Origin of the sequence: Nocardioides immobilis, from assembly GCF_003515065.1 — a bacterium.
Lineage (GTDB): Bacteria > Actinomycetota > Actinomycetes > Propionibacteriales > Nocardioidaceae > Nocardioides > Nocardioides immobilis.
The window spans coordinates 1-55087 of the sequence record NZ_QXGH01000015.1 but is presented as its reverse complement, the minus strand read 5'-3'; the positions used below and the strand labels follow the sequence as shown (position 1 = coordinate 55087).

Sequence of the window (55087 nt, the reverse complement as noted above, 5' to 3'; positions counted from 1 at the left end):
GGCCGCGTTGCGCAGCAGGCTGGCGATCCGGGCGTGGGCGTACTGCACCGTGAAGACCGGGTTGTCGTTCGTCGCCCGTGCCCACAGGTCGAGGTCGATGTCGATGGGGCTGTCGCTGTGGTAGCGGGCGAGGGCGTAGCGGGCGGCGTCGACGCCGATCGCGTCGACCAGGTCGTCGATGGTGACGACCGTGCCGGCCCGCTTCGACATCCGCAGCGGCTCGCCACCCCTGACCAGGTTGACCAGCTGGCCGATCAGGATCTCGAGGTTGACGTGCGGCTCGTCGCCGAACGCCGCGCACATCGCCATCATCCGGCCCACGTAGCCGTGGTGGTCGGCGCCGAGCATGATGAAGCAGCGGTCGAAGCCCCGCTCCCGCTTGTCGAGGTAGTAGGCGAGGTCACCGGACAGGTAGGCGCCCTTTCCGTCGGACTTGATGACGACCCGGTCCTTGTCGTCGCCGAACCTCTCGGTGGCGAGCCAGATCGCGCCGTCCTGCTCGTAGATGTTGCCGAGCTCGCGCAGCCGGGCGACCGCGCGCTCGACCGCCCCGCTCTTGTGCAGCTCGTCCTCGTGGAAGTAGACGTCGAAGTCGACCCCGAACTGGTGCAGCGACTTCTTGATCTCGTCGAACATCATGTCGACCCCGAGGGCGCGGAACACCTCCTGCGCATCCGGCTCGGGCAGCGTCAGCACGTCGGGCCGCTGCTCGACGACGGCAGCGGCGATCTCGTGGATGTACTCGCCGCCGTAGCCGTCCTCGGGCGCCGGCCGTCCCTGCGCGCTCGCGAGCAGCGACCGCGCGAAACGGTCGATCTGGGCGCCGTGGTCGTTGAAGTAGTACTCCCGGGTGACCTCGGCACCGGTCATCTCGAAGATCCGGCCGAGCGCGTCGCCGACCGCGGCCCAGCGCACGCCGCCGATGTGGAGCGGACCGGTCGGGTTGGCCGAGACGAACTCCAGGTTGATCTTCTCGCCGGCGAAAGCGTTGGACGAGCCGTACGACGACCCGGCCGCGACGATGTCCGCCGCGAGCTGTCCCTGCGCCCCCGCCTCGACGGTGATGTTGAGGAAGCCCGGACCGGCGATCTCGACGGCGGCGATCCCGTCGGACTGCTCGAGCTGCTGCGCCAGCAGCTCTCCGAACGCCCGCGGGTTCATGCCCGCCTTCTTGCCTAGCTGGAGCGCGACGTTGGTCGCATAGTCACCGTGCCCCTTCCGTCGCGGCCGCTCCACCGTCACCTCGGTCGGGACGCCGTCAGGAAGGGTGAGCGCACCCTTGTCGACGAGCGCCGACAAACCGTCGACGATGGTGGCGGAGAGCTGCTCAGGGGTCACCGGGCAAGGGTATCGGCGGCCTCCGGTTTCTCTTGCACGGATATCGCCCGGTAAGGTTCCACCTCGCGCCGGGCTCTGCTGACAGGGCAGGCGCAGGGCCTCCGTAGCTCAGGGGATAGAGCACTGGTTTCCGGTACCAGGTGCCGCAGGTTCGAATCCTGCCGGAGGCGCCCTTGTGATGTCTCAGGACATCGGCGACAACGGACCTACGGAAACGTAGGTCCGTTGCTGTTTTTGGTGGTGGGTCCGGGTGGTCGGCCGGTGGGTTGGTAGTCGCGGGATGGGTCGAGGACGAGTTCGCGGAGAATCTCGCCGGTGGCGGTGTTGATGATGGTGATGTCGAGGTCTTGGACCAGGAGTCGGACGTAGGTTCCGGCGTAGGTCCGGCCGACGCCGATGTGGTGCAGTCGGCCGTTGTGGCGCAGGGTGACCGAGCCGGTTTTGCTGACCCGGTCGTCGCGGACTCGGTCGTGGGTGTCGTTGCTGCGATCGCCGGGGCCGGCTTTCGGACGGGCTGCGTAGGCGGCTGCCGGTGTGGCTCGGTGGGGCAGGGAGCGGTGCGGGCGCTGGGTGTTGTACTCGGTGCGGAATCGGTCCAGCAGTGTCTGCAACTCGGCGATCGTGGTCGGCTGGGCGGGTTGGGCTCGTAGCCACTTCTTCAGGGTCTGCTGGAATCTCTGACCTTGCCGCAGGTGGTGGGGTGGTTGGGGCGGGAGTTCTTCTGGGTGATGCCGAGCCGACGGAGTTCGATCTCGAGCTTGGTTTTGCCGCCGCGGCCGCCGGCGAACCGGACGGTGTAGACCATGCCGTTGTCGGTCAGCGTGGATGCGGGATAGCCGTGCTGGCCCGCGGTTTGGGTGAAGGTGGCCAGCACGATCGGTGCGGTGACCCGGACGTGGGCGCTGATGTGCAGGGCGTAGCGGGAGTGGTCGTCGAGCCAGGTGATGACCTCGACATCGGTTCCGGTGGCGAGTCGGTAGTGGGTGAAGTCGGACTGCCAGGTCTCGGGCTGCTCGGCCTCGAATCGGATGTAGGAGGACTTGGGACGCTTGGAGGGGTCCGGGATCACCTGGGTGTTGCGGACCAGGATCCGGTGGACCGTGGCCCGTGACAACGCCAACTGGTGGTGGTGTTCGAGGTGCCAGCGCACAGTGTCCGCGCCGGCGTCGTGGCCGGACTCGGTCAACTCCTTGCGGAGCCGCAGCACCAGCTCGACCGTCGCCGGCGGCGTCGCGTTCGGGGCGGTGTGCGGACGCCGTGAGAGCGGCTCGAAGGCATCCTCGCCGATCTCGTCGTACCGGGCCTTGAGGCGGTACACCCACGAGCGATGCACGCCATAGCGGGCCGCGACATCCGCGATGGTGTGGTTCTCGGTCAGCAGCGCGGTGATGACCAGGCGGGCGTTCGACATGCCCGACCATCACGATCAGCCGCCCTGTCGCCGATGACCCGAGACAGCGTGTCGCCTATGTCGTGAGACATCTGTCGCGGATGTCCTGAACCAGAACACTGCCGGAGGCGCCCATTTCGGCCCGTGGGCTGACCGGGTCAGCTCACGCGGCCGTAGAAGACGCTGCTCGTCCAGATCGGGTCCAGGCTCACGACGTCTCCGCTGCGCGGCGCGTGCCACAGGGAGTTGTCGCCGGCGTAGATGCCGACGTGGTAGACGCCGCCCGAGCCGGTGAAGAACACCAGGTCGCCCGGCTGCGGGTCGCTCACGGGCTGGACCATGCCGGCCTGCGCCGACGACGAGTGGGGCAGGGACACCCCGACCTGGGCGAAGACGTACTGGGTGAACCCGGAGCAGTCGAAGGCGTCCGGGCCGGCCGCGGCCCACACGTAGGGGTCGCCGGCCTCCTGGCTGGCGAGGTCGAGGACCTGCTCGCCGAAGGTCGGCTCGACCGCCGGGCGCTCCTTTCGGTGCGGGTTGCGGTGCTGCTTGCGGTCGGCCTTGTCGACCGCGGTGGGGTCGTCGAGGTGCGACTGCGCCGGGGCGGGCATCGCAGAGGCGGCCGTCGGCGCGAGAACGGCGGCCGTCGTGGCCGCAGCGGCGGCGAGGGCGGTACGGCGCGCGACAGCGCGCAGGGAAAAGGTGCGCATCGAGGATGTCCTTCATCAGCGACGCCTGCGGAAGTTGACCTGTCGGATTCGGGCGGCTGATGCCCGGGCCGAGACCTTCGTCTCCTGCCTTCACCCCAAGCCGGCTGTGCCGGCGAACTGCTTGGTTCCCCCGTGCCCGTCATCAACATCGGAATCGACGTCTCCCCATGTCGTGACGGGCCTCGGCGCGACACGGGCGGCCCCAGCGTTGGCGGCAGGGGACTCTCGGCCGCAGGACGCGACCGGCGTACGACGCTAGCTGCTGGCTAGTGCCGACGCCGTGGGCGGCGCCACATCCGCGGCGTGACCCTCGCCACGGGCCGGCCCTGGCCGACCGGGATCAGCAGCGCTTGATCGTGGCGTCCTTGCGGGCGTCGTCGCCGTACCGCCGCGCCGTGGAGGTGTTCGGGATGACCACGCTCGCTCCCCCGATGTTGCCGATGCCGCCGGGTACGACGCAATTGGTGATCTTCTTCGGATCGACCTGTGCGATCGCCTGGGCGATCTCGAAGAGCTCCGAGGGCGAGACGCTGGTGTGCACGTTGTCGAGCACCGAGAGCACGCCGTTCTCGATCCAGCCGGGCTTGTCGGCGTTCTCCGCCGCCTTGGCCTGGAATCCCTTCAGAACCCGCTGCTGGTTGGCCGAGCGGTCGAAGTCTCCGCCGGCCAGGTTCTTGCGGATCCGCGCGAACGACACGACGTTGTAGCCGCTGAGGACGACCTCCCCCTTCTGGAACCCCTTTGGCTTGAGGTAGGGGTCGGAGAACGACACCGGGTTGTCGACCGTGATCGGGCCCACGTCCTTGGCGATCTGCTCGACTCCCCAGAAGCTCGCGACGAACACGTAGTCCGGCTCGATGCCGACCAGGCCGGCGACGGTCTCGCCCATCAGCTGCGGACCGCCGAAGAACAGCGCGGCGTTGACCCGGTTGGAGCCGACGCCCGGGATCGAGACCCAGCTGTCCCTCGGGATGCCGATCGTCGTCGCCGCACCCGTGCGGGTGTCGATCCCGACCAGCTGCAGGGTGTCGCCGCGGCTGCGGAGCGGGTTCTGCCCGCGGCGGGCGTCCGAGCCCACGGCCAGGATCCAGAGGACGTCCGGCTCGGTGTCCACGCCCTCCGCGTGCTCGAACTTCACCAGCGTGACGTACGTCGGCGCGACGCTCCCGTTGGGCACCACGAACGCCGTGACCGCGAGCACCGCGGCCAGCAGCCCGGTCCGCAGGATCCGTTTGATCGTCATCTACCCCTCACCTCACCGCGCGCGATGTCGAACCCGAACACCCGCCACCCGCTCTTCGACCGGGTCAGCACCACCCGACCGCGGATCTGGTCGGTGCGCTCGAGGTCGCCGGACAGGTCGATCACCAGGTTGACATGAGCCGTCGCGCCGGCGGGCTTGCCCCGGGGGGCGAGCAGGTCGACGCGGATCACCCGGCGGGTGGCAGTGACGCCGTCGATCTTCTCGCCGACCCGCTTGTTGCTCATCAGGGTGCCCTGTCGCGCGGCGAGCTTGGCGGCGTCCTTCGTGAACCCGGGGAACGCGTCGCCGAAGTTCGAGCGCGGGTAGTCGCCCCCGACGTACGCCGCGTCCAACCAGCGGTCGACGACCTGGGCGACATCGGCGGCGACCTTGCGCGCCGGTCGCTTGCCGAGCTTGCCGGCGATCTCGCCGACCTCGACCCGGGAATCGATGCCGCGATGCTCGATCGGCGCCCCGCTCGTGGAGCGTTCGCCTTCCGGCTCCTCGTCATCTCCGCCGCCGCTGCAACCGGCGAGACCGAGCACCAGGCTCAGGACCGCTGCGGTCACCAGGGCGGCGGGGCTGGTCAGAGATCCTGGCCAACTACGCACGACTCGCGACTCCTCTGCTCGGACAGGCGGCCACAAAACTTCCTCGTGGGACTAGCCTTGGCACCGGTCTTCGTCCAGGTCGGACAGACCCTACGCCAGCAGCTCACCGGAAGAGGCGAAGCACGTCGTGTCGCAGTCGACAGGCCAGCAGGCCAGTACCCCCGACTTCGGAGCCAATGAGTGGCTCGTTGAGGAGATGAAGGAGCGGTTCGACGCCGATCCGACATCTGTAGATCCCGCCTGGGCGGCGTACTTCAAGGACGCCTCCCCGGCCGACGGCACAGCCAAGCCCACGGGCAACGGTCAGCAGACCGCGCCCGCCGCCACTCCCCCGGCCGCATCGACGACGAGCGCCGAGCCGGCCGCACCCGCCGCTCGCCCCGCGCCGAAGGCGAAGCCCGCCCCCCAGGTGAGCCCCGCCTCGCAGACCACGCCGACACCGAAGGCCGACAGCAAGCCCACCCCGAAGGACGCGCCGAAGCCGGCCCCGGCCGCGGCCAGCGACGAGCCGACCTACACCGTGCTCCGCGGCATCCCCGCAGCGACCGCGAAGAACATGGACGTGTCGCTGACCGTCCCGACCGCGACGTCGGTGCGCTCGGTCCCGGTCAAGCTGCTGTGGGACAACCGGATCGTCATCAACAGCCACCTCGCCCGCGCTCGCGGCGGCAAGGTCTCCTTCACCCACATCATCGGCTACGCCCTCGTGCAGGCGCTCAAGGCGATGCCCGAGATGAACAACTCGTTCACCGAGACCGACGGCAAGCCGACGATGGTGAGCCCGGCGCACATCAACCTCGGGCTCGCGATCGACCAGACGAAGCCCGACGGCACCCGCCAGCTCGTGGCGCCGTCGATCAAGGCCTGCGAGACCATGGACTTCGCCGGGTTCTGGACCGCCTACGAGGAGATGATCCGCAAGGCGCGCAACAACAAGCTCACGATGGAGGACTACTCCGGCACGACCGTGAGCCTGACCAACGTCGGCGGTCTCGGCACCAACCACTCCGTGCCGCGGCTGATGTCCGGCCAGGCCGCCATCATCGGCGTCGGCGCGATGGAGTACCCCGCCGCGTGGCAGGGGGCGTCCGAGGTCGCGCTCGCCCGCAACGGCATCAGCAAGGTGATGACCCTCACGTCGACGTACGACCACCGGGTCATCCAGGGCGCGCAGTCCGGCGAGTTCCTCAAGCTGGTCCACCGGCTGCTGCTCGGCGAGGAGGGCTTCTACGACGGCATCTTCCGCGCGCTGCGGATCCCCTACGAGCCGATCCGCTGGAACTCCGACATCGCCACGTCGCACGACGACGAGATCGACAAGCAGGCCCGGATCCTCGAGCTGATCCACGCCTACCGCGTGCGCGGCCACCTGATGGCCGACACCGACCCGCTGGAGTACAAGCAGCGCAGCCACCCCGACCTGCGGATCGAGTCGCACGGCCTCACCCTGTGGGACCTCGACCGCGAGTTCCCCACCGGCGAGTTCGGCGGATCCGGTCGCCGCTTCATGAAGCTGCGCCACATCCTCGGGATCCTGCGCGACTCGTACTGCCGCACCACCGGCATCGAGTACATGCACATCATGGATCCCGAGCAGCGCCGCTGGATCCAGGAGCGGGTCGAGCGCCCGCACACCAAGGAGCCCCGCGAGGAGCAGCTCCGGATCCTGCAGAAGCTCAACGCCGCCGAGGCGTTCGAGACCTTCCTGCAGACCAAGTTCGTCGGCCAGAAGCGCTTCTCCCTCGAGGGCGGCGAGACCACGGTCCCGGTCGTCGACGAGATCTGCGAGGCCGCCGCCCAGGCCGGCCTCGACGAGGTCACGATCGGCATGGCCCACCGCGGCCGGCTCAACGTGCTCGCCAACATCGTCGGCAAGTCCTACAACCAGATCTTCCGCGAGTTCGAGGGCAACATCGACCCGCGCACGGTCCAGGGCTCCGGCGACGTGAAGTACCACCTCGGCGCCGAGGGCGAGTTCTCCGCCGGCACCGGCGAGAACATCAAGGTGTCGGTCGCCGCGAACCCGAGCCACCTCGAGACCGTCGACCCCGTGCTCGAGGGCATCGCCCGCGCGAAGCAGGACGTCCTCGACCAGGGCGAGGCGTTCCCGGTGCTGCCGCTGCTCTTGCACGGCGACGCTGCGTTCGCCGGCCAGGGTGTCGTCGCCGAGACGCTCAACCTGTCCCAGCTCCGCGGCTACCGCACCGGCGGCACGATCCACCTGGTCATCAACAACCAGGTCGGCTTCACCACCTCCCCCGGCTCGTCGCGGTCCTCGCTCTACTGCACCGACGTGGCCCGGATGGTCCAGGCGCCGATCTTCCACGTCAACGGCGACGACCCGGAGGCCTGCATCCGGGTGGCGCGGCTGGCGTTCGAGTACCGCCAGGCGTTCCACAGCGACGTCGTCATCGACCTCGTCTGCTACCGCCGGCGCGGTCACAACGAGGGCGACGACCCGTCGTACACGCAGCCGCTGATGTACGACCTGATCGAGCAGAAGCGCTCGGTGCGCAAGCTCTACACCGAGTCGCTCATCGGTCGTGGCGACATCACGATCGAGGAGGCCGAGCAGGTCATCCGCGACTACCAGGCGCAGCTGGAGCGGGTGTTCACCGAGGTCCGCGAGGCGGACACGACGCCGACGTCGTGGACGACGGTGCCCGACTACCCCGACAAGCCGGCCGGCGAGACGCAGACCTCGGTGCCGTTCGAGACCCTCAAGGCGATCGCGGACGCGTACGTCAGTCCGCCGGACGGGTTCACCGTGCATCCGAAGGTGATGCCGCAGCTCCAGCGTCGGGCTGCTGCGATCACCGACGGCCCGATCGACTGGGGCACCGGCGAGATGCTCGCCTTCGGAGCGCTGCTGATGGACGGGCGGCCGGTGCGGCTGGCCGGCCAGGACTCGCGGCGTGGCACGTTCGTTCAGCGGTTCGCGACCATCATCGACCGGAACAACGCCGACGAGTGGACGCCGCTGTCCAACCTCACCGAGGACCAGGCGAAGTTCCACGCCTACGACTCGCTGCTCTCGGAGTACGCCGCGCTCGGGTTCGAGTACGGCTACTCCGTCGCCCGTCCCGAGGCGCTCGTGCTCTGGGAGGCGCAGTTCGGCGACTTCGTCAACGGTGCCCAGACGATCATCGACGAGTACATCTCCGCCGGGAAGACCAAGTGGGGCCAGGACTCCGGTGTGGTCCTCCTGCTGCCGCACGGCTACGAGGGCCAGGGCGCCGACCACTCCTCGGCGCGCATCGAGCGCTTCCTGACCCTGTGCGCCGACGAGGCGATGGTGGTCGCGCAGCCGTCGACCCCCGCGTCCCACTTCCACCTGCTGCGGATGCACTCGCTCGGCAACGAGCACAAGCCGCTCATCATCTTCACGCCGAAGTCGATGCTCAAGCGCAAGGAGGCGGCCTCGCAGCCCGCCGACTTCACCTCGGGCTCGTTCCGGCCCGTGATCGGTGACGCTCAGTTCGATTCTGGGGAGGCCGACCCGGCCAAGGTCAAGACGGTGCTGCTGGTGTCGGGTCGCCTCACGTGGGACCTGATGGTCGAGCGCACCAAGAGCAACCGTGACGACGTCGCCATCGTCCGCGTCGAGCGGCTCTACCCGTGGCCGATCGAGGAGCTCAAGGCCGAGCTCGACAAGTACCCGGACGCCAAGGTCAGGTGGGTCCAGGACGAGCCCTTCAACCAGGGTCCCTGGCCGTCGTACTGCCTCAACGTGGTGCCCGAGCTCGGCCGTCCGGTCGAGCCCGTCACCCGGCTCGCGTCGTCGACGACGGCCGTCGGTACGGCGAAGCGGCACCTCGAGGAGGCCAAGGTCCTGATCGGCAAGGCGTTCGCCTGAGACCGGCGCGCCATGTACTTCACCGATCGCGGCATCGAGGAGCTCGAGCAGCGCCGGGGTGACGAGGAGGTCACCCTGGCCTGGCTCGCCGAGCGCCTGCAGGAGTTCACCGACGTGCACCCGGAGTTCGAGACCGCCGTCGAGCGGTTCGCGACCTGGTTGGCGCGCCTGGACGACCCGGACGACTAGCTGGGCCGGCCCGCCTAGCGGGCGCTAGGTTGTCGCCCGTGAGCGACGAGCTGATCGACTACCGCGCCTGGGGCGTCGAGTTCTTCCACCGGGCGGTCACCGTGGAGCGGGTGCTCCGCGGGGTGAACGTCCTGTCCGGGCGCGTCATCGACGTCGGCCCGATGGGCGTCGGCCCCGGCCGGCTGGTCAAGGTCACCGCCAAGGGCCACATCGGTACGGCGACCGGGCAGCGGGTCGGCGACGAGCCGGTCACCTTCCGCATCACGCTGCCGGTCCCGATCGAGTTCGTGATCGACCTCGGCATGGACAAGCAGCGGTTCAACGCCCTGATCGAGGTGCCTCTGGTCATCACGGCGCGGGCCCGCGACGACCTCGCGATCGTCATGGAGATCACTCCCCCGACGAAGGAGGAGGTCCGGGTCGACCTGCAGGCCGAGGGCCTGCGGGCGCAGGTGCTCAAGGTCACGGCCGGCGTCGAGGGCGAGCTGAAGCGCTTCGTCGCGCGGTACGTCACGAAGGAGCTGGCCAAGCCCTACGTGCAGGACGCCACGACCATCGACGTCGGTGCGGCCATCGAGCGCGCGGCGGCCAACGTGGGGCCAAAGGCCGATGCGCCGGTCGGCGGCAACGTCGCCCAGGACCTGGCTCCGGCGCTCGAGGCCGAGATCCTCGAGAACGCCGACAAGTTCGTGCCGGAAGAGTCCGCGGACCCGGAGCCGACCGCGTGAACGACGCGGCCGGCTACCCGCCGGCGCCCTGGAACATGCACGGGTCGCTGTGGCTGACCGCGTTCCGGCTGGGCCAGGACGTCGACGACCGGCACCCCGCAGGGACGTACGGCGTGGCCCTCGTCGACTACGTCGAGCCGAGCCCGCTGACGTACGGCGAGCTGCTGGTCGCGCGCACCACCCGCACCGGCGACGGCCGGCGGGCGGTCACGATCACGGACATCTGGGTCGACTCCCCCGCGTCGATGGCCGGGGGCCGGGACCTCTGGGCGATCCCCAAGGAGCTCTGCGACTTCGACCTGGAGAGCTCGTTCCGTGGCCCCGTGACCAAGACCGACTGGTCCGCCACCATCGACCGCAGGGCGATCGTCGACGCGTCGTTCACCGACGTCTCGAGGATCGCACCGCGGACCCCGTCGAAGGGACTGGTCGTCCAGCCACCCATCGACGACCACCCTGCACCAGTCACGGTGGTGATGGCCGGCTCGGCGAAGGCGCTGCCCTGCCGCGCCCGCTGGAGCTTCGCGGCCGACGGGCCGCTGGCGTTCCTGCGCGAGGCCCGCCAGCTGGCGTCGTTCAGGATGGCGTCGTTCCGCCTGGCCTTCGAGTAGACGGTCGGCCGCGCGCCGCCACGTCGTCGGCGCGGTCCCACGGTCCTGCCCGGGCGCGAGAAGGTGTGGACTGCTCGCTGGGGTTGCGGTCCGCGGTACCACCGCTCAACCGAGTGCTCCTTGGGAGCAGGTACGGCGAGTGGTCGCGGCCGGCTTCCGGTCGGCGCCGGATTCGGTGGTTGAGGTGCGAGGCCCGGCGTGCGACCGCCGCCGGCTATTGACCGGCAGGTCGAGGCTCGAATCACCCCTTGAGCGCGCCAATAGCCCCGCCGAGGCGGGGTTCGGAGCTCGGTGGCTACTCGTCGGGCGGGTCGGCCGGGTCGGCCGGGTCGGCCGGGTTGGTCGGCGGCTCGGTCGGCTGGGTGGTGCCGGGTCGGGGGGTGAGGTCGGAGGTGCCGGTGGGGTCGACCAGGTACAGGCCGCTGGGCAGGGTCCACAGGTAGGTGCCGGGTGAGAGGGTCCGGCAGGTCGCGAGTCCTGAGGTCTTGTACCGGTGGTGGCCGCGGCACTTCGGGTTGAGGTTGCATCGACAGGTTGGTCCGCCCTGGGTGTGGGGGATGTTGTGGTCGAGGTCGCAGCGTTCGGCGGGCCTGGTGCAGCAGGGGTAGGTGCAGTGGTGGTCGGCCAGCTCGACCTGGCGGCGGATCCGGTCGGGGATCTCGTAGGAGTCCACGGGCTGGTGGCCGTTGAGGTCGATCACCGGCGCACCAGCACGCTGGTGCCCGGCGTGCCCATCCACTCCTTGACCTGCTCCGGGCTGATCGGGGTCCGGGTGTTGGCGAACCGCCCGACCGCGCCGTCGGCCGTGTGGCCGCCGGTGTCGTTGAGGTGGACGATCAGCTCGACCCTGCGGCCGGGGACGGTGCGGGTGATCTCCCCGGTCTCGGGGTCGACGACCTCGAGGTCGAGGGCGAGGTCGTGGCGGGCGATCTCCCCGAGCGCGACCGACCGGCGCACATCGAGGGAGTCCTCACAGCCGAGCTGGCCGAGCAGCTTCGCCCGGCGGGCGACCGCGGCTTCGAGGTCGAGGGCATCGGCGATGTCGAGGGTGGCGGAGACCTCCGCGGTGCCGTCGAACCCAGCCTGGTCGAGATCGATGTCGACCCGCCGGGCCTCCTGGGCCGCCGTGCGCTTCTCCTCCGCCGCGGCCGGGTCGTAGCGGACCAGGGCTTCCTCGACCAGCCGGTCGATCTGCGCCCAGGAGACCCCGTGGGCGATGGGCGCGAGCTGCCGGTCCACGAACCCCGCGGCATCGGCGGGGAGGGTGCGGGTGGACTCCGCGATCCGCAATGCCTTCCACACCGGAACCCGCCCCTCCAGCACCCGGTCCCAGGTCCTGGGGAGCCGGTAGGCCAGCTCCACGACCTGACCCACATAGGAGCGGCCGGAGTCCAGCGACCGGCCCAATAGGGCGGAGAGCTCCATCACCGCGAAGTCACTGATCAGCCGGGCGCCGGGGCCGGCGACCGGGAGCCCGGTGTCCAGACCCCGCTCGGTGATCGTCGAAGCGTCGCCCTTGTCGGCCACGACGTGCTCGCCCGCCCACTCGGCCACCGCCCGCACGGTCGCGACCTCACGCTCAGCAACGACTGCTCGATGGTCACGGATCTCCGCGAGCAGCTCCCGCGAACGCGTCACCGGAGCGGGCTCGACGGCCTCGTCCGCCACCGGGGCGGAGAGGTCGAAGAGGGGTGCGGTCCCGAGATCCATAGCCCTATTCAATATGGGACCACCGACACATCGAAACGCTCAGACCCGCCTGTGGACAGGCGATTCACCCTCACTCGCCTGTGGACGGAAGGTGGTTCGCACCTTCAACCAGCGGGCGGCCCCTCGCACCTCGACCCGCGAGCTACCCAGCGACGACGAGCCACCACGCCTTCTTCGACGTACGCCCCTGCCGATGCCGGCTCAGGCCGGGTCGGGGACGTCCTCGGCGTCAAGGTCCTGGACGACGAGCGCCGCGATCGCCTCGACGTCGGCCTCGTTGTCCCCGGACACCTCGACGGTGTCGCCGTTGGCGGCGCCGAGGGTCATGATGAGCAGCGCCGAGCTGGCGTCGACGGGCTCGTCGCCGGGGACGCCGATGAGCACCTCGGAGTCGAGCTCCATCGCGGCCTCGGAGATGATCGCGGCGGGACGGGCGTGGAGGCCGACGGCGGAGCCGACGACGACGGACTTGCTGGGCATGGTGTTTCCTCTCGGTTAGGGCGGAGAAGTCAGACGGTGACGGGCTCGGGGTCGACGACGCGGGCGCCGCCGAAGGACTTCAGGGCGATCACGCTGGCCGCGGCGACCACGACACCGGCGACGAGGGCGATCGCGAAGCCGAGGACGCCGTCGACGGCGAACAGCACGAACACACCGCCATGCGGGGCGCGGAGGCCGACGTCGAAGGCCTGCGACAGGCCGCCGGTGACGGCGCTGCCGAGCATGATCGAGGGGATGACCCGCAGGGGGTCGGCCGCCGCGAACGGAATGGCGCCCTCGGTGATGAAGGACGCGCCCATCAACCAACCGGCCTTGCCGTTCTCCCGCTCCCCCACCGTGAACAGACCGGGCCGGACGACGGTGGCGAGGGCCAGGGCGATCGGCGGCACCATCCCGGCGAGCATGACGGCAGCCATGATCTTGAGCTCCGGGGCACCTGCGGCGACCGTCGCGGCCGTGCCGACGCCCGCAACCGCGAAGCTGTAGGCGACCTTGTTGAGCGGGCCACCCATGTCGAAGGCCATCATCAGGCCGAGGATGACGCCGAGGAGCACCGCGCTCGAGCCGCTCATGGAGTCGAGTCCCTCGGTGAGGTTCTCCATCAGCCAGGTGATCGGCCGGCCGAGGACGACGATCATCGCGAGGCCGACCACCACGCTGGTGACCAGCGGGATGACGAGGACGGGCATGAGGCCCCGTGCCCAGCTCGGCACCGTGCGCCCGGCGATCCAGTGCGCGACGAGCCCGGCGAGGACACCGCCGATGATCGCTCCGAGGAACCCGGTTGCGGGCATGGCGACGCCGTCGGCGTTGGTGAAGTTCTTGAGGTTGCCCGCCAGCGCGCCCATCACGAATCCGGGCGCGATGCCGGGACGGTCGGCGATCGCGTAGGCGATGTAGCCGGCCAGCGCCGGCAGGAAGAGCGCGAAGGAGGTCGCGCCGATCACGAACAACAGCGCGCCGAGGTACGCCAGCGTGCCGGAGTCGAACAGTGCGTGCTCGAGCCCGATCGACTGCGGGTCCGGAGCGTTGAAGAGGGTGCTGTCGACGACGAGGTCCGCAGCGGGACCGACGATCTCGTAGCCACCGAGCAGGAACGCGATCGCGATCAGCAGACCACCGGCGGCGACGAACGGGATCATGTAGGAGACGCCGGTCATCAGCACCCGGCGGACCCGGCCGCCCCACGACTCACCGGCAGTCGCCGTACGGCCGCTGTCGTTGGCGCCGCCACCCTCGACGCGAGGCGCGTTCGGGTCGTCGGCGCTGCGGAGTGCCTCGGCGATCATCGCGTCGCCGTCGTCGATCGGCCGCTTGACGCCCGAGGAGACCACCGGCTTGCCGGCGAACCGGCCCCGGTCGCGCACCCCGACGTCGGTCGCGAAGATCACGGCGTCGGCGGCGTCGATCGTCGCCTGCGGGAGCGGCTTGGACCCCGCCGAGCCCTGGGTCTCGACGGCGAGGTCGACGCCCGCCTTGGTCGCGGCGGCTTCGAGCGACTCGGCCGCCATGTAGGTGTGGGCGATGCCGGTCGGGCACGAGGTCACGGCGACGAGCCGGCGCCGGGTGGCCGGCGCGGAGGACGCGGCCCCCTCGGCGGCGGGCGCGGCTGCAGGGGCTGCGGAGGCTGCGGCGACAGGTGCCATCGCCGGCGCGTCGGCGACGACGCCGCCGATGATCGCGACCACCTCCTCCGGCGACCCGGCGGCGCGCAAGGCGTCGGTGAAGTCCGCCTTCACGAGCGCACGGGCCAGCTTGGTGAGGATCTGCAGGTGCGTGTTGCCACCGCCCTCGGGCGCGGCGATCAGGAAGACCAGCTCGGCCGGCCCGTCCTTGGCGCCGAAGTCGACCGCCGGCGCCAGCCGTGCGAACGCGACTGTCGGGACCGAGACCGCTGTGGTCCGGCAGTGCGGGATCGCGATGCCGTCCTTCATGCCGGTCGCGGCCTTCGCCTCGCGGGCGAGCAGGTCGCGCTCGAGCACGGCGACGTTGTCGGCGCGGCCGGCTGCGGTGAGCACGCCGGCGAGCGCCGCGATCACACTCTCCTTGTCGCGACCGAGGTCCGCGTCGAGCCGGACCAGGTCGGTCGTCATCAGTTCTGCCATGACGGGGTTCCTTCGGGGGTGGGGCTCGACAGGATGTCGAGCTGACGGACCCGGACCTCGGCGGTCCGGAGATCGGTGGGGGTCGGCGGGGTGGTGCCGGGGAGACCGGCAGCGGCGGCGCCGTACGCCACTGCGGTGGCGAGCCGCTCCGGCGCTGACGCGCCGCGGATGTCGGCGAGCAGGTAGCCGCAGAGGCTGGCGTCGCCGGCGCCGACCGTGCTGACGACGGTGGTCGGCGGCGGGGTGGCGTGCCACGCTCCTTCGCCGTCGACCAGCACTGCACCGGCCGCCCCCAGAGTGGCCAGGACGATGCCCGCCGACGTACCGACCAGGCGCGCCGCCGCCGTCGCCGCGGCTTCCGGGTCGGCCTCGAACAGCACCGGGTCGCCTCCCGTGGCCGAGGCGAGCTCCTCCGCGTTGGGCTTGATCAGGTCCGGGGCTGCCGGACCACCGGCGGCGAGCAGTGCCGTCAGGGGCTCCTCGCTGGTGTCGATCGCGAAGCGGTGGCCGTCCGAGCGGAGGGCCGCGCCGATCTGTGCGTACCAGTCGGCGGGTGCCCCGGGCGGGAGGGACCCGGCCAGGACGACCCAGCGGGGCCGCACCGAGGCGGCCGCGTCGAGCACGATCTCGGCGAGGTGGGCCAGGTCGCTCCGGCCGACGCTCGCACCGGCGGTGTTGATCTTGGTGGTGGTCCCGTCCGGCTCGGTGATCGTGAGGTTGATCCGCATCGGTCCGGTCGGCGGCGCGGGACGGACCTCGACACCCAGCTGTGCGAGCTCGGCGACGAAGGCGTCCCCGGCAGCGACCGGCAGTACGGCGACAGTGGGCACGCCGGCCGCGACGCACGCGCGGGAGATGTTGACGCCCTTGCCGCCCGGCTGGAAGAGGACCGAGTCGGCGCGGTGGACGGCACCGCGGGTCAGCGTCCCCGGCAGGACGACCGTGCGGTCGATGCTCGGGTTGGGGGTGACGGTGAGGATCATGCGACCACGACCTCGACGCCGCCCGCGACGAGCTCCTTGCGCTGCCGGCTCTCGACGTCATCGTCGGTCAGCAGTACGTCGACCTCGTCGATGCCGGCGAAGCGGACCGTTGCCTCGACGCCGATCTTGGTCGCGTCGGCCAGCACCACGACCCGGCGGGCAGCACCAACGATCGCGCGCTTGGTGGCTGCCTCGGTGGAGTCGGGGGTCGAGAACCCGTGGTCGAGGGTGATGCCGTTCGTCCCGACGAACGCGAGGTCCACCCGCACCTGCGCGAGGGCGGCCACCGTCTCCGGCCCCACCGCCGCCTGGGTGGCGGACCGGACCGATCCCGGGAGCAGGTGCAGCTCGACCGCGGGGTTGACCGCCAGTCGCGCGGCGACCGGCACCGAGTGCGTGTAGACGACGAGCCGGCGGTCCCGCGGGAGCATCTCGGCGAGCCGGACCGTGGTGCTGCCGGCGTCGATGATGAGCGAGCCGCCGGTCGGCGGCAGCAGGTCGAGCGCAGCCCGGGCGATCGCCTCCTTCGCGGCGACCCGCGCGGCGTTGCGCTCGGATAGCCCGAACTCGAGCGCGGTCAGCGCGGTCGCCGGCACCGCTCCCCCGTGCACCCGCCGGACCAGGCCCAGCGCCTCCAGCGCTGACAGGTCCCGGCGCACGGTCTCGGTCGTCACGTCGTACTCGGACGCGAGCTCCGCGACGGACATCCGGCCGCGGGCGGCGACGGCTCGGGCCATGGCCTGCTGCCGCTCCTCTGCGTACATCCTGGGACCTCCATGGGAATCTTTGTTTGTGTTGTTTTATGCCCGATCGTGTTGTTTGTCAAGGGTCCTCGCCGCTAGGGTGTGAACATGGTCACCTCGATCCACGGCACTCCGGTCGTCCCTGGGCTCGCTTTCGGCCCGGTCCTCATCGCGACGTCCGACGTCTCCACCGGCGCCGTTGCGGCGTACGGCGACGGCGGTCACGCCGATGCGGCGGCCGCGCTCGCGGCGTACGACGAAGCGGTGGCCCAGGTGGCTGACGGCTTCCGTACCAAGGCCGCTGCCAGCACCGGAGCGACCGCCGAGGTGCTGACGGCCAGTGCCGGTCTCGCCTCGGACCGCGGCCTGCGCGCCGCCGTCCGCAAGAACCTCAACGCCGGCCAGCCGCTGCTCGCGGCCCTCGATGCCGCTGTCGAGCAGTTCGTCAACGTCTTCGCCGGCATGGGCGGACTGATGGCCGAACGGGTCACCGACCTCCGCGACATCCACGCCCGGATGCTGGCGCGCCTGGTCGGCGAGCCGGAGCCGGGCGTGCCGGTCCCGACCGCACCGTCGGTGCTCGTCGCCCTCGACCTCGCGCCCGCGGACACGGCCGGACTCGACCCGTCACTGGTCGTGGCGATCGTGACCGAGCGTGGCGGGAAGACCAGCCACACCTCGATCATCGCGCGGCAGCTCGGCATCCCGTGCGTGGTGGGCGCCAGCGGCGCGATCGCCGCGCTCGACGGCCACACGGCGTTGGTCGACGGCGAGCTCGGAACGATCGAGGTCGACCCCGAGCACGACAAGGCGGCGGCACTGGTGGCCGAGGACCGGGCGGAGCGGGCCGTGCTCGCCACCTGGTCGGGACCCGGCCGCACCGCGGACGGACGCCTGGTCAAGCTGCTGGCCAACGTCGCGGACGCGGCGTCGTCCGTGGCCGCGAGCGCCGAACCCGTCACCGGCATCGGCCTGTTCCGCACCGAGCTGTGCTTCCTCGACCGCGAGACGGAGCCGACCGTCGAGGAGCAGGCCGACATCTACGCCAGCGTCCTGGCGCCGTTCGCCGGTGAGGAGCGCCACGTGGTCGTCCGGACCCTGGACGCCGGTTCCGACAAGCCGATCGCGTTCGCGACGCACCCGGACGAGGAGAACCCCGCACTGGGCGTCCGCGGCCTGCGACTGGCCTTCGCCGACCGCGGCCTGCTGCACCGCCAGCTCGACGCGATCGCGATCGCCGCCGAGCGCACGGGCGCCGACTGCTGGGTGATGGCGCCGATGGTGGCGACCGTCGCCGAGGCCCGGGACTTCGCGGCCGACGTGCGCGAGCGCGGCCTGAAGCCGGGCGTGATGGTCGAGGTGCCGAGCGCAGCACTCCTCGCCCACAAGATCCTGGAGGAGGTGGACTTCCTCTCGATCGGTACCAACGACCTCACGCAGTACACGATGGCCGCCGACCGGATGGCCACCGACCTCGCCCACCTCACCGATCCCTGGCAGCCAGCGGTGCTGCAGCTGGTGGCGATCGCCGCCGAGGCCGGCCGGCAGGCCGGCAAGCCCGTGGGCGTCTGCGGCGAGGCCGCCGCCGACCCGCTGCTCGCCTGCGTGCTGGTCGGCCTCGGCATCACGTCACTGTCGATGGCGTCGGCCGCCGTCCGCCCGGTGGGCGCGCGGGTCTCCGAGCTGACCGTCGGTCATTGCGAGGAAATGGCGGACGCGGCTCTCGCCGCGGTGGACCCTGCCACCGCACGCGAGGCCGCGCGCGCCGTACTGCTTTGATTTGGCCGACTGTGTCGCAGACTCAGACCAGGTCGGTCGGGTCGTCGAGCTCGGGCACCGGCTCCTCACCGTGCTGGGCGAGGGCCCGCTTGGAGGCGTCCCGGATCTCGAACAGCTCCGTCGCCAGCCCGCCGAGCGCACCGGCGACCTCCTTGACGGCGCCGGTGATGATCGTCGTGACCTCACCGACGGCGCCGATCGCCGCCTCAGCGCCTGCCTGCAGGGCGTCCTTGGAGATCTCGGCCTTGCTCAGGTGGTCCTGACCCTCGGTGTTCATGCGCCCAGTCTGACCGTTGTGGCTCATGCCGCCAACGGGGTCTCGGTCACAGTCGACTGGGGCGTCTTCGGCGCCCGGGTCGGCAGCGAGAGCCGGAAGATCTTCTTCGCGACGCTGAAGAGCTGCTTGTGCAGCGGGCCGGTGTTGTACTGCAGGCCGTAGCGCTGGCAGATCTCCTGGACCTCGACCGAAAGCTCCGGGTAGCGGCGCGCGGGGATGTCCGGGAACAGGTGGTGCTCGATCTGGTGGCTCAGGTTGCCGCTCATCACGTGCAGCAGCTTGCTGCCGGTGATGTTGGCCGAGCCCAGCAGCTGGCGGTAGTACCACCCGCCGCGCGACTCGTTCTCGGTCTCCTCGACCGTGAAGGTGGCCACGCCCGCCGGGAAGTGGCCGCAGAAGATGATGTTGAAGGTCCACACGTTGCGGACCAGGTTGGCCACGGCGTTGCCGGCCAGGGTCGTGAGGAAGAACGGGCCGGACAGCAGCGGGAAGACGACGTAGTCCTTGAGGACCTGCTTGCCCACCTTCTTGCGGATGCGACGCATGATCGGCGCGTTCTCGCCGCGCCACAGGTGGCGACGGCCCGCGAAGACCTCCTCGACCTCGAGGTCGTGGAGCATCACGCCCCACTCGAAGAACGTCATCAGCAGGAACGCGTAGAGCGGGTTGCCCAGGTAGTAGGGGCGCCACTCCTGCTCCTCGTCCATGCGGAGGATGCCGTAGCCCACGTCGCGGTCCTTGCCCACGATGTTGGTGTACGTGTGGTGCATGTAGTTGTGGCCGTACTTCCAGTTCTCGGCCGGGGCCATCGTGTCCCAGTCGAACATCCGGGAGTTGAGGGCGGGGTCACCCATCCAGTCGTACTGGCCGTGCATGACGTTGTGGCCGATCTCCATGTTGTCGAGGATCTTCGACACGGAGAGCGAGGCCACGGCGGCCGGCCACAGCGGCGGGATGTAGAACATCACGCGGCCGGCGACCTCGAAGCCGCGCTGGTACTTCACGACCTTGCGGATGTAGTTCGCGTCCTCCTCGCCCAGGTCGGCGACGACGCGCTGCCTGATCGCGTCCATCTCGTCGCCGAAGGCGTCGAGCTGCTCGGCGGTCAGGGTGTACTTGGGGCTGAGCTCCGTGTCGGTGCGGGTCTTCACCGGCGGCCTCTCGATCGTGATGCTCATGTCAGGTCCTTTCACAGGTCCACGGCGCAGTCGCCCTCGGGCGAGCTGACGCAGATGCGGATGTCTTCATCGGGCAGGGAAGAGGTCTCACCGGTCAGCACGTTGCGGACGGTGCCCTCTTTCTTGGTGGCCGTGCAGGAGAAGCAGATGCCCATCCGGCAGCCGAACTGCGGGGTGAGCCCGGCGGCCTCGGCCTGCTCGAGCAGGGTGGCGCCGGAGTTGGCGGCGGTGGAGCCGGAACGGGTGAAGGTGACGTCGCCCTCCGCCGATCCGTTGCTGACCACCGGCGGCTTGAAGTACTCGACGTGCAGGCTGTCGGATCCCTCGAAGGCCGGGCGGACTGCGTCCACCAGGCCGGCGGGACCGCAGAGCCAGGTCGGGACGTCGCGGAAGCCCGGGACGATCCGCTCGAGCTCCAGGGCGGAGAAGTTGCGGCCGCCCTGCTCCGGGTAGACGAGGTGCAGGTCGATGCCGTAGCCGGAGCGACGGATCTCCTCGAGCTCCTCGGCGAAGATCTGGTGCTCGGGGCTCTGCGCGTAGTGCAGGAAGGTGATCCGCCCCCGGTGGGTGCGACGCTGCAAGGAGCGCAGCATCGACATCACCGGCGTGATGCCGGAGCCCCCGGAGACGAAGACGATGTGGTCCGGCACGTGGTCGGGGAGAACGAACTCCCCCTGCGCCTGGGACAGGTGCACCATGGTGCCTACCTCGGCCCGCTCGACCAGGTAGCGCGAGACCACCCCTTCCGGGTTAGCGCGCATCGTGATGGTGAAGCGGTCGCCGGCCTTCGACTCGGGGCTGGAGATGGTGAAGACCCGGGTCGTACGACGGGCGCCGTCGACCTCGACGCCCAGCTGGACGTGCTGGCCGGCGCGGTGGCCGCGCCAGGTCGAGGTCGGCTGCAGCGTGATGGTGGCGACCGGTGGGTGGCCGGGGACGTCGACCTCACGGGTGATGTCGACGATGCGGGCGCGGACCTCGTTGGCGGCCCACATCGGGTTGACCAGCTCGAGGTAGCGGTCCACGCCGTGCGGGGTGGCCAGCGCGGCGGCGAAGCGGGATCGCAAGACCCGGGTGGTCGCGTCGGCGACAATGCTCATCGGGAACCTCTTAAAAGTTTCGGTGTACGTCTGTACACCGAGAAGCCTGCCCGGTTCCGCGGGCGGTACGCAAGCACCGCGGGACGTGAGGGTGCACACATGTTCACTCACGGTAGGCTGGGGTAGTGACCGAGACCCGCGTCGAGCGCAAGGAGCGCACCCGTCGTGCGATCCTCGACGCGGCGCTCGAGCTGTGCGAGACGCAGCCCCTGGCCGCGCTCTCGCTGCGCCAGGTCGCCAAGCAGGTCGGCGTCGTCCCGACCGCGTTCTACCGCCACTTCGAGTCGATCGACGAGCTCGGCCTCGCACTCGTGGACGAGTCGTTCACGTCGCTGCGCGAGCTGCTCCGGTCCGCCCGCACCTTCGACTCCCCGCCCGCCAGCGACCGGGCGCTGTTCCTCGCCATCGTCGACAACTCGGTCAAGGCGCTGGTCTCGCACGTCCCGAAGGCGGAGCGCCACTTCCGCTTCATCGCCCGCGAGCGGCTGGCGGGCTCGGTGCCGGTCCGCGCGGCCGTGCGCCACCAGCTCGAGCTCATCGAGCGCGAGCTGGCCACTGACATCGCGCGGGTTCCCGGAGCCGGCGGCTGGTCCGGGGAGGACCTCCTGATCCTTGCCAACCTGCTCGTCAACGCGATGCTCTCCCACGCCGAGGAGCTCGCCCTCGCAGGAGGACGCGAGGACGTCGTACGACGCATCGAGGGAGTGGCGCGACGCCAGCTCCACATCGTGCTGATCGGCGCGCTGAGCTGGGACTCGTCGAGATGAACCCACTCGTGGCGCGGGCCGCCTTCCTCGACGAGAATTGAGTCGACCCGCCGCCTACTGGCGACGGGTCGACCCGGTTGCGAGCGTCAGTGCCCGACGGGAGCGCCCTCGGGGGCCTCGACCCGCGACGGCAGCATCAGCGCCAGCACGACCACGGCGATGCCGATGACGGCACCGACGGCGAACGCCCACTGCAAGCCGCCGACGACCGCGTCCGCCTCGCCCGAGCCGGCCGACAGGAGGTGCTCCTTGCGGTTCTGCATGACGACCACCAGCAACGCCGTGCCGACGGCGCCGGCCACCTGCTGCAGCGTCCCGAGCAGCGAGCTGCCGTGGGAGTACAGCTGCGGCGGGAGGTCACCCAGTCCGAGCGTGAAGACCGGCGTGAAGATCGCGGCCAGGCACGCCATCAGGACGACGTGGACGCCGAGGATCATCCAGTACGGCGTGTCGACGCCGATCCGGCTCAGCGCGCCCAGGGCGACGACCATCCCGATCGAGCCGGGGATCACCAGCGGCCGCGAGCCGAACCGGTCGTAGAGCTTGCCGACCTGGGGGCCCAGGAGACCCATCGCGAGACCACCCGGCATCACCAGCAGGCCCGTCTCCAGCTCGGAGAGCCCGCGCAGGTTCTGCAGGTAGAGCGGCAGCAGGATCATCGATCCGAGGAACGCCATGAAACCGGCGGACATCAGCAGCAGGGAGACGGCGTACGTGCGGTGCTTGAGCGTGCGCAGGTCGAGCAGCGGCACGTCGGACCGCTGCAGCTTGAGCTGGTACGCGACGAACGCCGCCACCAGCAGCACACCGGCGAGGACGAGCAGGGTCACCGTGGACGCGGACCCGTTGCCGATCTCGCTGAGTCCGTAGACGAGCGTGGCGAAGCCACCCGCGGCCAGCACGACGCTGAGCCAGCTGACCGAGCTGACCTGGGCCTCGCCGACGTTCTCCAGCTGGCGCATGCCGGCGATGGCGACCAGAGCGGCCACCGGCAGCACGAACACGAAGATCAGCCGCCACGAGCCGAGGTCGAGGATGACGCCGGAGACGGCCGGACCGAGCGCCGGGGCGCAGGAGATCGCCAGGGTCACCTGGCCCATCACCCGGCCGCGGTCGGCCTCGGGGACGACGGTCATCAGCGTGGTCATCAGCAGCGGCATCATGACGGCGGTGCCACCGGCCTGGATCACCCGGCCGGCGAGGAGCACCTCGTAGACCGGCGCGATCGCGGCGAGCGCCGTGCCGGCGCAGAAGGTCGCCATCGCGACGGCGTACGCCGACCGCGTGCTGACGCGCTGGAGGAACCAACCGGTCAACGGGATCACCGCGGCCATCGTCAGCATGAAGGCGGTGGACAGCCACTGCGCGCTCCGCTCGTCGATGGAGAAGTCCGCCATCAACCGCGGGATCGCGTTGATCATGATCGTCTCGTTGAGGATCACCACGAACGTGGCGGCGACGAGCAGCTTGATCACCAGTGGCGTCTTGCCCGGGGTGCCGGCGAACTCCTGCTCGAACTCGGCGACGTCGGCTGCGGGGCACTCCTCCGGGGTGAGGCCTCCAGCCTCGGTGGGCACAGTCATCTCTGGGTCCTGTCTTCGTCGGGGGTGCGGGAGCCGGTCTCGCTGCCGGGCCCGCCGTTCACCTACTCCACGAACGGCGGCTGCTCATTTCGACACCTCGGCGGGAGATTTCTCATCGCTCGAGGGCCAACCTGTGAGCAGGCTCCATGCTTCCCGACGCCACCGACAGCGCGCCAAGCATTTCTTGCTCTGTCACGCCCCGCGCATGACGCAGGTCTCAGCGGGTGAGGACGATCTTCCCGAAGATGTCGCCGGCGGCCATCGCCGCGAACCCGTCGCGGGCCTCTTCCATCGGGAGCGTCCGGTCGATCACCGGCCGCACACCGGTCGCGTCGAGCATCGTGACCAGGGCCGCCAGCTCGTCCCGGGTGCCCATCGTGGAGCCGACCACGCTGAGCTGGAGGAAGAAGATGTTGGTCAGCATCGCGTCGTCGAGCTGCGGTCCGGACGTCGTACCGGAGATCACGATGCGTCCGCCGGGCCGCAGCGAGCGGACCGAGTGGGTCCACGTCGCCTTGCCGACGGTCTCCATGACCGCGTCGACCTTGACCGGCAGCCGTGCGCCCGACTCGAAGACCTCGTGGGCACCGAGCTCCAGCGCCTTGGCCCGCTTGGACTCGTCGCGGCTGGTGGCCAGCACCCGCAGGCCGCCGGCGCGGGCGAGCGCGATCAGCGCGGTGGCCACGCCACCGCCCGCGCCCTGCACGAGCACGGTGTCCCCCGCCTTGAGGCCGCCCTGGGTGAAGAGCATCCGGTACGCCGTGAGCCAGGCGGTCGGCAGACAGGCGGCCTCCTCGAAGGACAGGGAGGCCGGCTTCGGCACCACGTTGCGGCGAGGTACGACGACCCGCTCGGCGAACGTGCCCTGGTAGCGCTCGGAGAGCAGCGACCGTCGCGGGTCGAGGGTCTCGTCGCCGGTCCAGTCGGGGCTGCTGACGACGGCGTGGACGACGACCTCGTTGCCGTCCTCGTCGTGGCCGGCCGCGTCGCAGCCGAGGATCATCGGCAGCGCGTCCTCCTTGAGCCCGACACCGCGCAGCGACCAGAGGTCGTGGTGGTTGAGGGAGGCGGCCTTGACGGTGACCGTCGTCCAGCCGTCCGGCGCCTCGGGCTCCGAGCGCTCACCCAGCACCAGGCCGGAGAGCGGGTCGTCGGTGCTGAAGGACTGTGCGGTGACGGCGAACATGCACCGAACGCTATCGAGGGCTGGGCACCTGGCGATCGGCGGCCGTCTCATCGACCTCCGCCACCCGCTCGGCCTGCTCCGCCTTCCATGCCTTCCACGCGACGACGGCAGGGACGACGACCGCGACCGCGAAGAGCGTCCAGTCCAGCCAGAGCGGAACTCCGCCGAGCGCCTTGATGATCGTGATGCCGTTGACGAGGACGACGAGGCCGCCGACCAGCGTGCCCATCGGGCGGTGCGGGAGCCGCCCGGCCAGTCGGGCCGCGATCGGCGCCACGATGACGCCACCGAGGACCAGACCGAGGACCGGCAGCCACGGGATCCCGTGCTGGGCGGCGCCGGTGAGGAACCCGGACGACACCGAGACCGCGACGACGAACTCGGCCGCGTTCGTCGTGCCGACCACCTTGCGCGGCTCGTGCTTGGTGACCGTCATCAGGCTGGGGGTCACGACCGGGCCCCAACCACCGCCACCGGTCGCGTCGACGAAGCCGCCGACGACGCCGATCGGCGCCAGCCAGCGAGCGGTCTGGCCGTTCTTGGGCGTCGGGATCAGCGTCTGCCCGAGGCCGAACCGCGCGAAGATCACCGCACCGAAGAACACCAGCAACCCGGCCATCCAGCCCTTCGCCGACTCCAGGCTGATGTTGGTCAGCACCACCGCGCCCAGGAAGCCGCCGAGAGCTCCGGGTACGGCGACCCGGAGCAGGATGCGGCCGTCGACGTTGCCCGCGCGCCAGTGGGACAGCCCGCTGATCAGCGTCGTCGGGAGCTTGGCGGCGTGGGTCGCGGCGCTTGCCGTGACCGGCGCGACGCCGAGGTAGAGGAGAACGGTCGCCGAGGTGACGCCGAACCCCATGCCCAGGGTGCCGTCGATGAACTGGGCGACGCCGCCGGCGAGAGCGAACGCAGCGAAGATCCACATGATAAGTACACCCTTAGACTGTTAAACATACTTCCTTTGTATGTTGAGCAATCCAATGTACTTTAGAGGTTGACAAGACGACAAGTCGGTGGCCGGATCGGCGCGTCGAGCCGTCGGTCAGGATCGCCGCCGCGTCAGGAGAGACGCGGGGCCAGGTGAGGCGCGGTCAGAGCCGCGCGACGCCGTCGCGCCGGGCCGCCGCGGCGACCGCTGCCGCGACTGCCGGACCGACCCGGGGGTCGAACGGCGAGGGGATCACCATGTCCTCGCTGAGCTCGTCGCCGACCAGCTCGGCGAGCGCCTGGGCGGCCGCGACCTTCATGCCCTCGGTGATGGCCGACGCGTGCACGTCGAACGCGCCGCGGAAGATGCCGGGGAACGCCAGCACGTTGTTGATCTGGTTGGGGAAGTCCGAGCGGCCGGTCGCCACCACCCGCGCGTGGCGGTGGGCGACGTCGGGGTGCACCTCGGGATTGGGGTTGGCCATCGCGAAGATGATCGCGTCGTCGGCCATCGTCGCGACGACCTCCTCCGGCACCGTCCCGCCGGACACGCCGATGTAGACGTCCGCGCCGGCGAACGCGTCGGCGAGCGTGCCGCTGCGACCGGACCGGTCGGCGGTCAGCTCGGCCAGCGCCTTCTTCGACGGAGTGAGGTCGTGGCGGTCGGAGCTCACCACACCCTTGCGGTCGGTGACGACCAGGTCCTTCACGCCGGCCTCGAGCAGGATCTTCGCGATCGCGACGCCCGCGGCGCCGGCACCTGAGATGACGACCCGGGTCGACTCGGCGTTGCGGCCGGTGAGCCGGAGCGCGTTGACCAGTGCGGCCAGCGTGACGACGGCGGTGCCGTGCTGGTCGTCGTGGAAGACCGGGATGTCGAGCCGCTCCTTGAGCCGGTCCTCGATCTCGAAGCAGCGCGGCGCGGAGATGTCCTCGAGGTTGATGCCACCGAAGCTCGGCGCCAGGCGCACGACCGTCTCGATGATCTCCTCGACGTCGGTCGTCGCCAGGCAGATCGGGACGCCGTCGACGCCTCCGAACTGCTTGAACAGGACGGCCTTGCCCTCCATCACCGGCATCGCGGCGGCCGGGCCGATGTCGCCCAGGCCGAGCACGGCGGTGCCGTCGCTGACGATGGCCACCGTGTTGGGGACCCACGTGTAGTGGCGGGTCAGCCCCGGGTCGGCCGCGATCGCCTCGCACACCTCGGCGACGCCGGGCGTGTAGGCCAGCGAGAGATCGGCCTTGTTCGTGAGGCCCACCGTCGCGACGGTTTCCATCTTCCCCCCGACGTGCAGGTCGAAGACCGGCTCACCCGCGCGCGGGTGGGAGGGAGGGACATCGGCGGCCACGAGGAACGATTCTTCCACAGCCGGCGCCGCTCGCGGTCCGAATGTCCCGCAGACGGGCGCACGCCCGGTGATCGGGCTCACAGCCTCCCGAGCAGACCACGCGGCCGCGGCCACACCCGGGCGAGCACGACGCCCAGGACCTCCGCCTCCGGCACGGCTCCCCGGTGCCGCGAGTCCACGCCGTCGTCCGGGTTGTCGGAGAGCAGCCACCAGCCGTCGGCGCGTTGCTCGACCGCCCGCTTCACCGCGACCGTCCCGTCAGCGAACCGCGCCACCACCACCCGGCCGGGTCGCGGAGACCGGCGGTGCCACAGCAGGAGCCGGTCTCCCGGCACCAGCGTCGGGCGCATCGAGTCACCCCGCACCACCGCGAGACCGAGGGGTACGACAAAGCGCGACCCCGCCGCGCTCGGCGTACGCCCCTCGTTTTCCGACCTCGCCACGGCGAGTAGTGTCGCAGCCGGAAGGGAACCGCCTTCCCCTACGTGACCACGAAGAGAGGACCCGCATGTTCTCGCGCTTGTTCGCCCCCACCCTCGAGGTGTCTGCCCACTGCGACCTGCCCTGCGGCGTCTACGACCCGGCCCAGGCCCGGATCGAGGCGGAGTCGGTCAAGGCCATCGTCCAGAAGGCACTCGACAGCGACGACCCGGACTTCCGCACCCGCGCGATCCTCATCAAGGAGCAGCGCTCGGAGCTGGTGAAGCACCACCTGTGGGTGCTCTGGACCGACTACTTCAAGCCCCCGCACTTCGAGAAGTACCCTGAGCTCCACACGCTGGTGAACGAGGCGACGAAGCTCGCCGGAGCCACCGGCACCAAGGGCACGCTCGACGTCGCGAAGGCCGACGAGCTGCTCGCCAAGATCGACGAGATCGCCAAGATCTTCTGGGAGACGAAGCAGGCATGATCACCAGCGGCGTGGGCGCCCGATCCGACGTCGAGCTGCGGCTGCCGGCGGACGGCGCCTACGCCGCTGTGCTCCGCACCTTGACGGCCGGCCTCGCAGCGCGCCTGGACTTCACGATGGACGACATCGAGGACCTGCGGATCGCCGTGAGCGAGGCGACCGCGATGGTGCTCGACGAGGCGGACTCCGGGACCGACCTCGTCTGCCAGTTCCGCTTGGAGCCGGGCGAGCTCCGCCTCGAGTGCAGCGCCGCCTCGGAGTCCCCCAGCACCCCCGACTACGACAGCTTCGGCTGGCAGGTCCTCACCACGTTGACGACCGATGCCAGCGTGGACGCCGCGCCCGGCCATTACGCCGTCCGGCTCGCCCTCCGGTCCTCGCTCGACCAGCAATGACGGACGTCGAGTCTCGGGAGGGCGTCCGCTCCGCCGCTCTCGAAGCGACCAGGCGCGAGAACGCCCGGTTGTTCATGGTGTTCCGCGACCCGGACGTCTCCGACGCCGAGCGCGAGAGCGCGCGCGAGGCGCTGGTGCACCTGCACCTGCCGCTGGTCGAGCACTGCGCACGCCGCTTCCGCAACCGCGGCGAGCCCTTCGAGGACCTGGTCCAGGTCGGCACGATCGGCCTGATCAAGTCGGTCGACCGGTTCGACACCGACCGCGGCGTCGAGTTCTCGACCTACGCGACGCCGACGATCATCGGCGAGATCAAGCGCTACTTCCGCGACAAGGGGTGGGCGATCCGCGTCCCGCGCCGGCTCCAGGAGCTGCGGATGCAGATCAGCGCATCGACCGCTGAGCTCACCCAGTCCCTGGGCCGCTCCCCCACGCCGCGCGAGATCGCCGAGGCCATCGGCTGCTCGGTCGAGGAGATCATCGAGGGCCTGGAGTCCAGCAACGCCTACGCCACGCTCTCCCTCGACGCCACCGACGGCTCCGACGAGGGCGGCCAGAGCATGCTCGAGGCGATCGGGATCGACGACGCGGCCCTCGAGCACGTCGAGATCCGCGAGTCGGTCAAGCCGCTGCTCGAGAGCCTGCCGCCGCGCGAGAAGAAGATCCTGCTGCTGCGCTTCTTCAAGAACATGACGCAGTCGCAGATCGCCGCCGAGATCGGCGTGTCCCAGATGCACGTGTCGCGCCTGCTGACCCGCACGCTCGAGCAGCTGCGGGCCTCGCTGGAGACCGACGACTGACTCGTCCTGCCCGGTTCCTGCCTGCGCTACTGCTCGGGCTTCTCGGGCTCCTCACCCATCAGCGCGTCCAACGAGTCCGGGTGCAGCACGCCGGCGAGGACGATGAGCGCGACCACGACGACGGCCACGGCTGCCACGGCGTGCTCCCGGATGTTCCAGGCGAGACCGAGCAGGATCAGCTGGGTGATCAACGCCGGCCCACGCGACCACGAGGCCCGGCGCCACAGCCCCCAGCCGGCGACCAGCAGGAGCACGCCGTACAGGGCGAAGAACCCGGCCGTCGACAGGCCCATCGCGCGGCGGTCGGCGTCCAGGTCCGCGACCTCGAGCACCGCGAGCGCCAGGAGTACGGCGCCCTGGACCGCCACCAGGGACGCGGCGACCGTCAGCGGGGGCGGTGCGGCGGGCGGGATCGGCGTGTCGGACACGGCGGGGAGCCTAGACGACTCAGTCCGCGGACAGATCCGGGTCGAGCGCTTGGGCGATGGTGCAGACTGTCAAATCTGGCCGTGGACGCGGTGTGTGACCCATCAAACCGTCCTGACCCCTTGATTCGTGAGCGTTTCCTTGGAAGCCTTGCAGCGCGATCGTGAAACCGTTCACTTTTGCTCCTCCCTGTCGCGCCCGCGGGCGGGGAGCTCCTTAAAGCTCGATCACGGCCGCACGCACGGAGAAAGAGGGATTCCCCACCCATGGATTGGCGTCACCGTTCCGCATGCCTCGACGAGGATCCGGAGCTGTTCTTCCCGATCGGCAACACCGGTCCGGCCATCCTCCAGATCGAGGAGGCCAAACAGGTGTGCCGACGCTGCGACGTGCGCGAGCAATGCCTCGCGTGGGCGCTCGAGGCGGGACAGGACCACGGCGTCTGGGGTGGTCTCAGTGAGGACGAGCGGCGCGCGCTGAAGCGCCGCAACGCCCGCGCTCGGGTGCGCACGCCCGTCTGAGTCGACCCGGTCGATCGGGCTCGCCCCGGATCAGTCGAGGGGCACCGAGAGATCGGCACGCGTCCCGCCGGTCGGCGACGCGCCCAGGGTGAGGTGACCGCCGAGCTCCGACTCGACGAGCGTCTTGACGATCGACAGGCCCAGGCTCGGCGAGTCCTCCAGGTCGAAGCCGTCGGGAAGGCCGCGGCCGTCGTCGTCGATGCTCACCTCGAGCTGTCCGCCGCGTCGCTGCGCGGACATCACGATCTCCCCACCCTCCTCGGGCTGGGAGCCGTCGGTCGGGTACCCGTGCTCGACCGCGTTCTGGAGCAGCTCGGTCAGGACCATCGCGAGCGGGGTCGCCTGCTCCGAGAGGAGCATCCCGAACTTGCCCTCGCGCCGGATCCGGACCGGGGCCAGCCCCACGTCGGTGACCAGCCGGGCCAGCCGGTCGGCGATCTCGTCGAAGTCGACGGCCTCCTCGACCGCCTGGCTGAGGGTCTCGTGGACGATCGCGATCGACCCGACTCGTCGTACCGCCTCCTCCAGGGCTGCGGTGGCCTCCTCGGAGTCGATCCGACGGGCCTGCAGCCGGAGCAGCGCGGCGACGGTCTGGAGGTTGTTCTTCACCCGGTGGTGGATCTCCCGGATGGTGGCGTCCTTGGTGATCAGCTCGCGGTCGCGGCGGCGGAGGTCGGTGACGTCGCGGAGCAGGATCAGCCCACCGATGTGCTCGCCCTCGGGCCGCAGCGGGATCGCGCGGACGATGAGCGCGATGTCGCCCGACCCGATCTCGGTGTCGCGGTGCGCCCGCGCGCCGAGCACTGCGCTCAGGGTCTCCTCGTCCGGGCGCTTGCGCGGAGGCACCAGGTCACGGGTGAGGTCGGTGAGCAGGTGGCCGGCCAGGTCACCGGTCAGCCCGAGCTTGCGGTAGACCGACAGCGCGTTGGGGCTCGCGTAGACCACCCGCCCCTCGGCGTCGACCCGCAGGAACCCGTCACCCACCCGCGGCGAGTCGGCATGGTCGCTGCGCTGGCCCGGCGCCGGGAAGTGACCGGACGCGATCATCTTGGTGAGGTCGCCGGCGGTCTGGAGGTAGTTGATCTCGAGCCGGCTCGGCGTACGGACCCCGAGCAGGTTGGTGTTGCGCGCGATCACGGCGATCACCCGGCCCTCCCGGCGCACCGGGATGGCCTCGACCCGCACCGGCACCTCGTCCCGCCACTCCGGGTCGCCCTCGCGCGCGATCCGGCCGTGCTCGTACGCGGTGTCGACGAGAGGCCGGCGGCCGTGGGCGACGAACGAGCCGACGACGTCGTCGACGTACGCCGTCGGGCCGGTCGTGGGGCGCATCTGACCCGCCGCCCAGTAGCCGCCGCCCTGACGGTCCGGCAGCCACATCACCAGGTCCGCGAACGACAGGTCCGCGATGATCTGCCAGTCCGCGAGGATCCCCTGAAGCCAGCCGATGTCGTCCTCGTCGAGGTCGGTGTGGCGCCGGGCGATGGCAGGGAGGGACGGCACGGGCTCACGCTAGCCGTTGCGCCCGTCGTCGACATCAGCCCCGGTCCAGACCACTGCGACCGGTTTGGCAGGATGTGCGTTATGCCCCCCATTGTCGACTGGCGACACGTGTCTGCAGCCGACTTCAGAGTGCCCGCCGACCGTCGGCTGTCCGACCTCACTGCCGAGCTGACCGAGCTCCTCGGCACCCCCGAGTCCGAGCTCAGGGAGCTCGCCCTCGCGGTGTTCTGCACGTGGATCGAGCGCGGCGTCTACGACGACCTGCTGCCCGGTCTGGGTGACGGGATCGCGACCGGCTTGCTCACCGGCATCGGCGAGCGGGGTACTGACAGTGTGTTCCGGCGCAGCTTCTCGGCACTCGTCGTCGCCGAGGTGATCGATCGGGACTCGCGCCGGCCGCGCGTGACCCGCGCGAAGGTCCACGAGTGGGGTGATCGGCTCGCGACCTGGTTCCTCGCCGAGCGTGACGAGCGCGGCTACGTCCAGGGCAAGGGCTGGGCGCACGCGATCGCCCACGGTGCCGACGCGTTCGGCGTACTCGCCCGCTCACCGCACTGCGGCCCGGGCGAGCTCCTGGTCGTCCTCGACGTGATCGGCGACCGGGTGACCCGGACGCCGAACGCGGTCTGGTACTCCGGCGAGGTGGACCGGCTGGCGATGGCCACGATCGAGGTGCTGCGACGCGGCCTGGTCCCCAACGAGCTGGTCGACTCCTGGCTCGAGCGGATCGCCGACGCGGCCCGGCTTCGCCGCAGCGGCCCGGAGGGCGCCGACGTCTACCTGCAGACCGGCAACGCCGCGGCGTTCCTGCGCGCCCTCTACCTCCAGCTCGCGCTCGGCCCGACGGCTCCGCCCCGCCGCACCGACCTGGTCCTGCTGCTCGTGGAGCACCTGCGGCACGCGCACCCGGCCTACCTCGGACCCACCCACCACCGCGCCGGACCTCCTGCCGCTGATTGACGGCGCTCGGTAGGTTGCCCGTCATGACCCCTGACCACGCAGAACTCGCCGGCCACGCCGGACAACTCGCCGTCGCCGTGGCCCAGGCACACGGCGTCGACACGATGTTCACGCTGTCGGGCGCCCACGTCTTCCCGATGTACGACGGCGCGGTGAAGGCCACCGAGGAGGGGCGGCCGATGCGGCTGGTCGACGTCCGCCACGAGCAGACGGCGGCTTTCGCGGCCGAGGCCACCGGCAAGCTCACGCGGGTGCCCGGTCTCGCCGTGCTGACCGCCGGCCCCGGGGTCACCAACGGCGTGAGCGCGATGGCGCAGGCCCGGTTCTCCGGCTCGCCGATGGTCGTGGTCGGCGGACGAGCGCCGAACAACCGCTGGGGGTCCGGCGCACTGCAGGAGATCGACCACCTGCCGATCGTCGGGCCGGTGACCAAGCACGCGGCCACGCTGATGACGGCGAACGACGTCGCCGCCGGCTTCCACGACGCGTTCACGGCGGCGCGGTCCTCCCACCGCGGACCGACGTACGTCGACGTGCCCCTCGACGAGTTCTTCAACGTCGGCACCGGGCTGGTGCCGACCGTCGGCGCCGACGCCGGCCGCGGTGCCGAGCCCGACAGCGACGCGATCGACCGGATCGCCGGGCTGATCGCGGGGGCCGTGCACCCGCTGCTCATCCTCGGCACCGACGTCTGGGCCGACGGCGCCGAGGAGGCCGCGCTGCGGTTCGTCGAGGCGATCGGCGTCCCGGCGATCACCAACGGGATGGGACGCGGCGTGATCCCCGGCGGTCACCCGCTGCTGGTGACGAAGGCGCGGGGCGCCGCCATCGGCGGCGCCGACCTGGTGGTCGTGGTCGGCACCCCGCTGGACTTCCGTCTCGGCTTCGGGGTGTTCGGCGGCAAGGACGGTGGGGAGCCGGCGCAGGTCGTGCACATCGCCGACTCCCCGGACCAGGTCGCCACCCACGCCGCGCTCGCGGCATCGGTGAGCGGCGACCTGACCGCGGTCTTCGACGGCCTGCAGAAGGCGCTCGACCCTGGCGCACGGCCGGACCTGTCCGGCTGGGTCTCGGGCCTCCGCGACACGGTCGCGGCGACGAACGCCCGCGACGCCGAGCTGCTGCAGGCCGAGGCCGACCCCGTGCACCCCGCGCGGATCTACGGCGAGCTGGTCCCGCGGCTCGCCGACGACGCGGTCGTGATTGGCGACGGCGGTGACTTCGTGTCGTTCGCGGGCAAGTTCGTCGAGCCGAAGCGGCCCGGCTGCTGGCTCGACCCCGGGCCTTACGGCTGCCTCGGCGCAGGACTCGGCGCCGCCATCGGCGCGCGGATCGCCCGCCCGTCGTCGCAGGTGGTGCTGCTCCTCGGCGACGGCGCCGCCGGGTTCTCGCTGATGGACGTCGACACTCTCGTCCGGCACAACCTGCCGGTCGTCATGGTCATGGGCAACAACTCGGCCTGGGGCCTGGAGAAGGGCCCGATGCAGATGCTCTACGGCTACGACGTCGTGGCCGACCTTGCTCCCCGGACCGCCTACGACAGCGTCGTCTCGGCGCTCGGCGGCGCCGGCGAGACTGTCACTGACCCCAAGCAGATCGGCCCTGCGCTGGACCGGGCGTTCGCCGCAGGCGCGCCGTACCTCGTCAACGTGATCACCGACGTCAACGCGGCCTACCCGCGCAACACGCTCGGCATCTGAGGACGGAGCGATGACGCAGGTGCCGTCGGCCGAGGCCGCGATCCCCTTCACCGTCACCGGCGACGACACGGCGGCCGCGGTCGGGTCCGGCAGCCTGCCCGTGCTCGGCACGCCGCGGCTGCTCGCGTGGTGCGAGGCCGCGACCTGCGCGGCGCTCGACCCGCTGCTCGGGCCCGGCGAGACCAGCGTCGGCACCCGGATCCAGCTCGAGCACCTCGCGCCGAGCACGGTCGGCCAGCAGGTCGAGGTGACGGCCCGGCTGGCGTACGTCGACGGCCGGCTCCGCCGGTTCTCGGTCGCCGCGCGCAACCTCGGGCCTGAAGGTCCGGGCGCGCTGGTGGGCAGTGGCGAGATCACCCGGGTGGTCGTCGACGCCGACCGCTTCCTGGCCCGGATTTCGGGCTGAACGGCTGGACTGAGAGACTGGGGCGTTATCCGACTCCAGGAGGAACCATGGGCAAGACCGGCCGCAAGCGCCGCGCACGCCGCAAGAAGGGCGCGAACCACGGCAAGCGCCCCAACGCGTAATTGCGCGAACGAGACTGAGCCCCCGGACCTTCGCGGTCACGGGGGCTTCGTCGTTCCCGGCCTACTTCGGCTGGGGGAACTGTGACTTCATCGCGAGGTCCCACGCCCGGTCCGGCATCACCCGGCGGCCGATGATCGCGCCGTACGCCGACGGGGTGACCAGGTAGCGCGCCCGCGGGTTCGTCTTGGTGAGGGCCTTCTCGATGGTCTTGGCCACCACCTCGGGCGGGCCGCCGAACTTGGCCATCGGGCCGTCGTACGCCTCGGAGGTGGACTTCATGACGGCCTCGTTGAAGGCGGCGTACGGTCCCTCGCCCCCCACGTACTCAGACATGCCGGCGGCGACTGCGGCGTCAAAATTGGTCGTGATCAGCCCGGGCTCGACCAGGACGACCTGGATGCCGAAGCCGGCGACCTCGAACCGCAGCGCGTCGGAGAGCGCCTCGACGGCGTACTTGCTCGCGTGGTAGGCGCCGCCGCCCGGGAACGTGAGCTTGCCGCCCATCGACCCGATGTTGACGATCCGGCCGGACCGCTGCTCCCGCATGCTCGGCAGCACCAGCTGAGTCAGCCGGAGCAGACCGAAAACGTTGGTCTCGAACTGCCGGCGGACGTCGTCGACGTCGACGGACTCCAGCGCACCGGACTGGGAGTAGCCGGCGTTGTTGACCAGGGCGTCGATCCGGCCGGAGCCATCGAGCACGGCGGTCACGGCCGTGCTCATCGAGTCCTCGTCGGTCACGTCGAGGGCGAGCGTGGTGCAGCCGGCGTCGGCGAGGGCGGACAGGGTCTCGGGGCGGCGCGCGGTCGCGTAGACCTCCCAGCCACGGCGGACGAGCCGCGCGGCGGTCGCCTCGCCGATGCCGGAGGAACAACCGGTGATCAGCACGGTCTTCGTCATGCCGGGATCATCCCAGACACGCGAATCGGGAGAAATCCCCGCCGAATCCGGGCATATCCGCGCCGAGTCGGTAGAGCACGGGCCACTTGTCGTCCACAGGCCGCGCACCGACGAGGCCGTCCACAGGTGCGGGAGGTGGTCCGTCCGAGATTCCGCGCACGCGCGCAGTCTCGAGCGGTGCCGAAACCTCCACCCCAGCATCCGTTCATCGCCGCAGACCTGCCTCGACTCGGGCTCACGCACCAGGACATCGACCAGCTGACCGGCCTCGGCCTGGTGCGGCGTGTCTTCCACGGCGCCTACGTGCCGGACGGTGTGACCGACACTGTCGAGATGCGAGCCGCGCTCGCTGCCCGGCTGCTCCCGAACGGCCACGTCATCACTGGTCGTACGGCGGCGTGGCTGTACGGGATCGACACCTACGCCTGGGCGGAGCTCGACGAATCCCCTGGCATCGACGTCTGCGTCCTCCCCGGATCAGAACCCAGTCACCGCTCCGGGATCGACGGCCACAACCGCGACCTCGCTCCTCGGGACATCACCGAGCTGGAGGGAGTCCGCATCACCACTCCGCTGCGAACCGCACTGGACCTCGGCTGCCTCCTCAAACCACGCGAGGCGGTCGCAGCGCTCGATGCGTTCGCAAGGTCGCACGGCGTCACCGTTGCTCAGCTCACGGCGGAACTCCCGCGGTTCAAGGGCCGCCGAGGTGTCAGGCAGTTGCGTGCGCTCGTTCCGCTGGTCGACGGCCGCGCTGAGTCCGCCAGGGAGTCGTGGACGCGCTACGAGATCCACGTCGCCGGCCTACCGACGCCCGAACCTCAGTTCTGGATCGAGATCAACGGTGTTCCGACGTACCGGCTCGATCTGGCATATCCCCATCGGAGGATCGTGGTCGAGTACGACGGGTTCGACGCCCACGAGCGAACCCCCGACCAGAAGGAACGCGACCGCCAGCGCCGCCGATGGCTGCGGGACAACGGATGGACGATCATCATCGTCCGCAGGGGGGACTTCACCGGAGAGTCGCTCGACCGTTGGCTTGGCGAACTGCGTGACGCACTCGCCCCGTCGTACTCACCGCTGAGGAAGCTGGAGCGCGGCGCCGTTCGCGGCTGACACAGCGAATCCGGAGAAATCCGAGCCGAAACCGCGGTCTCGGCTCGGATATGGCCGGATTCGCGGCGGATTTGGCCGGATTCGCGGAAAGACCTCAGCCCTCGCTGATCCGGACCTGGATCTCCTGGATCTGGACCCGCACCCGGTCGCGGAGCTCGGACGGGGCGGTCTCGGAGCAGGACCGGGCGACGATCGCCTTGACCGTGCGCTGGAGGTCGTAGCGCTCGAGGCAGGGGTTGCAGGTGTCGATGTGGGCGCGGACGACGACGCAGTCGCCCTCCTCGAGCTCGTTGTCGATCAGTCGCATGATCCGCTCGAGGAAGTCGGCACACTCCTCGTTCGTCGGCTCGTCACCGTGCATGTGCGCCATCAGCGGCCTCCCTGGACCGGTGCGTCGCCGCCCGAGCGGACGTAGTCGGAGAGCATGTCCCGCAGCTGTCGCCGGCCGCGGTGGAGCCGGGACATGACCGTCCCGATCGGCGTTTCCATGATCTCGGCAATCTCCTTGTAGGCGAAGCCCTCCACGTCAGCGAGGTAGACGGCCAGCCGGAACTCCTCCGGGAGTCGCTGCAGCGCGTCCTTCACCTGGCTGTCGGGCAGGTGCTCGAGCGCCTGCATCTCGGCGGACTTGAGGCCGCTCGAGGTGTGCGACTCGGCGCGCGCGAGCTGCCAGTCCTCCACGTCCTCGGACATGGACTGCTGCGGCTGGCGCTGCTTCTTGCGGTACGTGTTGATGAAGGTGTTGGTCAGGATCCGGTACAACCAGGCCTTGAGGTTGGTGCCGGGCTTGAACTGGTGGAACGCCGAATAGGCCTTGGCGAAGGTCTCCTGGACGAGGTCCTCGGCGTCGGCGGGATTGCGGGTCATGCGCATCGCCGCTGAGTAGAGCTGGTCGAGGTAGGGCAGGGCGTCGCGCTCGAAGCGAGCGGCGCGCTCGGCCTGCGTCTCGGTGGCAAGGTCGACCTCACCGGGGGCGTCGCTGTCGTTGCCCGCGGTGACGTCGAGGTCAGAGGTCTCTGTCATCAGGCCCCAGCCTACGGGGGTCTCCACCCGACTGAGGTCGAGAGGGCGCTCGAGGACCGCGTTCATGTTGGGTGCAACCGGTCAGCGGGAGACTCCATTCCCGACGATCTCCCGGATCACCCACTCCAACGCCGCCTCGACCACGATGTCCATGGCGTCCTGCTGGCTGACCGACGCCCGCTTGGGTACGGCGAGGCCGTGGTCGGCGTCAGGTATGACGGCGAGGTCGGTCCGGGCCGGCAGCGGGTCGGGGAACTCCTCCGGCCGGCCGAACGGATCGTTGCCGCCCTGGATCACGAGCGTCGGCACACCGGCACCGGCGAGCTCGTCGAGCCGCGACTTCTCGGGCTTGCCCGGCGGGTGGAGCGGGAACGACAGCGCCAGGCAGCCGGCGGCGCCGAGCGCCTGGGCCGAGCGGCAGGCCGACCGGGCACCGGCGGAACGACCGCCGAGGATGATCGGCGTGCGCACCCGCACGGCGTCGACCGCGGCCCGCAGCCCGACGTCGAGGGTGGCCGGCGGGGTCGCGACCTTCCTGCCCGCGCGACGCCACGGCTGCTCGAACAGCATCACGTTGACTCCCTGGCGAGGGAGGTGGGTCGCCAGCGCGGTCAGGTCGCGCGCGTCGATGCCGCCTCCCGCGCCGTGGCTCAGCAGGACGGTCGCGATCGGTCGCGGAGCGCGCCGGGTGAGCAGGCGCCCCTCCCCGACCGGAGTCGCGATGATCCGCTCCTCGCTCTTCGTCACAGCAGGCTCTCCTCGAACGGGATCGGCTCGACCAGCTCCGGGCCGTTGTTGCGGACGTTGCCCACCGCGGTCGACACCGGGAACGCCTCGAGGCCGCCCTGCTGGGCCGGCAACAGCAGGTCCGGCAGCTGGTCCTTCGGGGTCTGCGGGTCGAGCCAGGCCGTACGACGATCCGGGGTGACCAGGAGCGGCATCCGGTCGTGGATCCGGCCGACCTCGTCGGTCGCCTCGGTGGTCAGCACCGTGCACGTCCAGCGGAACTTCTCCGGGTCGTCGTCGGCACACGTCGGGTCCTTCCAGATCTCGTAGAGGCCAGCCATCGCCAGGACGGACCCGTCCTTCGGCTTGATGAAGAACGGTTGCTTCAACGGCTTCCCCGACTTCCCCTTCTGCCGAGTCTCGTACCACTCGAAGTAGCCGTCGGCCGGCAACAGGCAGCGGCGGCTCGAGAACGCCCGGCGGAAGGCCGGCTTCTCGGCGACCGTCTCCATCCGGGCGTTGATCATCCGGCTGCCGATCGAGGGGTCCTTGGCCCAGAACGGCACCAGTCCCCAGCGCAGCACCCGGAGCTGCCGCACGGGCTCCCCGTTCGTCGTACTCCCCTCCTCGTCGTCGGGCTTGGGCACCCGGTCGAGGACGGCGTAGACCTCCTTCGTCGGCGCCACGTTGTAGTCCGGCGGCAGCGGCTGGTCGAGCCGCGGGTCCACGACCTCGAACTCCTCCGCGAGATCGTCCGGGCTCCGGCTGGATGCGTAGCGCCCACACATGGCGCTCAATCTATCGCTGCGCGGCGGGGTGGATGTGCGAGGAGTGATGGGGTAACAAGGAGGTATGGCCTTGAGCAGACTTCTCGCCCGTCCATTGCTGGGTGCGTTCTTCGTCGCCAGTGGCATCGACTCGCTGCGCAACGCCGATGCGATCGCGGTGGAGGCCAAGCCGGTCACCGACCGGGTCGTGCCACTCGTCGAACGCGCGGCTCCCAATGTTCCGATCCCGAGCGACCCGGTGACCCTGGTCCGCATCAACGGCGCCGTCCAGGTCGCCGCCGCCGCGGCCCTGGTGACCGGTCACTTCCCGCGCATCGCCTCCGGCGTCCTCGCCGCGACCCTGGTGCCGTCGACCGCGGCGCGCTACCGGTTCTGGGAGGCGTCGGACCCGGCCGAGCGCCGCGACCAGCTGACCCACTTCTTCAAGAACGTGTCGCTCACCGGCGGCCTGCTGATCGCGGCCGGTGACACCGAGGGCAAGCCGGGCCTCGCCTGGCGCGCCCGCCGCGCCGCCCACGACGCCCGCCGCGAGGTGGGACACCTCGCGCACTCCGCGAAGCGCGAGGCCAAGCTGGTCAAGGCCGAGCTGACCTGACCTCGCCCCTCTAGACTGCGGGGCGTCATGACACCTCCCGCTGTCGCGCTCGCCGACCCCTGGCCCGCGCCCTTGGCGACGGCCCCCCTCGATGCGGTGATCTCGCTGCCCGGCAGCAAGTCGCTGACCAACCGCGCGCTGGTGCTGGCGGCGCTCGCCGACGGGCCGTCCGCCGTACGACGGGCGCTGCGCTCGCGCGACACGCTGCTGATGGCGCGGGCGCTCACCGCGATGGGTGCGGAGGTCGACACCAGCGGGGACGACTGGGCGGTCACGCCTCTCGCCGCAGGAAGGTCCGTGAGCGCGGAGGTCGACTGTGGCCTGGCCGGCACCGTGATGCGGTTCGTGCCGCCGATCGCCGGCCTGGTCAGCGGGACCGTCGCGTTCGACGGCGACCCGCACATGCGGACCCGACCCATCGGCGCGGTCCTGACCGCGCTGACCGCGCTCGGGGTCGTGATCGACGACGGCGGGCGTAGATCGCTGCCGTTCACGGTGGCCGGCACCGGCCGGGTGCCGGGCGGCACCGTGGTGATCGACGCGTCGGCGTCGTCGCAGTTCGTCTCGGCGCTGCTGCTCGCGGGCGCGCGCTACGAGCACGGGGTCGACGTCCGCCACGACGGCAAGCCGATCCCCTCCCTCCCCCACATCGAGATGACGATCGCCATGCTCCGGGACCGCGGCGTCGTGGTCGACGACAGCGACGCGAACCGGTGGGCGGTCGCACCCGGGCCGATCGCGGCGCACGACGAGGCGATCGAGCCCGACCTCTCCAACGCGGCGCCGTTCCTGGCCCTGGCCGCCGTCTCCGGCGGCTCGGTCACGGTCCGAGACTGGCCGGAGACCACCACGCAGGCGGGCGACGCGCTCCGCGACCTGCTGACCCAGATGGGCTGCACGGTCGAGCGGGTCACCGAGGGACTCCGGGTCACCGGGCCGGCCGACGGCCACCGCGGGCTCGTCGGCCTCGACGCGGACCTGCACGACGTCGGCGAGCTCGCTCCGGCCGTCGCCGCCCTCTGCGCGCTCGCGTCCACGCCGTCGCACCTGCGCGGGATCGCGCACATCCGTGGCCACGAGACCGACCGGCTCGCAGCCCTCGCCACCGAGCTCGGCGCCCTGCGCGCGGACGTCACCGAGCACCCCGACGGGTTGGCGCTCCGGCCCGCTCCCCTGACCGGTGGGGTGTTCCACACGTACGCCGACCACCGGATGGCGCACGCCGGCGTGATCATCGGAGCCGCCGTGCCCGGCGTGCTGGTCGAGGACGTCGCCACCACCAGCAAGACCTTCCCCGACTTCCCCGGCTTCTGGGCCGCGCTGCTCTGAGGCTCTGGAGGTCTGGATGAGCGGACGGTACGGCGAGCACGACGTCGAGCACTACGAGCGGCCGCGCCGGCGCACCCGCCCCCGCACGAAGGAGCGCCCGTCGTATGACGACGCCGTCGACGGCAGCGTGATCACCGTCGACCGCGGCCGGTTCACCCTGCTGGTCGAGGGCCGGAGGGTGCTGGCGATGAAGGCACGGCCGCTCGGCCGCAAGGGCGTCGTGGTCGGCGACCGGGTCCGCGTGGTCGGCGACGTCACGGGCAACGACGGCAGCCTCGCGCGGATCGTCGAGGTCGCGGACCGCAGCACCGTGCTCCGTCGTACGGCGGACGACGACGACCCGATCGAGCGCGTGATCGTCGCCAACGCCACCCAACTGGTCGTCGTGACCGCTCTCGCCGACCCGGAGCCGCGGTCGCGGTGGATCGACCGGGCCCTGGTCGCGGCGTACGACGCCGGCCTGGCCCCGCTCCTCTGCCTGACCAAGGCCGACCTCGAGAACCCCGAGACGCTGCTCTCGACGTACCGCTCCCTCGGCGTCCCGTGGGTGGTGACCCACCGCGACGCCGACCGCCGGATCGTCGGACTGGCGGACCTGCAGACGCGGCTGGCCGGCCACACCAGCGTGCTCATCGGCACCAGCGGCGTCGGGAAGTCGACGCTGGTCAACGCGCTGGTACCCGACGCCCGCCGCGCGATCGGCCACGTCAACGCCGTCACCGGGCAGGGCCGGCACACCTCGACCTCGGCGATCATGCTCGAGCTGCCGGCCTCGACCACCGCTGGAGGGTGGATCGTCGACACCCCCGGCATCCGGTCCTTCGGCCTCGCCCACGTCCAGCCGGAGCACCTGATCGAGGCGTTCCCCGACCTCGACGAGATGACCGAGGAATGCCCGCGGGGCTGCACCCACGGCGACGACGAGCCCGAGTGCGGGCTCGACGAGGCGATCGCGGAGGGTACGGCGGACCCGGAGCGGGTCGCGTCGTTCCGGCGCCTGCTCGCCGCCCGGTCGGTGACCGACTACTGAGCAGCGCCGCTGTCAGCGATCGGGGAACCCTCGATGAACCAGGTTCACCCGCACTTCCCCGTTGTCCTGAGGGAAGCGCAGCCCGGGCACGGAATCGGTTCGCCGGTCCAGCCGCGGATCTGGAGCAGCCTTCCGACCTTGCCGGCGGTTGTGCACGCACGGTCGAAGACCTGCCCGTAGCCGAGCCGGACTGTGTCAGCGCCTTCGAGTGCGGCATCGAGGTCGCGCTCCATGTCGCGGTCGCGGGCCTTCGTCGAGTCGTGGAACAGGCGGCCGTCGAGCTCGACCAACTGCGCCCAGGCGGGCTTGCTGCCGCGGTAGAGGACGTCGCGGAACATCCGCCGACCGCCGGCGATGGCGGGTGCCTGTCGGATCCCCTTCGGCAGTCCGTGTGGCCGTTCGACGTTGGTCAGGTACGCGTGCTCGAGCACGGAGCAGGTGCCCTCCTCGACGTCACCCAGGATCGCCTCGAGAAACCGCCGGCGCTCGAGACGGCTGGTCGCGGCGACGGCGGCACCCAGGCGGCGAGCCGTCGTACGGCGCCCGCCGCACGCGTCAGCCAGGACGGCAATCGCGTCGAGATCGGTTCGTGCCCGGTCGGCGAGGTCGACGATCGCGTGGTCGTACCGCAGTCGCGGGGGCGTGAGGTTCCACTGGACCTGATCCGCGAACGCCCGTGCGCGCCTCGGTATGACGCCCGCCGGGGCGACCACCTTCCGCTCGTGCGCCACCACGATCGCGATCGCGCGATCCCCAGCCCTCCTTCCTGGCCCCTCGTGCGCGCGGACGGCCGACCAACCGTCCAGCGCGGCCGGCCAGCACGCGAGCACCGCTGCCCAGGCGCGCTGGTTCCAGCTCAGGTGCCCGGTGTGGTTGACGTAGACGCCGCGATGGACCTGCACCCACTCGCTGCGCCGGACCATTCGGGCAACGTCGATCGGTGTCATCCCGGCCGCCAGCGCTTGTCGCCTGGCGATCACGCCGTCCTGGAGCTCGAGCAACGCGCGGATCTCGTCCATGCGCGGGACGTTCCCGGTCGGCCCAAAGCCTCACACCTTGGTCCGCTCGGCCTGTGGATGGGAGCGTGAAGCGTCATCGGGGAACCCTCGATGAACCAGGTTCACCCGCACTTCCCCGTTGTCGGGCCGGGGGTCTACGAGCCCCAGACCGCCTGCGCGCCGGCGTCGCCGGTCATGATCGTGAGGACGACCGTGGCCAGACCGAGCGCGGCGACGGCGACCGACAGCAGGATCCGCGTGACACCCGTCCGGGTGTGCAGTGCCACCGCGGCCAGCGTCACCAGCCCGAACCCGCTCGCCACCCAGCGCAGGATGCCGCCGAGGTCCTCGTGCTTGTCGAGCTTGTCGGCGAACTCCCCGGACGCGGTGGCGAAGCGAGCGTCGCCCCTGAAGTCATCGCCCGAGAGGAAGGCGACCCACACGGTTCCGACCGCCACGACGACGGCGACGACCACCGGCCAGCGCAGCCAGTCCCGCCACCGTGGGACGACGGCGTAGCCGATGGCGGCGAGCGCGGCGATCGGTGTCAGGACCACGGCCGCATGCACGACCAGGACGTGCAGCGGCAGCCCGTTGATCTCCATGACGAAAGAATGCATCACAAGTTCCCCTACGGATGCGAGGCGCACCTGGTTCAGCCTGCGAAGGCACCCTGGCTAGGGTGACCCTCGTGGGCACCGACTACACCGACGATCTCCGCCTGGCACATCTGCTGGCTGACGACGCGGACTCGCTCACCCAAGCCCGCTACAAGGCGATCGACCTGCACGTGATGAGCAAGCCGGACCTGTCCCCGGTGACCGATGCCGACCAGGCCGTGGAGGAGTCGATCCGCCGTACTCTCTCCCGGGCTCGCAGCCGCGACGCCGTCACCGGTGAGGAGCACGGCACGTCCGGGCACTCGCAGCGGCGCTGGATCATCGACCCGATCGACGGCACCAAGAACTTCGTCCGCGGCGTGCCCGTCTGGGCCACGCTGATCGCGCTGGCCGTCGACGACGAGGTCGTGCTGGGCGTCGTGTCCGCACCGCAGCTTCAGCGCCGGTGGTGGGCCTCGACCGGCCAGGGCGCCTGGACCGGCAAGTCGCTGTTGAAGGCGACCCGCTGCCAGGTGTCCGACGTACGACGCCTCGAGGACGCCTCGTTCTCCTACGCGTCTCTCGCGGGTTGGGAGGACCGGGGACTCGGCGAGGACCTGCTGGCCCTGATGCGACGCGTGTGGCGCACCCGGGCGTACGGCGACTTCTGGTCCTACATGCTGCTCGCCGAGGGGGCCGTCGACGTGGCGGCCGAGCCCGAGCTGGAGCCCTACGACATGGCCGCGCTCGACATCATCGTCCGCGAGGCCGGTGGCCGGTTCACGTCGCTGGACGGCGTCGACGGCCCGTGGGGCGGCAACGCGCTCGCGTCCAACGGTCACCTCCACGAGGCGGCGCTGTCGTTCCTCGGCTCGGTGCCGGACGGCGACAACGACCCGGACTGGCCCTCGAGCGGTCCCGGAACCGTTTCGGACATCTGGTCCCGGAGTCCCCGCCCCGAGTAGCCTGGATCACATGCGCATCATCGAGGTCCTCAAGACCAAGCAGCACCAGGACGTCGTCACGATCTCCCCCGACGCAGGGGTGCGCGAGCTCGTCGCCACACTCGCCGAGCACAACATCGGCGCGGTCATCGTGAGCGCCGACGGGACGACGATGGACGGCATCGTGAGCGAGCGTGACGTCGTACGCCGCATGCACAGCGACGGCACCGTCATCGACAACACGGTCGGCGGCATCATGACCGAGGTCGTGAAGACCTGCACCCCCGACGACGACCTCGACGACGTGATGATGACGATGACCCAGGGCCGGTTCCGCCACATCCCGGTGTGCGACGACGAGCGCCTGGTCGGCATCGTGAGCATCGGCGACCTGGTCAAGCACAAGATCGACGAGCTGCAGTTCGAGCGCGACCAGCTCGACAACTACGTCCACCAGCGCTGAGGGTCTCGACAGCGGCCCCGGCTAGGGTTGCGGCCATGGACAAGCCTGAGATCGAGTTCTTCGACCCCGAGCCGCCCGCCGACCTGGTGGTCACCGACGTGACCGTCGGCGACGGCGCCGAGGCGACCGCCGGCAGCACCGTGTCGGTGCACTACGTGGGCGTCGCCCACTCGACCGGCGAGGAGTTCGACGCGTCGTACAACCGGGGCACGCCCCTGCAGTTCCGGCTGGGCATCGGCCAGGTCATCCAGGGCTGGGACAACGGCGTGCAGGGCATGAAGGTCGGCGGCCGCCGCCAGCTGGTCATCCCCCCGCACCTGGGCTACGGCGACGCCGGTGCCGGTGGCGTGATCAAGCCGGGCGAGACCCTGATCTTCGTCGTCGACCTGCTCGGCGTGAGCTGATCAGTAGCTGATCACCAGGGCAGGTTGTCCTGCACGTCGCCCGTCGCGACGCGTGCGGACTGGGCGGCGACCGTCACGACGTCGCCGCCCTGGAGCTGCCGGCCGCGCCGGGTCTCGACGTCGCCGTTGACGCGCACCATGCCGGCCGCCAGCAGCGGCTTGGCCTCCGAACCGGACTCGATCAGGTTCGCCAGCTTCAGGAACTGGCCGAGCTTGATGCCGCCGTCGGCGATCGGGACGTCCACGGGTTCGGGCATGTCACCAGCCTAGTGCCGCACGTCAGTGCACGGCGATGGAGACGGCGTGGATGACCACGCCGACCAGGCCACCGACGATGGTGCCGTTGATCCGGATGAACTGCAGGTCACGGCCGACGTGCAGCTCGATCCGCTTCGAGGCCTCCTTGCCGTCCCACCGCTCGATGGTGTGGGTGATGATCGCCGTGACCTCGCTGCCGTAGCGGTCGACCGCGAAGACGGCGAGGTCGGCCGCGGCCTGGTCGAGCCGGTTGCGGAGCTCGGCGTCGCTGTTGAGCCGCTGCGCGAACAGGTCGACCTCGAGCAGCAGCCGCTGGTGGACCGCCCCGGCCGGGTCATCGAGCGACTTGACCAGTGCCTCCCGGAGCGCGCTCCAGACCGCGATCGCGGTCCGGATCACCGCCGGGTGGTCGAGCACCCGCTCCTTGAGCCGCTCGGCACGCTCCTGGGTGGCCGGGTCGGTCAGCAGGTCGTTCGCGAGCTGGTGCAGCATCGAGTCCAGCGCCCGCCGGGCCCGGTGCTGCGGCTGGGCGCGGATCTCCGACAGCCACCGCACCATCTCGAGGTGCAGCCGGTTGATGACGTAGTTGTTGACGCTGTCCGGCGCCCACCACGGTGCGCGCTCGCCGAGCACCTCGTGCACGGTCTCCGGGTTGGCGATCAGCCAGTCGTGCAGCTCGTTGAGGGCGAGATCGACCAGTCCGTGGTGCAGGTCGTCCGCGAGCGCCTCCTGGAGCAGCCCGCCGAGCAGCGGCGCGACCCGCTCCTCGCGGAACCGCGGCGTCAGCGCGTCGTTGACGAGCGACTCGATGTGGTCGGGCCGCACCTTGGACAGACCGATCGCGGCGATGTCGGAGGCCTCCTCGACCACGCGCGTCGCGTTGGCCGGTACGGCGAGCCAGGTCGCGACCCGGTGCGAGATCCCGACCGACAGGATCCGCTCGCGGATGATGTCCTCCTGGAGGAAGTTCTCCCCCACGAACTGCTCCAGCCCCTTGCCGAGGTCGTCCTTGCGCTTCGGGATCAGCGCGGTGTGCGGGATCGGGATGCCGAGCGGGTGCTTGAACAGCGCGGTCACCGCGAACCAGTCGGCCATCGCACCCACCATCGACGCCTCGGCGCCGGCGTTGACGAAGCCCCAGAAGCCGTCGCGGCCGATGGTGGCCACATAGACCGCGGCGGCGAAGACCAGCAGCGACACCGCCACGGTGCGCATCCGCCGGAGCGCACTGCGGCGCGACTCGTCGGTGGCCTCTCCGGTGCGAGGGTCGGCCGGGATCGTCGGTGCTGTCACGGCGCCATTATCAACGTCGCTTCTCGCGGACCCGCTCGTCCCTCGCTCTCCGCGCTCAGACGACAACTCCCGCACCCGGCGCGTCATCCCGGGATCCGACGCGTCCGTCCGCGACCCTGGTGGGCGTGTCCTTCCCCGCACGCGTCGCTGTGGCCTGCCTTCTGGCGGGTGTGCTCACCGCCCTCGGCGGTCCGGCCGACGCCCACTCCGATGCCCACTCCGACGACCCGTCGGGCGGGCCGCGGGAGCGACACGCGGCGGGGACGCCGTACTCCACGCTCGCGATGCGCGACCTCTTCGTCGCCCGTCCCACGCTCGGGCCGCTGGAGTCGATGCTGGTCAGCGCCTTGATGGCGCGGCCCACCGACGGCAACCAGGACCCCGGCGGCGACGGCTACCGAGGTCCGGCACGCAAGCTGTGCGGCCAGCGGATCTGCGTGCACCACGCGGTCCGGGGCGCGGACGCGCCGTCGACGCGGAGATGGGTACGGCGGACGCTCCGGGTGCTCGGCAACGTCTGGGACCACGAGGTCGACGGCCTGCGCTTCCGGCCGCCGCCGTCCGACGGCCGGCGCGGTGGAGACGACCGGTTCGACGTCTACCTCGCGGACCTCGGCGACCGCGGCCTGTTCGGCTACTGCACACCGGAGCGCCGGGTGCGGGGCGAGCGGCGCGCCGCGTCCAGCTACTGCGTGCTCGACGACGACTTCAGCCGGCAGCAGTTCGGCGCCCGCCCGATCGAGAGCCTGCGGGTGACGGCGGCCCACGAGTTCTTCCACGCGATCCAGTTCGGCTACGACTTCCGCGAGGACCCGTGGCTGCTGGAGTCGACGGCCACGTGGATCGAGGAGGCGTTCGCCGACCGGGTCGACGACAACCGCCGCTACCTGCGCTTCGGCACGGTACGCCGGCCGGGCATCGCGCTCGACGACTTCGCCAACGACCGCTACGCGCACTACGGCAACTGGGCCTGGTGGGAGTACCTCACCGACCAGTACGGCGACGGCCTCGTCCGCTCGGTCTGGAACCAGGCCGACACGGTCGGGGACGCTCCCGGCCGGTCCTCGGTCAAGGCGATGAAGGCGGTGCTCGACCGGCACGCCGGCCTCCCCCGCACGCTGACGTCGTACGCCGTCGCCAACCTCTCCCCCGCCGACACCTATGCCGAAGGGGGTCGGTGGCCGGCGGCGCGGGTCGACCGGCGCGCGACACTGGACCGGTCAAGGCGCAGTGCGACCGACCGCGTCCGCATCGACCACCTGGCCGCGCGGCACGTCGCGTACGCGCCGACCCGAGACCTTCGCGGCGACCGATGGCGGCTCCGCGTGAGCGTGGACGCGCCCCGGCGGCGGGCGGAGGCGCGGGTGGTCGTGGTCCGGACCGACGGCCGGCGCACCCGGAACGCCGTACGACTCGACCGCCGTGGCGACGGCTCGCTGACCGTGGGGTTCGACACGCGGGACGTGGCGAGGGTCGTCGTCACGCTCGTCAACACGTCGACCCGCTACCGCTGTCACGAGGGCACGCTCTTCGCGTGCGGCGGCGAGCCCCGCGACGACGACGCCCGGTTCCGGGTCCGGGCGACCGTCATCCACAGGTCATCTCACTGATTGGAGTCCGGTCTAGCCAGATGGCAGGGTGGCGGTCGTGCGCCTGTCTCGGACCGCCGTTGCCCTGTTCCTGTCGATCGCTCTCGGCCTCACCCTGTACCTACCCCTGGGCCCCGCCGTCGGCGGGACCGGCGCGGCCGCCGATCCAAGCGGTGACCCGCGCTCCCTGCAGGCGAAGCAGGTCCTCGCCGACGTGCAGGCGCTCCTCGACGGGCTGACCCCCCAGCCGAGCGCCGACCCGCTCGAGGACGGCCGGTCGCTCACGCTCGCGCTGCGCGACCTGCGGGTGCTCAAGGAAGCGCTGCCGGCGGCCGAGCAGACCGAGGCCGAGCAGATCCTGATGCGTCCGGGCCAGCCGGGCGACGACTACATCACGCAGCCGCTGCCGCTCGTCCGCTGCGCGGCGGTCATCTGCGTGCACTACACCGAGCGCGGCAACCACGCCCCCCGGGGCTCCGACGGCGACCCGGCCACCACGCCGAGCTACATCCGGAAGGTGCGCCGCACCCTGCAGCACGTCAACGACAAGTACGTCGCCGCCGGCTACCGCCGCCCCAAGGCCGACGGCGGCCGGGGTGGCCAGACCGACAAGGTCGACGTCTACATCGGCGACATCGGCAACGAGGGCCTCTACGGCTACTGCACCTCCGACGACCCCAACAACCCGCGCCAGACGGGCGACTACAGCGTCTGGGCCTACTGCACGCTCGACGACGACTATGCCGCGGGCGAGTTCCCCACCAACACGCCGCTGGAGAACATGCGGGTCACTGCGGCGCACGAGTACTTCCACGCCGTGCAGTTCGGCTACGACGCCTACGAGGACGGCTGGATCCTCGAGTCGACGGCGACCTGGGCCGAGGACGAGCTGTTCGACAAGGTCAACGACAACCGCAACTACCTCGCGGACAGCCCGCTGAGCGCGCCGCGCAAGTCGCTGGACCGGTTCGGCGGCCTCTACCACTACGGCGCCTGGATCTGGTGGCGCTACCTCACCGAGGAGTTTCAGCACGAGACCGGCGGCCTGCCCGACCTGGTGCTCGACGTGTGGCGCAAGCTCGACGGGACGCCCGGTGCACCGAACCTGTACTCCACGCGCGGCCTGGCCCGGGTGCTCGTGCAGCGCGAGACCAGGCTGAAGCGAGAGTTCGCGCTGTTCTCGGCCGCCAACCGCCATCCCGCATCCGCCTACTCCGAGGGCGGTTCGCGGGCCTACCGACCGGCCGCGCCGGCCGCGTCGGTCGCCGTCGGCCCCGGCGCCAGGAACCCGGACGCGATCGACGTCCGGCGCAACCACCTGAGCTCGGCCACGGTGCGGTTCACGCCGAGGGAGACGGACCAGGACGACTGGCGGCTCAGGCTCGCCCTCGACCTGCCGCGTCCCGCACGCGGCTCGGCCGCCGTCGTACTCCTCTTCAAGCAGGGCGGGGGCGTCCGGACCGAGGTGGTCGACCTGGATGCGACCGGAGCGGCGAGGACGAGCGTCCCGTTCAGCACCGGTGCCGTACGACGGGTCGAGGTGGTGCTGGTCAACGCCAGCACACGCTTCGACTGCTGGAAGCGGACGCCGTTCTCCTGCCAGGGCGAGCCCCTGGACGACGACCGGCGACTGACGGTCGACGCGAGGGCGTTCCGCCGCTGAGCTAGACCGCGGCGGGATCGGTTTCGTCCGTAAAGCGGATGTCCGGTCAGGAAAGGGATGGCATCCTCCTCCTGTGCGATTTCCACGCTCTCTCGTAGCCCTGCCCGTTGCCCTGACCCTCGGCCTGACCCTGGCCGGGACCTCCGCGGTCGCTGACCCGCCCGACCCGCCCGGCACCAAGGCCTCCCCGGTCGGCCAGGACCACCGCGCCGAGCAGGCCGAAGAGGCGCTCGCGAACGTCGAGGACATCCTCGCGGGTCACGCCGCCCGGCGCGGCGGCTCCTCCTCCGGCGAAGATCTCACCATCGCCCTGCAGCAGCTGCGCGTCCTCAAGGACGCTCTGTCTCCGGCCGATCAGGAGAAGGCCCGGCCCTACTTCCTCTACCGTCCTGGAGATCCGGGCGACCCCTACATCCCGGGTGCCCTGCCGCTGCAGAAGTGCTCCACCGACATCTGCGTGCACTACACCGAGACCGGCAACAACGCGCCGAATGGCTCGGACGGAGACGCGGCCACCACGCCGCCGTACATCAACCTGGTGCGCGACACGATGCAGCAGATCCACGACGACTTCCTCGGCGCGGGCTACCGCCCGGAGAAGGGCGACGGCTCGATCGGCGGCGGCACCGACCGCACCGACGTCTACATCGGCGACATCGGCGACGAGGGCATCTACGGCTTCTGCAGCTCCGACGACCCCAACGATCCCGCCGTCACGAGCGACTACAGCGTCTGGGCCTACTGCGCGCTCGACGACGACTACGACGCGTCGGAGTTCCCGACCAACACGCCGACCGAGAACATGCAGGTCACGGCGGCGCACGAGTACTTCCACGCCGTGCAGTTCGCCTACGACGGCTACGAGGACCCGTGGATCATGGAGTCGACCGCGGCCTGGGTCGAGGACGAGATGTTCGACGCCGTCGACGACAACCGGCAGTACCTGGGGAACAGCCCGCTCGGCATGCCGTTCGTCCCGCTCGACACCTTCGGCGACGGATTCCACTACGGCACCTGGATCTGGTGGCGCTACCTCACCGAGAAGTTCCCCGCCAAGGTGGGCAAGCTGCCCAAGCTGGTGCTGGACGTGTGGAAGCGACTCGATGGCACTCCCAGCGCCGCCGACGACTACTCCACCCAGGGCATGTCACGGGTGCTCGCCGCCCGCAACACGAGCCTGAAGCGCGAGCTCCAGCTCTTCTCTGCGGCCAACCGCCACCCGCGCACCGTGTACTCCGAGGGCAATGCGTACTCCGCGTCGCCGACCGGCCTGACCCTCGGGTTCAACCGCGCGCAGCGGAAGGGTGCTAACTACGCCCCCGCCCACCTGGCCTCCGGCACCGTTCGGCTGAACCCCAACGGCCTCAGCCAGCGCGACTGGAAGCTGCGGTTGGCGTTCGACGCGCCGAAGCCCACGCGCGGCGGCGCCTTCGTGGTCGTCGTCTACAAGAGGGGCGGCGGGATCACGACCTCGATCGCCCAGCTGAACCCGACCGGTGGCGGTGGCAAGACCGTGCCGTTCAGCAGCCGGACCGTCGACCACGTCGACGTGATCTTCGTGAACACCAGCGCCCGCTTCGACTGCTGGCAGGAGGCGACGCCGTACTCCTGCTTCGGCGGGATCCCGCTCGACGACGGCCTCAAGTCGGCCTTCACCGCGAGGTCGTTCCGCTCCTGAGGATCAGCGCGGCGACGTACTAGCCGCGAACGTGTCGACCGACGCCAGGTCGTAGGACCCGGCGTCGGTCGACATGCCTTGGGCGACCTGTGCCGCGGTCGCGCAGCCGAGGGTGGCGGCGGCCACCAGGTCGCGGCCCTCGGCGCGGCCGAGCAGGAAGCCGGCGGAGAACGCGTCGCCGCAGCCGGTCGTGTCGACCACGTCGATGGCGAAGGCCGGCACCCAGGCGGTCTCGTCCGCGGTCGCGACGTACGCCCCTCGCGCGCCGGCGGTGACAGCCACGCAGCCGACGCCCTTGTCCAGCAGCGCCTGCGCGCCCTCCTCGAGGGTGGCCGTCGCCGTCAGCCCGAGGAGCTGTTCGTCGTTGGGCAGGAACAGGTCGACGAGCGGCAGGCAGTCGGCGATCGCGTCCAGCCACATCGGCTCACCAGGCGCCAGCATGTCGATCGATGTGGTGACGCCGGCGCTCCGCGCCGCTTCGAGTACGGCGACCGCGCCCTCGCCGAGGAACTCCGGTCCCCCGACGTGCACGTGGTCGGCCGCCCGCACCAGGTCGAGGTCGATGTCGTCGAGGGTGAGGCTGCCGTTGGCACCGATGCAGTGCCAGGCCGGGCGGTCGCCGTTGCCGTTGATCGGCAACACGCTGGCCGAGGTCTGGACGCCCTGCTTCGTCGCGATCCGCGCGGTGTCGACGCCGTTGGCCTGCAGCAGCCCGAGCAGCGTGGCCCCGAGCGGGTCGTCGCCGACGGCGGCGACGCTGGTGACCTCGGCCCCGAGCTTGCTGAGCACCACCGCAGTCCCACCTGCAGTGCCGGCGGGCGACATCCGGATGGTGTCGACGAGTGCTCCGCTCGACCCCTCCGGGATGCTGTCGACGGTCGCGACGTGGATGTCGAGCACGTGCACCCCGACGCAGACGACCTTGGTCATGCTGATCCCTCCTCCGGCGACTGCTGGACAGTGCCGTAGTTCCGCGCGATCGCCGCTGCGACCACGTCCTCCTGCTGCTTGCGGGTGAGCGTGTCCGGCCGGCCCATCACGACAGCGTCGCGGTAGACGGTGCAGAGCCACTCGAGGAGCAGCGAGTTCTCCACCGCCTTGTCGAGCGTCGGGCCGATCGCCACCGCCCCGTGGTTGGCCATCAGGGCGGCGGTCCGGTTCTCGAGCGCGGCCACCACCTTGGCGGCGAGCGCGGGCGTGCCGAAGGTGGCGTACCGCGCGACCCGGATCGCGCCGCCGAGCAGCAGCTGCTGGTAGTGGATGACCGGGATCTCGCTGAGGGAGATCGACGCGGCCGTGCTGACCGGGGCATGGGTGTGCACGACGGCGGCGACGTCGTACTTCTCGTAGAGCGCGAGGTGGAGGTAGACCTCCGACGTCGGCACCAGCCCGCCACCGACCTGGTTGCCGGCGAGGTCGACCTCGACCACCTGGTCCTCGGTGAGGTCGCCGAGCACCGCACCGGTCGGGGTGACCGCGACCCGGTCGCCCTCCCGCACGCTCACGTTGCCGGCGGTTCCGATGAGCAGGCCCTCGGCGGCCAGCCGGTGACAGGCATTGACCAGTTGTCGCTTCGCGTCGTCCGTGACCACAGCAGGACAATAGACCTACAGCTTGGTCCCCGGTGGCTACCGTGGGAACGGTGACCACTCCGACGTACGAGCTGAACGACGGCCGCACCATCCCCGCGATCGGTTTCGGGACCTACCCGCTGCGTGGTTCCGAGGCGGTGGAGGCGGTGGTGAGCGCGATCGAGGTCGGCTACCGACTGATCGACACGGCGGTGAACTACGAGAACGAGGCGTCGGTCGGCGAGGCGCTCAAACGTGCCGGACTGCCGCGCGAGGAGCTGTTCGTCACCAGCAAGCTGCCCGGCCGGCACCACGCGTACGACGAGGCGATCGGCTCCGTCGAGGCATCCCTCGACCGGCTCGGGCTCGACTACCTGGACCTGCACCTCATCCACTGGCCGAACCCGTCGGTCGGGCTGTACGTCGAGGCTTGGCAGGCGCTCGTCGAGCTGCAGTCGCGCGGCCTGGTCCGCTCGATCGGCGTCTCGAACTTCACCCGCGCCCACCTCGACCGGATCATCGCCGAGACCGGCGTGACGCCCGTCGTGAACCAGATCGAGCTGCATCCCGCGTTCCCGCAGCCGGAGATGCGCGCTGCCCAGGCCGAGCTGGGCGTGCTGACCGAGGCCTGGAGCCCGCTCGGCAAGCGTGCGGCGCCGTACGGCGAGCCGCCGGTGGTCGCGGCCGCTTCCCGTCTGGGCGTCACCCCGGCGCAGGTCATCCTGCGGTGGCACGTGGAGCTCGGGTCGCTCCCGATCCCGAAGTCGTCCTCGGCCATCCGCCAGGCGCAGAACCTCGACGTCTTCGAGTTCTCGCTCACACCCGACGAGGTCGCTGCGATCACGGCCCTGGGGCAGACGGACGGCCGGCTGTTCGGCGGCGACCCGGACTTGCACGAGGAGATGTAGGCGGTCGACGGGCGGCGGGGGCGGGGCTGGGTCGTGTGCCGGACAGGACCACGAACAGGCCACAAGGATGCGATCTTGCGTTGCCTGGTGACTCAGAATCAAACGCTTGCGGGTGAGCCGGGTCGTTCTCAGCCTGCGTGGCCGACGAGGGTCGGGCGGGCCTCGATGGCCCGGAGTCCCACCGGTTCGCCGGTGATCGTCGCGGTCCCGCTCACCGGCTGCCACGGACCGCTGCCGACCCGCCACTCCGCTGCGTACGTCGTGTCGACACGCGGCCGGTAGGCGCGCTTCGCGAGGTAGTTGTGGGTGATCTCGAGGTCGGGGAACTGCGCGCCGGGCGACGTCGTGGTCTCGCTCTCCCCGTCGCCGTAGTGCCAGGTCCAGCTCTCCGCCCAGATCCGCAGCTCGACCCGTTGCCCGAGGAGGCGGAGGGTGCGGGTGAAGGGCTGGCCGTCCGCTGTGAAGAAGTTGGTCTCGAACACCAATAATCCTTATTATGCCCTCTATGGGAGCACCGCGCGCAGCCGCAATCTACGCCCGCATTTCTAGCGACCCCGCCGAGACGCGCGCCGGGGTTGACCGTCAGCGGCGAGACTGC

The 55087-nt window shown here is 70.7% G+C and carries 59 protein-coding genes and 1 tRNA gene (1 of these 60 cut by a window edge); 26 read left to right on the top strand and 34 right to left on the bottom strand.

Annotated features, from left to right (window positions below):
- Positions 1-1338, bottom strand: partial view of an arginine--tRNA ligase gene (gene argS / locus D0Z08_RS11600; RefSeq protein ID WP_118925406.1) — the 5' portion only. The gene continues 318 nt to the left of window position 1, outside the view; only the first 1338 of its 1656 coding nucleotides appear in the window; the start codon lies at positions 1336-1338; the stop codon falls past the left edge of the window.
- A 97-nt stretch (positions 1339-1435) separates the two neighbouring features.
- Between argS and D0Z08_RS11595 the strand changes: the two genes are divergently transcribed.
- Positions 1436-1508 (top strand) — tRNA-Arg (locus D0Z08_RS11595).
- 36 nt (positions 1509-1544) lie between these two features.
- Here D0Z08_RS11595 and D0Z08_RS32645 read toward each other — a convergent pair.
- The 5 genes from D0Z08_RS32645 to D0Z08_RS11575 form a co-directional block, all read right to left on the bottom strand.
- Entirely contained in the window at positions 1545-1958 is a 414-nt protein-coding gene (locus D0Z08_RS32645; protein WP_245993908.1) for a transposase, read from the bottom strand.
- 38 nt (positions 1959-1996) lie between these two features.
- Positions 1997-2749 carry a DDE-type integrase/transposase/recombinase gene (locus D0Z08_RS32640; RefSeq protein ID WP_220454151.1) on the bottom strand — a complete coding sequence of 251 codons (753 nt, stop codon included), beginning with the start codon at positions 2747-2749 and terminating at the stop codon, positions 1997-1999.
- 137 nt (positions 2750-2886) lie between these two features.
- Positions 2887-3438 carry a C40 family peptidase gene (locus D0Z08_RS11585; RefSeq protein WP_118925405.1) on the bottom strand — a complete coding sequence of 184 codons (552 nt, stop codon included), beginning with the start codon at positions 3436-3438 and terminating at the stop codon, positions 2887-2889.
- Between the two features lie 340 nt (positions 3439-3778).
- Positions 3779-4681: an LCP family protein gene (locus tag D0Z08_RS11580; RefSeq protein WP_118925404.1), complete on the bottom strand. Its 903-nt coding sequence runs from the start codon at positions 4679-4681 to the stop codon at positions 3779-3781.
- Positions 4678-5292, bottom strand: a complete 615-nt coding sequence (locus D0Z08_RS11575) for a hypothetical protein (RefSeq protein WP_147381413.1) — start codon at positions 5290-5292, stop codon at positions 4678-4680. The genes D0Z08_RS11580 and D0Z08_RS11575 overlap by 4 nt, the downstream gene beginning before the upstream one ends.
- A 127-nt stretch (positions 5293-5419) precedes the next feature.
- Here D0Z08_RS11575 and D0Z08_RS11570 point away from each other — a divergent pair, with 127 nt between their 5' ends.
- The 4 genes from D0Z08_RS11570 to D0Z08_RS11560 are packed head-to-tail and all read left to right on the top strand — an operon-like array spanning position 5420 to position 10676.
- Complete coding sequence (locus D0Z08_RS11570; protein ID WP_118925402.1) at positions 5420-9148, top strand: multifunctional oxoglutarate decarboxylase/oxoglutarate dehydrogenase thiamine pyrophosphate-binding subunit/dihydrolipoyllysine-residue succinyltransferase subunit; 3729 nt, start codon at positions 5420-5422, stop codon at positions 9146-9148.
- A gap of 12 nt (positions 9149-9160) precedes the next feature.
- Positions 9161-9337, top strand: a complete 177-nt coding sequence (locus tag D0Z08_RS32095) for a DUF6104 family protein (protein WP_182481276.1) — start codon at positions 9161-9163, stop codon at positions 9335-9337.
- Between the two features lie 38 nt (positions 9338-9375).
- Positions 9376-10065: a hypothetical protein gene (locus D0Z08_RS11565; protein WP_118925401.1), complete on the top strand. Its 690-nt coding sequence runs from the start codon at positions 9376-9378 to the stop codon at positions 10063-10065.
- Positions 10062-10676: an acetoacetate decarboxylase family protein gene (locus D0Z08_RS11560; protein WP_220454150.1), complete on the top strand. Its 615-nt coding sequence runs from the start codon at positions 10062-10064 to the stop codon at positions 10674-10676. The genes D0Z08_RS11565 and D0Z08_RS11560 overlap by 4 nt, the downstream gene beginning before the upstream one ends.
- Before the next feature lie 295 nt (positions 10677-10971).
- Here D0Z08_RS11560 and D0Z08_RS32090 read toward each other — a convergent pair whose 3' ends face one another.
- The 6 genes from D0Z08_RS32090 to D0Z08_RS11530 form a co-directional block, all read right to left on the bottom strand.
- Positions 10972-11376, bottom strand: a complete 405-nt coding sequence (locus D0Z08_RS32090; RefSeq protein ID WP_182481275.1) for an HNH endonuclease signature motif containing protein — start codon at positions 11374-11376, stop codon at positions 10972-10974.
- Complete coding sequence (locus tag D0Z08_RS11550) at positions 11373-12386, bottom strand: DUF222 domain-containing protein (protein ID WP_118925399.1); 1014 nt, start codon at positions 12384-12386, stop codon at positions 11373-11375. The genes D0Z08_RS32090 and D0Z08_RS11550 overlap by 4 nt, the downstream gene beginning before the upstream one ends.
- 201 nt (positions 12387-12587) lie before the next feature.
- A complete protein-coding gene (locus tag D0Z08_RS11545) occupies positions 12588-12866 on the bottom strand; it encodes an HPr family phosphocarrier protein (protein ID WP_118925398.1) in 279 nt (92 codons plus the stop codon).
- Positions 12867-12895: 29 nt separating this feature from the next.
- On the bottom strand, positions 12896-14992 hold the full coding sequence (locus D0Z08_RS11540) for a PTS fructose transporter subunit IIABC (protein WP_118925397.1): 2097 nt from the start codon (positions 14990-14992) through the stop codon (positions 12896-12898).
- Positions 14980-15975, bottom strand: coding sequence for a 1-phosphofructokinase family hexose kinase (locus D0Z08_RS11535; RefSeq protein WP_118925396.1), 996 nt, complete (start codon positions 15973-15975; stop codon positions 14980-14982). The genes D0Z08_RS11540 and D0Z08_RS11535 overlap by 13 nt, the downstream gene beginning before the upstream one ends.
- A complete protein-coding gene (locus tag D0Z08_RS11530) occupies positions 15972-16739 on the bottom strand; it encodes a DeoR/GlpR family DNA-binding transcription regulator (RefSeq protein ID WP_118925395.1) in 768 nt (255 codons plus the stop codon). Before D0Z08_RS11530 ends, D0Z08_RS11535 begins: the two co-directional genes overlap by 4 nt.
- Before the next feature lie 87 nt (positions 16740-16826).
- Between D0Z08_RS11530 and ptsP the strand changes: the two genes are divergently transcribed.
- Positions 16827-18497, top strand: a complete 1671-nt coding sequence (gene ptsP / locus D0Z08_RS11525; RefSeq protein ID WP_118925394.1) for a phosphoenolpyruvate--protein phosphotransferase — start codon at positions 16827-16829, stop codon at positions 18495-18497.
- A gap of 22 nt (positions 18498-18519) precedes the next feature.
- On the opposite strand, the gene D0Z08_RS11520 is transcribed toward ptsP, so the two are convergent.
- The 3 genes from D0Z08_RS11520 to D0Z08_RS11510 are packed head-to-tail and all read right to left on the bottom strand — an operon-like array spanning position 18520 to position 21052.
- On the bottom strand, positions 18520-18774 hold the full coding sequence (locus D0Z08_RS11520; RefSeq protein WP_118925393.1) for a hypothetical protein: 255 nt from the start codon (positions 18772-18774) through the stop codon (positions 18520-18522).
- Between the two features lie 23 nt (positions 18775-18797).
- Positions 18798-19952 (bottom strand): fatty acid desaturase family protein, encoded by a 1155-nt coding sequence (locus tag D0Z08_RS11515; RefSeq protein WP_118925392.1) that lies wholly within the window; start codon positions 19950-19952, stop codon positions 18798-18800.
- A gap of 11 nt (positions 19953-19963) precedes the next feature.
- Complete coding sequence (locus D0Z08_RS11510; RefSeq protein ID WP_118925391.1) at positions 19964-21052, bottom strand: ferredoxin reductase; 1089 nt, start codon at positions 21050-21052, stop codon at positions 19964-19966.
- Between the two features lie 125 nt (positions 21053-21177).
- Here D0Z08_RS11510 and D0Z08_RS11505 point away from each other — a divergent pair, with 125 nt between their 5' ends.
- A complete protein-coding gene (locus D0Z08_RS11505) occupies positions 21178-21819 on the top strand; it encodes a TetR family transcriptional regulator (RefSeq protein WP_118925390.1) in 642 nt (213 codons plus the stop codon).
- 86 nt (positions 21820-21905) lie between these two features.
- Here D0Z08_RS11505 and D0Z08_RS11500 read toward each other — a convergent pair whose 3' ends face one another.
- The 5 genes from D0Z08_RS11500 to D0Z08_RS11480 all read right to left on the bottom strand — a co-directional run bounded on the left by D0Z08_RS11500 (position 21906) and on the right by D0Z08_RS11480 (position 27310).
- Entirely contained in the window at positions 21906-23402 is a 1497-nt protein-coding gene (locus D0Z08_RS11500; protein WP_118925389.1) for an MDR family MFS transporter, read from the bottom strand.
- Between the two features lie 217 nt (positions 23403-23619).
- Entirely contained in the window at positions 23620-24588 is a 969-nt protein-coding gene (locus D0Z08_RS11495) for a zinc-binding dehydrogenase (RefSeq protein ID WP_118925388.1), read from the bottom strand.
- A gap of 10 nt (positions 24589-24598) precedes the next feature.
- Entirely contained in the window at positions 24599-25513 is a 915-nt protein-coding gene (locus D0Z08_RS11490; RefSeq protein WP_118925387.1) for a sulfite exporter TauE/SafE family protein, read from the bottom strand.
- Positions 25514-25679: 166 nt separating this feature from the next.
- Positions 25680-26795, bottom strand: a complete 1116-nt coding sequence (locus D0Z08_RS11485) for an NAD(P)-dependent malic enzyme (protein ID WP_118925547.1) — start codon at positions 26793-26795, stop codon at positions 25680-25682.
- Positions 26796-26944: 149 nt separating this feature from the next.
- Positions 26945-27310: a S24 family peptidase gene (locus tag D0Z08_RS11480; protein WP_245993884.1), complete on the bottom strand. Its 366-nt coding sequence runs from the start codon at positions 27308-27310 to the stop codon at positions 26945-26947.
- A 65-nt stretch (positions 27311-27375) separates the two neighbouring features.
- Between D0Z08_RS11480 and sodN the strand changes: the two genes are divergently transcribed.
- The 3 genes from sodN to D0Z08_RS11465 are packed head-to-tail and all read left to right on the top strand — an operon-like array spanning position 27376 to position 28972.
- Entirely contained in the window at positions 27376-27777 is a 402-nt protein-coding gene (sodN, locus tag D0Z08_RS11475; RefSeq protein WP_118925386.1) for a superoxide dismutase, Ni, read from the top strand.
- The gene (locus tag D0Z08_RS11470; RefSeq protein WP_118925385.1) at positions 27774-28172 is read left to right on the top strand and encodes an ATP-binding protein; all 399 of its coding nucleotides are present in this window, start codon (positions 27774-27776) and stop codon (positions 28170-28172) included. The genes sodN and D0Z08_RS11470 overlap by 4 nt, the downstream gene beginning before the upstream one ends.
- Entirely contained in the window at positions 28169-28972 is an 804-nt protein-coding gene (locus tag D0Z08_RS11465; RefSeq protein WP_118925384.1) for an RNA polymerase sigma factor SigF, read from the top strand. Before D0Z08_RS11470 ends, D0Z08_RS11465 begins: the two co-directional genes overlap by 4 nt.
- A 26-nt stretch (positions 28973-28998) precedes the next feature.
- Here the strand turns inward: D0Z08_RS11465 and D0Z08_RS11460 are convergent, their stop codons facing one another.
- Entirely contained in the window at positions 28999-29400 is a 402-nt protein-coding gene (locus D0Z08_RS11460; protein ID WP_118925383.1) for a hypothetical protein, read from the bottom strand.
- A gap of 264 nt (positions 29401-29664) precedes the next feature.
- On the opposite strand from D0Z08_RS11460, the gene D0Z08_RS11455 reads away from it, so the two are divergent.
- Positions 29665-29919, top strand: a complete 255-nt coding sequence (locus tag D0Z08_RS11455; protein WP_118925382.1) for a WhiB family transcriptional regulator — start codon at positions 29665-29667, stop codon at positions 29917-29919.
- 30 nt (positions 29920-29949) lie between these two features.
- Here D0Z08_RS11455 and D0Z08_RS11450 read toward each other — a convergent pair whose 3' ends face one another.
- Positions 29950-31422: a PAS domain-containing sensor histidine kinase gene (locus tag D0Z08_RS11450; protein WP_118925381.1), complete on the bottom strand. Its 1473-nt coding sequence runs from the start codon at positions 31420-31422 to the stop codon at positions 29950-29952.
- Between the two features lie 81 nt (positions 31423-31503).
- Between D0Z08_RS11450 and D0Z08_RS11445 the strand changes: the two genes are divergently transcribed.
- Genes D0Z08_RS11445 through D0Z08_RS33725 form a run of 4 tightly spaced genes read left to right on the top strand, consistent with a single transcriptional unit; the run spans position 31504 to position 34610 of the window.
- Positions 31504-32382 (top strand): DUF2785 domain-containing protein, encoded by an 879-nt coding sequence (locus D0Z08_RS11445; protein ID WP_118925380.1) that lies wholly within the window; start codon positions 31504-31506, stop codon positions 32380-32382.
- A 23-nt stretch (positions 32383-32405) separates the two neighbouring features.
- Complete coding sequence (locus tag D0Z08_RS11440; protein ID WP_118925379.1) at positions 32406-34082, top strand: acetolactate synthase; 1677 nt, start codon at positions 32406-32408, stop codon at positions 34080-34082.
- A 10-nt stretch (positions 34083-34092) separates the two neighbouring features.
- Positions 34093-34488, top strand: a complete 396-nt coding sequence (locus D0Z08_RS11435) for a thioesterase family protein (protein WP_118925378.1) — start codon at positions 34093-34095, stop codon at positions 34486-34488.
- A gap of 47 nt (positions 34489-34535) precedes the next feature.
- Complete coding sequence (locus tag D0Z08_RS33725) at positions 34536-34610, top strand: 50S ribosomal protein bL37 (protein WP_369797015.1); 75 nt, start codon at positions 34536-34538, stop codon at positions 34608-34610.
- A 61-nt stretch (positions 34611-34671) separates the two neighbouring features.
- Here D0Z08_RS33725 and D0Z08_RS11430 read toward each other — a convergent pair whose 3' ends face one another.
- A complete protein-coding gene (locus D0Z08_RS11430; RefSeq protein ID WP_118925377.1) occupies positions 34672-35511 on the bottom strand; it encodes an oxidoreductase in 840 nt (279 codons plus the stop codon).
- A gap of 177 nt (positions 35512-35688) precedes the next feature.
- Between D0Z08_RS11430 and D0Z08_RS11425 the strand changes: the two genes are divergently transcribed.
- Positions 35689-36630: a DUF559 domain-containing protein gene (locus D0Z08_RS11425; protein WP_118925376.1), complete on the top strand. Its 942-nt coding sequence runs from the start codon at positions 35689-35691 to the stop codon at positions 36628-36630.
- A 94-nt stretch (positions 36631-36724) separates the two neighbouring features.
- Here D0Z08_RS11425 and rsrA read toward each other — a convergent pair whose 3' ends face one another.
- The 4 genes from rsrA to D0Z08_RS11405 all read right to left on the bottom strand — a co-directional run bounded on the left by rsrA (position 36725) and on the right by D0Z08_RS11405 (position 39167).
- A complete protein-coding gene (gene rsrA, locus D0Z08_RS11420; RefSeq protein ID WP_118925375.1) occupies positions 36725-37000 on the bottom strand; it encodes a mycothiol system anti-sigma-R factor in 276 nt (91 codons plus the stop codon).
- Positions 37000-37653 (bottom strand): sigma-70 family RNA polymerase sigma factor, encoded by a 654-nt coding sequence (locus tag D0Z08_RS11415; protein ID WP_245993883.1) that lies wholly within the window; start codon positions 37651-37653, stop codon positions 37000-37002. The genes rsrA and D0Z08_RS11415 overlap by 1 nt, the downstream gene beginning before the upstream one ends.
- 81 nt (positions 37654-37734) lie before the next feature.
- Positions 37735-38400, bottom strand: a complete 666-nt coding sequence (locus tag D0Z08_RS11410) for an alpha/beta hydrolase family protein (RefSeq protein WP_220454149.1) — start codon at positions 38398-38400, stop codon at positions 37735-37737.
- On the bottom strand, positions 38397-39167 hold the full coding sequence (locus tag D0Z08_RS11405; RefSeq protein WP_118925373.1) for an SOS response-associated peptidase: 771 nt from the start codon (positions 39165-39167) through the stop codon (positions 38397-38399). Before D0Z08_RS11405 ends, D0Z08_RS11410 begins: the two co-directional genes overlap by 4 nt.
- A gap of 64 nt (positions 39168-39231) precedes the next feature.
- Between D0Z08_RS11405 and D0Z08_RS11400 the strand changes: the two genes are divergently transcribed.
- Genes D0Z08_RS11400 through rsgA form a run of 3 tightly spaced genes read left to right on the top strand, consistent with a single transcriptional unit; the run spans position 39232 to position 42121 of the window.
- Positions 39232-39762, top strand: coding sequence for a DoxX family membrane protein (locus D0Z08_RS11400; RefSeq protein ID WP_118925372.1), 531 nt, complete (start codon positions 39232-39234; stop codon positions 39760-39762).
- Positions 39763-39789: 27 nt separating this feature from the next.
- A complete protein-coding gene (gene aroA, locus D0Z08_RS11395; protein ID WP_118925371.1) occupies positions 39790-41091 on the top strand; it encodes a 3-phosphoshikimate 1-carboxyvinyltransferase in 1302 nt (433 codons plus the stop codon).
- A gap of 16 nt (positions 41092-41107) precedes the next feature.
- Positions 41108-42121, top strand: a complete 1014-nt coding sequence (gene rsgA / locus D0Z08_RS11390; RefSeq protein WP_118925370.1) for a ribosome small subunit-dependent GTPase A — start codon at positions 41108-41110, stop codon at positions 42119-42121.
- Positions 42122-42165: 44 nt separating this feature from the next.
- On the opposite strand, the gene D0Z08_RS11385 is transcribed toward rsgA, so the two are convergent.
- Both D0Z08_RS11385 and D0Z08_RS11380 read right to left on the bottom strand, forming a co-directional pair.
- A complete protein-coding gene (locus D0Z08_RS11385; RefSeq protein WP_118925369.1) occupies positions 42166-43140 on the bottom strand; it encodes a type IV toxin-antitoxin system AbiEi family antitoxin domain-containing protein in 975 nt (324 codons plus the stop codon).
- Between the two features lie 134 nt (positions 43141-43274).
- On the bottom strand, positions 43275-43724 hold the full coding sequence (locus D0Z08_RS11380) for a DUF2231 domain-containing protein (protein WP_118925368.1): 450 nt from the start codon (positions 43722-43724) through the stop codon (positions 43275-43277).
- 86 nt (positions 43725-43810) lie between these two features.
- Here D0Z08_RS11380 and D0Z08_RS11375 point away from each other — a divergent pair, with 86 nt between their 5' ends.
- Genes D0Z08_RS11375 through D0Z08_RS11365 form a run of 3 tightly spaced genes read left to right on the top strand, consistent with a single transcriptional unit; the run spans position 43811 to position 45529 of the window.
- Positions 43811-44683: an inositol monophosphatase family protein gene (locus D0Z08_RS11375; RefSeq protein WP_245993882.1), complete on the top strand. Its 873-nt coding sequence runs from the start codon at positions 43811-43813 to the stop codon at positions 44681-44683.
- A gap of 10 nt (positions 44684-44693) precedes the next feature.
- Positions 44694-45125, top strand: coding sequence for a CBS domain-containing protein (locus D0Z08_RS11370; protein WP_118925366.1), 432 nt, complete (start codon positions 44694-44696; stop codon positions 45123-45125).
- A gap of 35 nt (positions 45126-45160) precedes the next feature.
- Positions 45161-45529: an FKBP-type peptidyl-prolyl cis-trans isomerase gene (locus D0Z08_RS11365; protein WP_118925365.1), complete on the top strand. Its 369-nt coding sequence runs from the start codon at positions 45161-45163 to the stop codon at positions 45527-45529.
- Positions 45530-45540: 11 nt separating this feature from the next.
- On the opposite strand, the gene D0Z08_RS11360 is transcribed toward D0Z08_RS11365, so the two are convergent.
- Positions 45541-45786 carry an RNA-binding S4 domain-containing protein gene (locus tag D0Z08_RS11360; RefSeq protein WP_118925364.1) on the bottom strand — a complete coding sequence of 82 codons (246 nt, stop codon included), beginning with the start codon at positions 45784-45786 and terminating at the stop codon, positions 45541-45543.
- Between the two features lie 22 nt (positions 45787-45808).
- The gene (locus D0Z08_RS11355) at positions 45809-47080 is read right to left on the bottom strand and encodes a DUF445 domain-containing protein (RefSeq protein WP_245993881.1); all 1272 of its coding nucleotides are present in this window, start codon (positions 47078-47080) and stop codon (positions 45809-45811) included.
- A gap of 125 nt (positions 47081-47205) precedes the next feature.
- Here D0Z08_RS11355 and D0Z08_RS11350 point away from each other — a divergent pair, with 125 nt between their 5' ends.
- From D0Z08_RS11350 to D0Z08_RS11340, 3 genes are all read left to right on the top strand, one after another.
- Complete coding sequence (locus D0Z08_RS11350; protein ID WP_147381411.1) at positions 47206-48690, top strand: MXAN_6640 family putative metalloprotease; 1485 nt, start codon at positions 47206-47208, stop codon at positions 48688-48690.
- A 37-nt stretch (positions 48691-48727) separates the two neighbouring features.
- Positions 48728-50332: an MXAN_6640 family putative metalloprotease gene (locus D0Z08_RS11345; protein ID WP_147381410.1), complete on the top strand. Its 1605-nt coding sequence runs from the start codon at positions 48728-48730 to the stop codon at positions 50330-50332.
- Between the two features lie 73 nt (positions 50333-50405).
- Positions 50406-52010 (top strand): MXAN_6640 family putative metalloprotease, encoded by a 1605-nt coding sequence (locus D0Z08_RS11340; protein WP_118925360.1) that lies wholly within the window; start codon positions 50406-50408, stop codon positions 52008-52010.
- A gap of 3 nt (positions 52011-52013) precedes the next feature.
- On the opposite strand, the gene D0Z08_RS11335 is transcribed toward D0Z08_RS11340, so the two are convergent.
- Positions 52014-52940 carry a carbohydrate kinase family protein gene (locus D0Z08_RS11335; RefSeq protein ID WP_118925359.1) on the bottom strand — a complete coding sequence of 309 codons (927 nt, stop codon included), beginning with the start codon at positions 52938-52940 and terminating at the stop codon, positions 52014-52016.
- Positions 52937-53602 carry a class II aldolase/adducin family protein gene (locus D0Z08_RS11330; RefSeq protein ID WP_118925358.1) on the bottom strand — a complete coding sequence of 222 codons (666 nt, stop codon included), beginning with the start codon at positions 53600-53602 and terminating at the stop codon, positions 52937-52939. The genes D0Z08_RS11335 and D0Z08_RS11330 overlap by 4 nt, the downstream gene beginning before the upstream one ends.
- Positions 53603-53652: 50 nt before the next feature.
- Here D0Z08_RS11330 and D0Z08_RS11325 point away from each other — a divergent pair, with 50 nt between their 5' ends.
- Entirely contained in the window at positions 53653-54489 is an 837-nt protein-coding gene (locus tag D0Z08_RS11325; RefSeq protein ID WP_118925544.1) for an aldo/keto reductase, read from the top strand.
- Positions 54490-54617: 128 nt separating this feature from the next.
- Here D0Z08_RS11325 and D0Z08_RS11320 read toward each other — a convergent pair whose 3' ends face one another.
- Entirely contained in the window at positions 54618-54971 is a 354-nt protein-coding gene (locus D0Z08_RS11320; RefSeq protein WP_118925357.1) for a hypothetical protein, read from the bottom strand.
- Between the last annotated feature and the right edge of the window lie 116 nt (positions 54972-55087).

Coding starts and splice junctions, on each gene's coding strand:
- D0Z08_RS11385 (WP_118925369.1), bottom strand. CDS start 43,140: ATGGACGAGATCCGCGCGTTGCTCGAGCTCCAGGACGGCGTGATCGCC.
- D0Z08_RS11495 (WP_118925388.1), bottom strand. CDS start 24,588: ATGTTCGCCGTCACCGCACAGTCCTTCAGCACCGACGACCCGCTCTCC.
- rsrA (WP_118925375.1), bottom strand. CDS start 37,000: ATGGCGCACATGCACGGTGACGAGCCGACGAACGAGGAGTGTGCCGAC.
- D0Z08_RS11440 (WP_118925379.1), top strand. CDS start 32,406: ATGACCCCTGACCACGCAGAACTCGCCGGCCACGCCGGACAACTCGCC.
- D0Z08_RS11370 (WP_118925366.1), top strand. CDS start 44,694: ATGCGCATCATCGAGGTCCTCAAGACCAAGCAGCACCAGGACGTCGTC.
- D0Z08_RS11485 (WP_118925547.1), bottom strand. CDS start 26,795: ATGGAAACCGTCGCGACGGTGGGCCTCACGAACAAGGCCGATCTCTCG.
- rsgA (WP_118925370.1), top strand. CDS start 41,108: ATGAGCGGACGGTACGGCGAGCACGACGTCGAGCACTACGAGCGGCCG.
- D0Z08_RS11470 (WP_118925385.1), top strand. CDS start 27,774: ATGATCACCAGCGGCGTGGGCGCCCGATCCGACGTCGAGCTGCGGCTG.
- D0Z08_RS11515 (WP_118925392.1), bottom strand. CDS start 19,952: ATGAGCATCACGATCGAGAGGCCGCCGGTGAAGACCCGCACCGACACG.
- D0Z08_RS11550 (WP_118925399.1), bottom strand. CDS start 12,386: ATGGATCTCGGGACCGCACCCCTCTTCGACCTCTCCGCCCCGGTGGCG.
- D0Z08_RS11465 (WP_118925384.1), top strand. CDS start 28,169: ATGACGGACGTCGAGTCTCGGGAGGGCGTCCGCTCCGCCGCTCTCGAA.
- D0Z08_RS11435 (WP_118925378.1), top strand. CDS start 34,093: ATGACGCAGGTGCCGTCGGCCGAGGCCGCGATCCCCTTCACCGTCACC.
- D0Z08_RS11530 (WP_118925395.1), bottom strand. CDS start 16,739: ATGTACGCAGAGGAGCGGCAGCAGGCCATGGCCCGAGCCGTCGCCGCC.
- D0Z08_RS11535 (WP_118925396.1), bottom strand. CDS start 15,975: ATGATCCTCACCGTCACCCCCAACCCGAGCATCGACCGCACGGTCGTC.
- D0Z08_RS11445 (WP_118925380.1), top strand. CDS start 31,504: ATGCCCCCCATTGTCGACTGGCGACACGTGTCTGCAGCCGACTTCAGA.
- D0Z08_RS11500 (WP_118925389.1), bottom strand. CDS start 23,402: ATGACTGTGCCCACCGAGGCTGGAGGCCTCACCCCGGAGGAGTGCCCC.
- D0Z08_RS11405 (WP_118925373.1), bottom strand. CDS start 39,167: ATGTGTGGGCGCTACGCATCCAGCCGGAGCCCGGACGATCTCGCGGAG.
- D0Z08_RS11400 (WP_118925372.1), top strand. CDS start 39,232: ATGGCCTTGAGCAGACTTCTCGCCCGTCCATTGCTGGGTGCGTTCTTC.
- D0Z08_RS32640 (WP_220454151.1), bottom strand. CDS start 2,749: ATGTCGAACGCCCGCCTGGTCATCACCGCGCTGCTGACCGAGAACCAC.
- D0Z08_RS11580 (WP_118925404.1), bottom strand. CDS start 4,681: ATGACGATCAAACGGATCCTGCGGACCGGGCTGCTGGCCGCGGTGCTC.
- D0Z08_RS32095 (WP_182481276.1), top strand. CDS start 9,161: ATGTACTTCACCGATCGCGGCATCGAGGAGCTCGAGCAGCGCCGGGGT.
- D0Z08_RS11365 (WP_118925365.1), top strand. CDS start 45,161: ATGGACAAGCCTGAGATCGAGTTCTTCGACCCCGAGCCGCCCGCCGAC.
- D0Z08_RS11545 (WP_118925398.1), bottom strand. CDS start 12,866: ATGCCCAGCAAGTCCGTCGTCGTCGGCTCCGCCGTCGGCCTCCACGCC.
- D0Z08_RS11455 (WP_118925382.1), top strand. CDS start 29,665: ATGGATTGGCGTCACCGTTCCGCATGCCTCGACGAGGATCCGGAGCTG.
- D0Z08_RS11430 (WP_118925377.1), bottom strand. CDS start 35,511: ATGACGAAGACCGTGCTGATCACCGGTTGTTCCTCCGGCATCGGCGAG.
- D0Z08_RS11490 (WP_118925387.1), bottom strand. CDS start 25,513: ATGTGGATCTTCGCTGCGTTCGCTCTCGCCGGCGGCGTCGCCCAGTTC.
- D0Z08_RS11520 (WP_118925393.1), bottom strand. CDS start 18,774: ATGAACACCGAGGGTCAGGACCACCTGAGCAAGGCCGAGATCTCCAAG.
- aroA (WP_118925371.1), top strand. CDS start 39,790: ATGACACCTCCCGCTGTCGCGCTCGCCGACCCCTGGCCCGCGCCCTTG.
- sodN (WP_118925386.1), top strand. CDS start 27,376: ATGTTCTCGCGCTTGTTCGCCCCCACCCTCGAGGTGTCTGCCCACTGC.
- D0Z08_RS11360 (WP_118925364.1), bottom strand. CDS start 45,786: ATGCCCGAACCCGTGGACGTCCCGATCGCCGACGGCGGCATCAAGCTC.
- D0Z08_RS11585 (WP_118925405.1), bottom strand. CDS start 3,438: ATGCGCACCTTTTCCCTGCGCGCTGTCGCGCGCCGTACCGCCCTCGCC.
- ptsP (WP_118925394.1), top strand. CDS start 16,827: ATGGTCACCTCGATCCACGGCACTCCGGTCGTCCCTGGGCTCGCTTTC.
- D0Z08_RS11510 (WP_118925391.1), bottom strand. CDS start 21,052: ATGAGCATTGTCGCCGACGCGACCACCCGGGTCTTGCGATCCCGCTTC.
- D0Z08_RS11415 (WP_245993883.1), bottom strand. CDS start 37,653: ATGACAGAGACCTCTGACCTCGACGTCACCGCGGGCAACGACAGCGAC.
- D0Z08_RS11380 (WP_118925368.1), bottom strand. CDS start 43,724: ATGGAGATCAACGGGCTGCCGCTGCACGTCCTGGTCGTGCATGCGGCC.
- D0Z08_RS11335 (WP_118925359.1), bottom strand. CDS start 52,940: ATGACCAAGGTCGTCTGCGTCGGGGTGCACGTGCTCGACATCCACGTC.
- D0Z08_RS11540 (WP_118925397.1), bottom strand. CDS start 14,992: ATGGCAGAACTGATGACGACCGACCTGGTCCGGCTCGACGCGGACCTC.